Below are 57,671 nucleotides of genomic sequence, written 5' to 3'. Positions count from 1 at the left end.
AATTTTCTCAATATTTCTAAGTTGAGCAGGAGAAAGCTCGTCATCAAAAATAGCAGTACCAATATGATGTGCTTGAATATAATCTCTAACTTCATCTAATTTTCCAGTTCCTAAAAAAGTTTTAGGATTAGGTCTTTCCATCTTCTGCACAAAACGTTTTACGGTAACTCCACCAGCAGTTGTAGTTAAAAACTCAAGTTCGTCTAAATACTCTTCAGATTTTGTTTCGTCTTGTTGTTGGGTTATAATTCCGATTAAAACCGCTTTTTCAGATTTTGCTTCTTTTTGATCTATCATAGAATACAAAAGTATAACAATTTGATTCCTTTGTACAAAAAAACCTCAATTAGATTGAGGTTTTATTAATTAATTCAAATTCAATACTTCTTCTTTTTCTAGAAATATTTAGTAATGCAAAATTAATTCTAGTAATTTCAATAGAGTTCATTATAATGTTATCAAAACATATTTTTTAGGTTATGAAATTGGTCATATTATTTTATTACATTTACGTTTAAAACATATTATATGTTCTCATCAAAAAAAGAAGAAAACACAATAACAGTAGGATTTTACAACGTTGAAAATTTATTCGATACTAAAGACAACCCAAATACTTTAGATGATGATTTTACCAGAAATGGAAAAAAAAAATGGGGATACAAACGTTATAAAAAAAAGATTAAAAGATTAAGTTCTGTGATTTCTCAATTAGGAATTCATCGTTCTAAATTACCTCCTGCCATTGTTGGTTTGGTAGAAGTAGAAAATGCAAAAGTAGTTTCTGATTTGGTAAATTCTTCCAATTTAAGAAGGCATCATTACGGTTTTGTTCATTACGATTCTCCTGATGAACGCGGAATTGATGTTGCGCTTCTGTACAACAAACTAGTTTTTGAGTTAATCGATTCAGAAACCTTTCCTGTGTATTTAGAAGATGAAGAAGGAGCAAGAGATTACACTAGAGATATTTTAAAAGTGAGTGGAAATTTAAAAGGTGAATTGGTACATATTTTAGTCAATCATTGGTCGTCAAGAAGAGAAGGAGCAAAAGCAACAGAACATAAAAGAATTTCAGCTGCAAAAACTGCAAGAAGTATTATCGATGATATTCGTGAAAAAGAATTAAATCCAAAAATTATAATTATGGGTGATTTTAATGACGACCCAACTAGTAAAAGCATCAAAGAACATTTAGTTTTAGACGACTTCTATAACCCAATGCAAAGTTTATTAGCTAAAGGAAATGGAACTTTAACTTATAATGGAAACTGGAACTTATTCGATCAAATCATCTTCAGTAAAAGCTTTTTAGAAAAAAAAGAAGGTGATTTATATTTTAAACACGCTGAAGTGTTTAACAAAAAATGGATGAAAGTTTTTCGAGGTAAGTTAAAAGGAAGTCCATTTAGAACTTATATTGGTAAATGGTACCAAGGTGGGTTTTCAGATCACTTTCCTGTATATGCATTTTTAAAAAAGAAAGATTAATCCTTGCCTATATTTTTAAAAGCATTTTTCAATTTTTCATCATTAATAATATATTTTTTGTATTTACCATCTCTATATCTGTAATAAATAAAAAGAGGCATAAATAGAAATGATAAATATAAAACACCTAACCCCATGACAATTTGTGCTTTTTCGTGTTCGGTGTTCACCAGATATGCACCAATAATCATCCAAACCACAAAAATGACAAACATTATTTTTAATGCTAATTTCATCTTACAAAAATACAAAAGTTCTATCTTTATTTTTTTAATTGAAATCAAAAATGGATAAAAAAATAGTCATTGCACACAGAGGTGCTTCAGGGTATTTACCTGAACATACTATAGAAGCCAAAGCTATGGCATATGCAATGAATGTCGATTTTATTGAACAAGATTTAGTATTGAGTAAAGATGATGTTCCTATAGTAATTCATGATATTTATTTAGATGATGTTACTGATGTTGCTATAAAATTTCCTAAAAGAGCACGAAATGACGGCCGATTTTACGTCATCGATTTTACATTTAATGAACTAAAAACTCTTAATGTAAGAGAGCGATTCTATCCAAAAACTGGCAAACAAGTGTACCCTAATCGATTTCCAAAAGATAAAGGAAATTTTAAACTCCATTCTTTACAAGAAGAAATTGAACTGATTCAAGGATTAAACAAAAGTACAGGGAAAAATATTGGTATTTATCCCGAAATAAAAGCACCTGTTTTTCATCAAAAAGAAGGGAAAAATTTAACTGAAGTTGTTTTAAAAATTCTTTCGGATTATGGTTACAAAACCCAAAAGGATAATTGCATTTTACAATGTTTTGATGCTAAAGAATTAGAGAGGATACGTGTTGAATTGAGATCTAAATTATTTTTAGTCCAGTTGATAGAATTTAGTGAAGAAACCAATCAACTCAAGCATTATGCTACTTATGCAAATGGAATTGGACCATGGTACAAGCAAATTTTAGATAAAAAAGTAAATGATAAATGGCAATTTACTTCCTTAATTTCTAATGCACATAACTTAAATTTAAAAGTGCATCCATACACTTTTAGAGCGGATAATTTAGATGAATTTTCTACTTTTAAAGAAATGATGCAGACAATTTTAGTTGAAGCCAATGCTGATGGTGCTTTTACAGATTTTCCAGATAAAGTATTGTCTTTTTTGCAGAGACAGACAACTACAATAAAGTAAGTTTAAATTCCTGACTTCGCAAGAATGACAGCGAATTGTTTGAACTCTTTTGAGGAACCAAAAAGCGAGTAGCAAAAGGTAAAACTTCTATGCAGTTACTTCTACTAGTTTATTTCTATAAGCTGTAAGTAGTTTCGATTTAGAGATAAAGCCAATGTATTTTCCATCATTTACAACAGGTAAATTCCAAGCCCCACTAGTTTTAAACTTCTTCATCACAGTTTCAACAGACTCTGATTCTTGAATAATTTCTGGAGCAGATTTCATAATTGCTTCTACAGTAACGCTATTGTACATTTCTGTATCAAACATTACTGGACGAATATCATCTAACAAGACAATTCCTAAAAATTCTTTTTCCTCATTAATCACAGGAAAGATATTTCTTGCAGAAGTAGCAACTGCTTTTTTTAACATTTCGCCTAACATCATTTCGGGCTGAACTGACTTAAAATTGGTTTCAATTAAATCATCAACATCCAACATCATCATCACATTTTTATCTTTGTTATGTGTAATAAGTTCTCCTCTTTGTGCCAATTTATAGGTGTAAATGGAATTTGAAACAAAATATTTTGTGATGGAAAAAGAAATGGCAGCTACCAACATTAATGGCACAAATAGGTCATAACCTCCTGTAATTTCAGCAATTAAGAAAATTGCGGTTAAAGGTGCGTGTAAAACTCCTGCCATTAATCCTGTCATTCCAATTAAGGTAAAATTCGCTTCAGAAACATTGAAGCCTAAACCCAAATTATTAATAATTTTTGCAAAAGCATTTCCAAGTGCAGAACCCATAACTAGTGTCGGAATAAAGATACCCCCAACTCCACCAGCTGCAAAAGTAGTACTCATGGCAATGGCTTTAAATAATGTAATTAATAATAAAAATATAATAATTAACCAGATATTTTCATGATCAAAAGAAAACGGTGTATTTCCAATTGCGGCAATATGATTTCCTTTTAAAAGGTTGTTTATTAAACTGTAACCCTCACCATATAATGACGGCATTAAATACAGTATAAAACCAATAATAACACTCCCAATAATCAGTCTTACAAACCGGTTTTTAAATTGGTAAAAGAACTTTCTAATCGCAAAATAAATTACAGAAAAATATACAGAAGCGATTCCTGTTATGATTCCGAAAATGGCATAAAAACCAATATCATTTATTTCGAATTTATCATTCAATTCAAAACCTAATAAGACATCAGAACCCAAAAATAAATATGAAGTTACAATTGCTGAAACCGAAGCCAACAATAACGGAACTAATGATACAAATGCGATATCTAAACTGAAAACTTCTAAAGCAAAAACGATACCCGCAATGGGCGCCTTAAACATTGACGACATTGCACCTGCAGTGGCACAACCAATTAACAACATTCGTGTTTTGGTATTCATGTGAAACAACTTTGACGTATATGATGCCAAAGCAGTTCCTGCGCTTACTGCAGGCCCTTGTAAACCAACAGAACCACCAAAACCAACTGTAATTGGTGCCGTTATTAATGATGCGTAAATATTATAATTAGGAATGATTCCTTTACGTTTAGAAATGGCGTAAAGCGTTGTAGAAATTCCATGGCCAATATGTTTTTTTAACCACGTTTTTTTAATAATTGCCACAATTAACAATCCAATAATTGGAAATATAAAATAAAGCGAATTTTGATAACTTTTAAAAAAATCAACATCTAACAATAGCTGAATATAATGCGTCAAGTTTTTTAAGATAACGGTTCCAAATCCTGCTAAAAAACCAACTAAAACACTCAAAATATAGACAAATTGTCGCTCAGAAATATGCTTATATCTCCATAATAGTACTTTTCTAAATATTTTTGTTGTTGATGGCATTTTTGTTATCCTATGTCATTTATACCTTGTGGAGAAATCATTTGATATTTTGAGGTTTCCCAATCATTAATTCTTCACTCATTTCGAAATGACATTTATTGATTTTATTTTTGATAAAATATCCGTTCCTAGGTATTTATTGTCTTTATTATAATACCAAGCTCTTACTTTTGGCATTTTTACCCCGTTGATAGTTTCTAAATCGGATAGCAAAATATATTCTCCGCTATCTTTTGTATCTTTAAAAAACTGATAGACTTCCATTGCATAGGTTTTGGGATTAAAATAAAAATACCAAGTATCTTTACCTACTTCTTTTTTATAAGTTGCTTTTAACACCAAATACTCTTTTCCTTTAAATAGTCTTTTCTCTACTTTTTGATGAATAATAGTTCCCTCATCTTTCAATTTCATTGGCAATCCGTACAAATAAGTGTAATAATTTTTATACAAATTTGCTCTTTTTTCATTTAAGCTAAATTTCTTTTTGAGTTCTTTTGATGGGTTTTTATCTCCATTTAATGAAAAATAAATTTCATCTTTATCAACTATAAATTCTGTAGAAATAGTATCTCTTTTTGCAACTACAGCAAAATATTGTTTTGGTAAATCAATATTAATTTTACTTTTCCTAGGACTTCCTTTTGGGGTTTCCATTGTTACAAAAAGTTCTCCTTTAAACGTTTCCCAATTTCCATTCGGATCGTGATATTGGATCGCTTTTTCTAACAATTGATTTCCTGTTAATTCTTGTGAGAAAGTGATTATTGATACAAAAAGTAATAAAAGTGTGATTCGTTTTTTCATACTTTAAATGTATAAAAAAATCCCGCAAAAGCGGGATTTTTATTTATTCTTGAATATCTAATTTTAAATTCAATTCTTTTAATTGCTCATCGTCTATAAAAGCTGGTGCATCAATCATTACATCTCTACCTGAATTATTTTTAGGGAATGCAATAAAATCACGTATGGTTTCTTGACCACCTAAAATAGCAACCAATCTATCTAAACCAAAAGCCAAACCTCCATGAGGTGGTGCACCATATTCAAACGCATCCATTAAGAAACCAAATTGAGCTTTGGCTTCTTCATCAGAAAAACCTAAATGTTTTAACATGGTTGCTTGAATTTGCTTATCGTGAATTCTAATAGAACCTCCACCAATTTCATTTCCATTCAATACCAAATCGTAAGCATTTGCTTTTACTTCTCCAGGTTTTGAATCTAACAACTCTAATTGACCAGGTTTTGGCGATGTAAATGGGTGATGCATTGCGTGATAATGCCCTGTTTCTTCATCCAATTCTAATAATGGAAAATCAATTACCCAAAGTGGTGCAAATTCATTTGGTTTACGTAAACCTAACTCTTCTGCTAAGTGCATACGTAAAGCAGACAATTGCGTTCTTACTTTATTGGTTTCTCCTGATAAAATACAGATTAAATCACCAGCTTTTGCACCTGTAACTTCCGCCCATTTTGCTAAATCTTCTTGGTCGTAAAATTTATCTACAGAACTCTTAAATGTTCCATCTTCATTAACTCTACAATACACCATTCCTAAAGCACCCACTTGCGGACGTTTTACCCACTTAATTAAGTTGTCTATTTGCTTTCTAGTATATGAATTTCCACCAGGAACTGCAATTCCAACCACCAATTCTGAGTTGTTAAAAATACCAAAATCTTTGTGTTGCGTAACTGCATTTAACTCGCCAAATTCCATTCCAAAACGGATGTCTGGTTTGTCATTTCCATACAAACGCATTGCATCATCAAACAACATTCTTGGAAACTTATCAACCTCAACTCCGTTAATTTCTTTTAGTAAATGAAGTGTTAATCCTTCAAAAATATTTAAAATATCTTCTTGTTCTACAAACGCCATTTCACAGTCTATTTGTGTAAATTCTGGCTGTCTGTCTGCACGTAAATCTTCGTCTCTAAAACATTTTACAATCTGAAAATATTTATCCATTCCACCAACCATTAATAGTTGTTTAAAGGTTTGCGGAGATTGTGGCAACGCATAAAACTGCCCTTCATTCATACGAGAAGGCACTACAAAATCTCTTGCACCTTCTGGAGTAGATTTGATTAAATAAGGGGTTTCAACTTCAATAAATTCTTGGTCAGAAAGATACTTTCTAACTTCCATTGTTACCTTATGACGAAAAATTAAACTGTCTTTTACTGGATTTCTACGAATATCTAAATACCTGTACTTCATTCTTATATCTTCACCTCCATCAGTTTCATCCTCTATAGTAAATGGTGGTAACTTCGCATCATTTAATATCTTTAAATCCGATACTAAAACTTCAACATCACCCGTTGGCATTTTAGCGTTTTTAGACTCACGCTCAATAACAGTTCCTGTAACTTGAATCACAAATTCTCTACCTAGAGACTTTGCTTTTTCCATCATTGTTGCTGGTGTGCGATCTTCGTCAAAAATCAATTGTGTAATTCCATATCTGTCTCTTAAATCGACCCAAATCATAAAACCTTTATCACGCGATTTTTGAACCCAACCTGCTAAGGTTACCTCTGTATTGATGTGTGATGCTCTTAACTGACCACAAGAATGACTTCTATACATTAATTATCTCTATAAATTTAGCTGCAAAATTAATCAATTTTAAAGAAATACCGATTCTTTTTAAGATTGATTTATTCCCGTAAAATCTTCGTAAGTTTGTCTTATGAGCGCAGTTAATATTCAAGAAAAATTTGATTTATTTCAAGACCATTGGTCTCCTAAAAAAATTGGCGAGTTAAATGGTCAGCAAATTCTATTGGCAAAAATAAAAGGTGAATTTGTTTTTCATAAACACGATAATGAAGACGAGTTATTTCTCGTAAAAAAAGGTGTTTTAGAAATGCACTTGCGTGATGAAATCATCACTATAAATGAGGGAGAATTTTACATTGTTCCTAAAGGTGTAGAACATAAACCTGTTGCTAAAGAAGAAGTTCATATTTTACTATTTGAACCACTTTCTACCAAACATACTGGTGATGTTGTTGCTGATATTACTGTGGAAACTTATGAGTCAATTTAGACTAATCTGCCTTACTATAAGCTTCTTTTAACCACGAAATTAATTCATTATCTATTTGATCTAAATTTGATAATCTTACTCTATGAGTACACATAGAGCCAAAAGGTCCAGAATTTTCAAGTCTTTCTGTTGTGAGTTTGTCTTTTATTTTTAAGCCTAAATCTATTCTTGTTTTTGTTGCTGGTTTTATTAGTGCAAATTGTTTTTTTCTAATAAGACTTACTGTAGTTTTTTTAGGTGCAATTTTTACATCTTCGCCAAAATCATAAACCACAGAAATCAGTTTATTATAAATAGGTTGTAATTCTTCTTTACCTTTATATTGATTGTTTACCAAATCGTCTGATGAACTGTTATCTTCTTTAGATAGTGAAACAATTGTATTTGCAAATCCGTGAGTTACATTATAATCTTTCTTTAAAAATTTGACAGCTTCACTATGTTTTTCAAAAGATTTTATTTTTAAAATATCTTTCCATTCTTTTAACGATTTGCCTGTTTTTTCAGGCATATTATTAATCATTGTTTGTAAAGCTTTGTCCATAATACTGATTTTTTTTATATCATTTACCTATACTAAAGTAGCTAAATTTAAATTAATAATTACATTTGTTGTATGAGTAAACTGTATTTAGTTCCTACACCAATAGGTAATTTAGAAGACATGACTTTTAGAGCGATTAATGTTTTAAAAGAAGTCGATTTTATTTTAGCAGAAGACACACGTACCAGTGGAAAATTGTTAAAACATTTTGAGATTGCTACGCAAATGCACAGTCATCATATGCACAATGAACATAAATCTGTTGAAGGAATTATCAATCGCTTAAAAAGTGGTGAAACCTGTGCTGTAATTTCGGATGCAGGAACTCCTGCTATTTCTGATCCAGGATTTTTGTTAACGAGAGCTTGTGTAGAAAACAATATCGATGTGGAGTGTTTGCCTGGAGCAACCGCTTTTGTGCCTGCTTTGGTAAATTCTGGTTTACCAAATGATAAGTTTGTGTTTGAAGGTTTTTTACCTGTAAAAAAAGGGCGACAAACGCGTTTAAAATTACTTGCTGAAGAAACCAGAACTATGATTTTTTACGAATCTCCGCATAAATTAGCAAAAACCTTAGGTAATTTTGTAGAGTATTTTGGAGCCGATAGAAAAGTTTCTGTGTCTAGAGAATTGACAAAACTTTTTGAAGAAACCATTAGAGGAACTGCTACTGAAGTATTAGCACATTATACTGCAAAACCACCAAAAGGAGAAATTGTTGTTGTGGTTGAGGGGAAGAAATAACATATAAATTTAAAATGACAATCCAAGAATTCAAAACAAAACTAAAAGAAAATCCAACAGCAATTACGTTTGCAGAAACGATGCAGGTAATCGAAGACATTTATAATTTTACTCCTACAGCATTTACAAACGGAGATGTAACAAATAATGCAGGAGAAAACTCAGGTTCATGTAAGTTGTTCGCTTTTGCCAAACGTCAAAAACTAACCAAAGAAGAAACCTTATTTTGTTTTGGAGAACATTATACATCTGTTTTAGAAGATGAAAAGGGTACTTCACATCAAAATATTAGAAACTTTATGAAAACGGGTTTTGAGGGTTTGTCGTTTCAAAGTGATGCTTTATCTTTAAAAGAATAAATGCAAAACCTTTTATCCCAAATAAAAAAATGTACAATTTGCGAACCTCATTTAGATTTGGGAGCAAATCCTGTGGTTACTGGTCATCAAAATTCTAAGATTGTAATTATTGGGCAAGCTCCAGGAACTAAAGTACATGCATCTGGAATTCCTTGGGATGATGCAAGTGGCAAACAATTGAGAAAATGGCTCAATGTTTCTGGTGAAGATTTTTATGATGTAGAAAAGTTTGCTATTGTACCAATGGGATTTTGTTATCCTGGAAAAGGAAAAAGCGGAGATAAACCTCCAAGAAAAGAATGCGCTCCAAAATGGCATCAACAATTATTTGAGCTGATGCCAAACTTAGAGTTGATTATTTTGATAGGAATGTATGCTCAGAATTACTATCTGAAAGACAAAGCTAAAAGAACACTTACAGAAACAGTAGATAATTATCCTGAATATTTACCTACCTATTTTACGCTTCCACATCCATCACCTAGAAATCGTTTTTGGTTGACGAAAAATCCTTGGTTTGAACAAAATGTAATACCTGAATTACAGAAAAGAGTTGCTGAAATAATTAATTATGTTTAAGATATTCCATCTAACAATTTGTGTTCTATTAATTTTAGTAAATATTTTCTTTCTTATTGTAAGTATTTCAATATTGTTTGAAAATGGTGGTGCATTTGGATTTGGTTACATCATTTTACCTTTCACCTTATTTCCCAACTTATTTTTAATTTCTTCAATAACCGTATTAAGGAAAAAAGATTTTAAAAACCCCGTTTTATTACTTATAAATACTTTAGGATTAACTTATTGTTTGTTTTTCTTTTGGTTTTTTATTATTTCTACAATTTAAAAAGTTCTTTTTTAATATTTAGAACCATCGTGTTTACCAACTTCAAAACCATGTTTTCCTAAATATTGATTTCCAGAATCAATTGCATCTTCTTCTAAAGTTGTTCCCATAGAATCATTCCATCTGTTTAAATATCCAAAAAGTGAAATTACACCTAACATTTCTACAATTTCTCCTTCATCCCAATATTTATACAACTCTTCTTTGATTTCTGCATTTACAGCATTTGGCACCATAGAAGCCGCCAAAGAAAAGTCTAATGCAGCTCTTTCTGCATCTGAAAAAGCAGCATGTGTTTTGTATTCCCAAATATTATCTAATTGTTCTTGTTCTGCTCCATAACGTTCTGCAGCTCTAATAGCATGGGCTTGACAATATCTACAACCAGTAGCATTACTAGATACCCAGGCAATCATCCTTTTTAAAGCAGAAGTTACTCTACCTTCATTTGCCATAACTGCTTTATTTAAGTTGATAAAAGCCTTTGAAATAGCAGGTCTACGCTGCATTGTTAAAACTGAATTTGGACAAAATCCCAAGGTTTCATTAAAAAATTCGGCCAATTCTTTGGTCTCTAAATCGTGTTCTGCTCCTAAAGGTGTTACTAAAGCCATATATTTATATCTTTAAGTTTAATATTGTTCTTACTTTTGTAAAAAAGCACAATTTAAGATTTCAATATCTAAAAAACATAAAAATGAGTAAAAATTTAGTGACAACAGTTTGGAAAGAAAACATGCAATTTGAATCTGATAATCCAAGTGGATTAAATCTATTTATGGATGCAGGAGAAGAAAATGGTGGAAAAGGTGAAGGATACAGACCAAAAGCATTGATGCTTTCTTCTTTAGCGGGTTGTTCTGGTTTAGATGTAGTTTCTTTGTTAAAGAAAATGCATGCAGAAGTTGCCGATTTTAAAATTGAAGTTACAGCAGAATTAACAGATGAACACCCAAAGTTTTATAATAAAGTAAAAGTAGATTATCATTTTAAGGATGCTGAATTGAAACCGAAAAAAATTCAGAAAGCTGTAAATTTATCAGTAACAAAATATTGTGGAGTGATGGAAATGTTCCGTCATTTTGCTGATGTAGAAATAGAAATTTTCTTACACGATATAGCAAAATAGTATGAAACGAAAAACCACTTTCATCTTATTTCTTTTAAGCCTCCCAATTTTATTCCCACTCTTTAATCCATCTATTGAGCTTGGTTTTATTGGAATACTTTTGGGTTTTGTTGGTTTTTATATTTCACCACTTATTATTTTCGGCACATTTTTGTACCTTATGTTCAAAAAATAATTGCTATGAGATGGACGTTAAAGTCGCAACCAGAAAAAGAAAAAGTAGTACAACTAGCAAAAGAACTTCAAGTAGATAACACTATTGCCTCTATATTATGTCAACGTAATATTGACACTTTTGACAAAGCAAAAAAGTTCTTTCGTCCAAGTTTAGAAGATATTCATAATCCTTTTTTAATGAAAGATATGGATGTTGCTGTAAACAGAATTGAAACTGCTATTTCCAATAACGAAAACATCTTGATTTATGGTGATTATGATGTTGATGGAACTACAGCTGTTTCTTTAGTTTCTTCTTATTTAAAAACCATTACACCAAATATTGCTACTTATATTCCTGATAGGTATGATGAAGGTTATGGGGTTTCTTATACAGGAATTGATTTTGCCCAAGACAATGATTTTTCCTTAATTATTGCTTTAGATTGCGGTATTAAAGCAATTGATAAAGTAGCTTATGCAAATGAGAAAAATATCGATTTCATCATTTGCGATCATCACAAACCTGGTGATGAAATTCCGGATGCAATTGCTGTTTTAAATCCGAAAAGAGTAGATTGTTCTTATCCGTTTGATGAATTGTGTGGTTGCGGAGTTGGATTTAAATTGATTCAAGCTTTAGGCTCAAAAAGGAATCAAACTATAGAAGATTTATTACCCTATTTAGATTTGGTTGCCACTGCTATTGCAGCAGATATTGTGCCTATGAATGGAGAAAATCGAGTATTAGCCTATTTTGGTTTACAAGTAATTAATCAAAATCCCAGAAACGGAATCAAAGCCATCATTCATCAAATTAAAAAAAAGGAACTCACCATTACTGATGTGGTTTTTATCATAGCGCCAAGAATCAATGCAGCTGGTAGAATGAAACACGGAAATTATGCTGTAGAACTCTTAACAGAAATGGATTTAGATTCCGCTATTGACTTTGCTGCAGCTATTGAAATTTTTAATGCAGATCGTAAAGATTTAGATAAAAAAATCACTAATGAAGCCTTAATTCAGATTATTGATAATGAAGAACAGCAACGTTTTACAACTGTAGTTTTTGATAAAAATTGGCATAAAGGTGTTATTGGTATTGTAGCTTCTAGGTTGATTGAAAAATACTATAGACCTACTTTAGTGTTTACCAAAAGTGGTCATAAATTAGCGGCTTCTGCTCGTTCTATAAAAGGTTTTGATGTTTATGAAGCTTTATTAGAGTGTAAGGAATTTATAGAACAATTTGGTGGACACAAATATGCAGCGGGTTTAACTTTGCTCTCAGAAAATTACGAGAATTTTAAAAACAAATTCGAAGAAGTAGTTTCAAAAACCATAGACAGAGAACTTTTAATTCCAGAAATTGCCATTGATGCAGAAGTAGAACTCACTGAAATTACGCCTAAGTTTTTTAGAATTATTCAACAAATGGCGCCTTTTGGACCGCAGAATATGAGACCTGTTTTTAAAAGTACTTGTATAAGAGATAATGGTTACGGTAAAAAAGTAGGGAAGGAGCAAACCCATTTAAAACTCAATGTTTTTCAAGGTGATAATAAACAAACCTTTGGAGCTATTGGCTTCAATTTAGGTGAAAAAATGGAATTTGTACAAGATGAATTTGATATTGTTTATGCTCTTGATGAAAACGAATGGAATGGGTATAAATCGATACAATTGGTGTTAAAGGATTTGAAGTGAAAGACATGAAATATTTTACAATAATTATATCGTTATTAATTGTATTTGTTATCTTAATATTTTTTGATAATACAGTTGTATTCTTTTTTAACATTTTGATTATTCCTTTTTTCTATTTAACTCTGTTTTTTTGGGAATACTCAATTTTTGATAAAAAAATAGACGAGGATTTTAAAATTAGGTCTCATAAAAAATCATTTCAATATTATGACTTTATTTTTGCTGTTTGTTGGACTATATTTATTTTTTTGGGTAACAGCACTATCAAATATAAAGCTCTTTTTTTTCCTATATTATGGGCTCCCCTTATTGTTAATTTAGTAATATCTTATCTATATAAAAAAAGAAAACCTTATACTTTATTTATAAAAAATTTTGAACTAATTGTAATAAATAGATGGACTCACAAAAGAAATATTAGTGGGTTAAATAAGATTTTATTTGATAGAATTTATAAGCAATTTGAATTAAAATTCGATAAAGGCCATAAAATAAAAATAGGCCTCAAAGAATATAAAAAAGAAGACATAAACAAATTATTAGAAATCTTAATCAAAACATCAAACTATTCCATTACTATTCCAAACAATTATAAGGAGCTAGAAAATAATAGATAAGGTTAAAAATACTTAACGCATGTCATTCCGACAGAGTGAAGAATGAACGACGAGGAATCTACGAAATTATCATCTTTTATATAGAGATTTCTCAATCGCTTAAAAAAAAGCTCAATTCGAAATGACAAGAAATCTAAACGTGCTGGTCCAATAAAATCGTATTTCCATCTGGGTCAAAAAAGACAACACTTCCTGGTCCAGAAGTGGTTTCGTCAACTTCTCTTTCTAATTTCACGTGATTTGCTTTTAAGTGTTTTTGAATATCTCTTACATCATCAAACTCATCCAACTTGTTGGCATTTTCATCCCAACCAGGATTAAAAGTTAGAATGTTATTTTCGAACATTCCTTGAAACAAACCTACTAATGCATTTCCGTTTTTTAGAATCAAATAATTCTTTTCAATTTGTCCTGCATAAACGGTAAACCCTAACGTTTCATAAAATGCTTTTGATTTATGAATATCTTTTACGGCTAAACTAATAGACATTGCACCTAATCTCATAATTGTAATTTTTTGATTGATGTTTTAAAGTTAAGAAATTATTTTGTTTTTTAAACCAATGTTTTTTTTAATAAAAAACCCACTTCTAAATTAGAAGTGGGAAAATTGCTATGAAAAAGAAATGATAAGAAGTTCTTATCATATTTCTTTAGACGTTAGTTTTTTATAAAACTTGCATTTTTAGATAAAATTAATTTTCCATAGACAGCAAAACCATTCGCAGTTCCATATAAGTAAACGATTTATCTACTTTTTCTTTGAGCTCTGTGAGATTTTTGAACTCGACTTCTTCGATTTGATTAATGAGTTTTTTATACTTTTTTAAAGGAATCAATTCTAAAACATCAACATCTCCCGTAGGAATAAACGTCATTAAATGACTCTGAATTGTATTCAGCGTTAAACTACGTTCTTTGGCAATTTCTTTAGGCGATAACCCAGATTTAAACAACTCTAGAGTAATTTGTTTGGTGTTTTTTTTGTCTTCCTTTTTTTGTTCGTTGAATTTATTAATTCCGTTTTCTTTGCAATAGGCTTCAATAACATCTAAAATTTCTTCTCCGTATTTTTGAACACGAATTTTCCCCATTCCGTTAACTTTTAGCAATTCTTTTTCAGATCTCGGTAAAGCATCACAGATGGCGTATAATGTTTCTTGTGTAAAAATTTGAAAAGCAGGAATATTTTCTGCAATTCGAATTTCATCACGTAATTCACGTAATTTTAAAGCCAATAACGGGTCTTTTCTAGTTGATAATTTTTTCTTCTTTTTGGGTTCAGATTTTTGTAAAACAGCATTGGCTCTAACTTCTAAATAACTTTTAACCTTAAAATTTTCCGTCATTTTTTTAAGCGCAAAAACCTTTTCTGATAACTTTTCTTGAAGGCTGTCAAACTGTTTGGTAAAATCTTTTTTTACGGCTTTATTGTCTGATGAAAATTCAATTTTTGATAACGGTTGTACAATTTTATTGATGGTTTCTGATAAGAAATAATCTACCGCTTTTGTAAATCGTTCTTGAATTTGAGAACTATTTTCAGGCAAAATATTGTCCTCTGATAGTTTTTGTAATTGATTTTTAAATCCGTTAGAAACTTTCATCAACGCTACAACTCCATCATCTTTTATGGTTTGTAAATGATTGATAACATCACCTTTTATAGAAGTTTGATTTTTATAAAAAATGTCAATCAATCTTGTTATTGGATACAAAAACGACTGATAATCAAATAATTCAGCAATTAAATTGAGTTGAAATTCTTTTTCAGATTCATTTAAAATACTTTCATCTGGGTGATTTTCTTCTACACTTTCATTAAAAACACTTACGGTTTTATCATTAATAATGGCATTGCTAGAAATAGGTGTTTTTAAAACCAAACCTTCTAAAGAAGTACATCTACTCAAAGCCACATAGGTTTGTCCGTGTGCAAAAGATGCTTCTGCATCAATAATGGCTTTTTCAAAGGTTAACCCCTGACTTTTATGAATGGTAATTGCCCAAGCCAAACGCAAGGGAATTTGAGAAAAAGAACCAATGACATCTTCTTTAATTTCTTTGGTTTCTTCGTTAATGGAGTAATTTACATTGTCCCAGTTTTCTCTTTCTGTAACAATTTCATCTGCTTCATTGCCACATTGCACAGTAACATTTTCTCTAGAAATGTCGGTTACAATTCCTATTTTTCCGTTAAAATACCTTTTTTCTGGTGATGAATCATTTTTGATGAACATTACTTGTGCGCCCACTTTTAACTCTAACTTTTCGTCATTAGGAAACGCATTTTCATTGAATTTTCCAGAAACTTCAGCTTCAAAAAAGTAGCTTTTGTTTTTGAGTTTATTCAACTCAGATTCGTTGATTGTATTCGCTCTTTTATTATGTGTTGTTAAGGTAATATAACCGTCTTCTTTAGTTGGAGAAAAAGTAGGATTGTAACGTTCATTTAAAATTTTAGCAGAAGCGTCAGACAAATTATCGTTACGAATTTCATTTAAAATCGTAATGAAATCTTCGTTTTTCTGGCGATAAATGTGTTTCAACTCAATTGACACTACATTGGCTTCTTGAAACGCTTTTGAGCTGAAGAAATACATTGTGTCATAATAGCTTCGTAATAAACTCCATTCGTTAGGTTTTACCACAGGTGCCAATTGTTGCAAGTCTCCAATCATTAGAACCTGTGCACCACCAAAAACTTTATTTCTGTTTTTATATCTGCGCATTACTTGGTCTATACCATCCAACAAATCTGCACGCACCATAGAAATTTCATCAATAATTACTAAATCTAATGACTTGATGATATCGATTTTTGTCTTAGAAAACTTACGTTGCTGATTCGTATTTGCAATTTGATTGGGTAGAATAGGGCCAAAAGGCATTTGAAAAAACGAATGAATCGTAACACCTTTTGCATTGATTGCTGCCACACCTGTTGGTGCAACAATGACCATTCTTTTTAAGGATTCATTTTTTATTTGATGTAAAAACGTAGTTTTACCTGTACCTGCTTTTCCTGTAATAAACAGATTTCTATCTGTTTTATTGATAAAATTAAAGGCAAGTTCTAACTCAGGATTTTTGGGCATTGCAGCTTTTTGATGCAAGGTAAATAATTAAAAATTATTTATTAAAAAAAAGTAATTATTTTGAAAATTCGCTAACGTTATACTGATATGATGTCTTTTTAATGACTTACATCAGAAGTTAACGAAGTTCGATATTTTTATTATAAAAGTCAATAAGTAAAAACACTTGTTTCTGAGAAAGTAAATAAGTTAGCAAACAAGTTTAGCCCAGATTGAAACGACATCCTTTTTGTTTTTCACAAAAAGATATAGTGAAAAGCTGGAAATAGCTACACAAAAAAATCCTAAGCAAAAGCTCAGGATTTTAATATTTATCTGTCAACATGGTTGCCTACATTTCTAATGCTTTTGTTGGGTTGTTGTCCATTAACAATATTTGTATTTTAAACTTCATGCCTAAATATTATTTTATTCTATCAATTGAAACATTGTCTAACCACCAATAACCTGTAGGATTTATACAAAAATGAATTATAAAATCAATATTATTATTAGTAAATTGATTTGGTAGTGTAAATTCTGTAATACTTTTTCTCCATTGCCCATCATCAATAAAATCAAAACCTAAATACCATCTTTTATCTAAATCAGAAAAATTTCTTATTACGATACTAACTGAATTATTATTAGATAATGTAAAATCAGATTTGTAATCGAAAACTAATCTATAAGTAGCACCTTCTATGAGAATATCACTTTTTATATCTTGTTTTATCCATTGCTCGTAACAACCATTAATATCTGCATTTCTAAATTTAAGACTATATACACCATCTTCAAATTCTAAATTGTCAATTTCTATTGTATTTTTTGGGTTATTAGTATTGTTAGGAACAAGGTTCCAGTAATCTGGTTTCCCATTAATTAAATCTTCAAAACCTCCATTCTTTATAACTTTAACCTCATCAGTCTTAAAATTAATAACATTACTTCCTCCAATTTGACCATACTCATCTAATACATAAATTCTATAGTAATATGTTTCTGAATTATTTAAGTTTGTATCTGTAAAACTTATTTCATTAATATCAGTTGTAACATGGATTAATTTTCCTGTTGTCTCATCTAACCCTGAATTAGAGTGACGATAAAGCTTGTATTCCCTAAACCCTACTGAACTTGAGCTATTCCAATTAATAGTCGCACTTGACGAAGTGATATTAATAGCATTTTGTAAAAAAACTGGATTTGGAAGAATTAAATTGTCTAAAACAGTATCTGAATTACTAGAAATATTAAAAGTTTTCCTAACAAATAAATCAGAATTTGAATTGATTTTATTTTTAAATAAAATGAGTTCATGTTCACCTTTTGACAAATTATTGATTTCAAAATACCCCTCAGAATCTGTTAAAACAGTTAAATTTTGAAAGTCAGAGATACTGACTTTAACATTTTCTTCAGGAATATTTTTTGCTGATTTTACATATCCTGATAACTTAACAACATTAGATATTAGGTTCTCATTTCTTGAACAAGAAAATAATATCAAAGTTATAATAATAAAATATTTTAAGTTCATGGCATATATTATTTTATTTATAATCTCTTTTTATATTTAAATAATCAGTTCTAAAAACTAACAATTCTTATTTTTCGGATAGAAAAAAATAAGAAGTACTCTTACTTTTGATGATCTTGTTCTTTTTAATTATATTATATGTCGAAATTATTAAATACATCAAGATTCTTTTTTTCTAATCATTACTTTTCAATTTTATTAAGTTATTAAATTGAATAGAGTAATAAATATTGTTCTTAAATCCTAACCATAAAATATTTTATTATCAAAATAATATCTGTAAATAATTACCTTTTTTTGAGTATGTCTCTTAAACCAAAAAATATTTACATTTCTAATGCTTTTGTTGGGTTATTGTCCATTAACAATTCAACAGGATTTTCTAAAGCTTCTTTAACGGCTACTAAGAAACCAACAGATTCTCTACCATCTACAATTCTGTGATCGTAAGACAATGCCACATACATAATTGGTTGAATTTTAACTTCACCATTAACAGCCATGGGCCTGTTTACAATATTATGCATTCCTAAAATTCCACTTTGTGGAGGATTTATAATTGGCGTAGACAACATAGAACCAAATACACCACCATTAGTAATTGTAAACGTACCACCTGTCATTTCATCTACCGTAATTTGACCATCTCTAGCTCTTAAAGCTAAACGTTTTACTTCAGATTCTACACCTCTAAAAGATAAGTTTTCTGCATTTCTAATTACTGGCACCATTAAACCTTTTGGTCCAGAAACTGCTATAGAAATATCTTGAAAATCGTGTTTTATTTGAAAATCTCCATCAATCATAGAATTGACATCAGGGTATAGTTTTAATGCTCTAACAACTGCTAACGTAAAGAAAGACATAAACCCTAAACCAACTCCGTGTTTAGCTTTAAAATCTTCTTTAAATTGAGAACGTAAATCAAAAATTGGCTGCATATTCACCTCGTTAAACGTAGTTAACATAGCAGTTTCATTTTTAACAGCTACCAAACGTTGCGCAACTTTTCTACGCAACATAGACATTTTCTTACGCTCAGTTCCACGAGTTCCATTTGCAGGTTGAGTTCCCATAGATGGTACTGCTTTTACAGCATCGTCTTTGGTAATTCTACCATCTTTTCCTGTTCCTTTTACAGTAGAAGCGTCAATTCCTTTTTCTGCTAACACTTTTTTAGCTGCTGGAGAAGCAGTTCCTGTTGCATAGGTATCTGTTTTTGGTGCAGTAGCTTCAACTTTCTTTTCTTCTTTTGGAGCTTCTGTTTTAGCAGGAGCAGCATCGCCTTCTGGTTTTGCAGCGCTCATATCAATTAAACAAACCACAGCACCCACTTCTACAGCATCGCCTTCTTCTGCTTTTAAAGTAATAATTCCGCTTTCTTCTGCAGGCAATTCTAAAGTTGCTTTGTCAGAATCTACTTCTGCAATAGGTTGGTCTTTTTCTACATAATCTCCGTCTTCAACTAACCAAGTTGCAATTTCTACTTCTGTAATTGATTCTCCTGGTGAAGGAACTTTCATTTCTAAAACACTCATGTTTTTTTATTTTTACTTGTGTCAGGTTTTTCTGACTTTTAATTTTACTTTTCTACTTTTTTTTGGGGCGTTTAAACAGGCTTTCCACTGTATCTTTTTTTCATATTCTTCAAAAAAGGATGCCGTTTCAATCCTTAACGCCGCTTATTTATGATCGAAAACGCTATCGATAACTGCTTTATGACGTTTTTTAAATCTTGTACTAGAACCTGCTGCTGGTACTGCATAGTATTTACGAGAACAAACACTTAAGTTTTTCAACTCAAAACGCTGTAACATATAACTCCAAGCTCCCATATTTCTTGGTTCTTCTTGTGCCCAAACATATTCTGTTACATTTGGATATCTGTCTATAATCTGTTGTATTTTCTCTTGGTGTAAAGGGAATAATTGCTCAATTCTAATTAAAGCAACATCTTCTCTTTGTAATTCTTCTCTTTCTGCTAGTAAATCGTAATAAAATTTACCCATACAGAATACCATTTTTGTAACTCCATCTACATTTACAGAATCGTCAATTACTTCTTGGAATTCTCCATTTGCTAATTCTTGAATAGAATTTACTGCTTTTGGATGACGTAATAAACTTTTTGGTGTAAATACAATTAATGGTTTTCTATAATCGCGTTTCATTTGTCTACGCAATAAATGATAGAAATTTACAGGAGTAGTACAGTTGGCAACTGTCATATTATCTTCTGCACACAATTGTAAATAACGTTCTATTCTTGCTGATGAATGCTCAGAACCTTGTCCTTCATAGCCGTGAGGTAATAAAACTACAATTCCGTTTTGAACTTTCCATTTATCTTCAGCAGCAGAAATATATTGGTCGAACATAATTTGAGCACCGTTTGAAAAATCTCCAAACTGTGCTTCCCAAATGGTTAATGTATTTGGGTTACCCATTGCATAACCATAATCGAATCCTAAAACACCATATTCAGACAATAACGAGTTGTAAATCGTCATTTGTCCTTTGTTATTCGGATTTGTATTTAATAAATTGATTCTTTCTTCTGTAACCTCATTTCGCAAAATAGCATGTCTATGAGAAAAGGTACCTCTTTCCACATCTTGACCAGAAATTCGCACATTAAAACCTTCTTCCATTAGAGAACCATAGGCTAGATTTTCTGCCATTCCCCAATCTAATTGATTGGTTTCGAATGCCATTTTTGCTCTACCTTGTAAAATACGTTGTGCTTTTCTAACAAAATTTGCCCCTTCAGGAACAGTTGAAACCACTTTTGCGATGTGTTTAAGATTCTCTATTGGGTAAGATGTATCTAAAGATTCTAACATTGCTGTTTTATCTTTTCTCTCGAAACCTTCCCAAGTAGATTTCATAAACTCTTTTACTTTAGAAGTTTTATCTTCTTTAGAATTGTCAAACTCAGTGTTTAACATTTCTTTGAATTCAGTAGTAATTTCTTTCACATAATTATTATCAATAGAACCTTCTTCTAATAATTGAGCTGCATAAATATCTTTTGGATTTTTATGTTTAGAAATTGCTTTATATAATTTTGGTTGCGTAAAACGAGGTTCATCCCCTTCGTTATGACCATATTTACGATACCCTAATAAATCAATAAAAACATCCGTTTTAAAACGCATTCTAAATTGCAAAGCCATTTCCATAGCATGACAAACCGCTTCTGTATCATCTGCATTTACATGTAATACTGGAGACAAGGTTACTTTAGCAACATCTGTACAATATGTACTTGAACGTGCATCTAAGTAATTGGTTGTAAAACCAATCTGATTATTCACTACGATATGAACAGTTCCACCTGTTTTATAACCATTCAATTTTGCCATTTGAACTACTTCATAAGCAATTCCTTGACCTGCAATGGCTGCATCACCATGAATTACTATTGGAAGAATTTTACTAGAATCTCCAGCATATTTTCTATCAATCTTTGCTCTGGTAATTCCCTCTGCAACAGCGGCAACTGTTTCTAGGTGTGATGGATTTGGCACCAAATTCATCTTAATTTCGTTTCCATCTCTATAGGTTTTACTTAAAGTCAAGCCTAAGTGGTATTTTACGTCTCCATCTATATCTTGATCTTCGAAATCCTTCCCTTCGAACTCACTAAAAAGTTCTCTTACTGGTTTTTTAAAGATATTTACTAGTGTGTTTAAACGACCTCTATGAGCCATTCCTAAAACACATTCTTTAACTCCATATTTTTCTGCTGCATCTCTTAACATTACAGCAATACCAGGAATTAGAGTTTCTCCTCCTTCTAAAGAAAAACGTTTTTGTCCAACGTATTTAGTTTGTAGAAAACTTTCAAACGTAACAGCTTGGTTTAATTTACCTAAAATGTATTTTTTAGACTCAACAGAATAATTAGGATGATTATCATTTTCATTTAAGCGATCTTGCCACCATTTTAATTTTTCTGGATTACGTAAATATGTATATTCAACACCTATAGAATCACAATAAATTCGTTGTAGATGCTCGATTATTTTTGAGAGTTTTACTTTACCAATTCCTAAAACTTCTCCTGCAGAAAACTCTTTATCTAAGTCTTCTTTAAATAATCCAAAGTTTTCAATAGCTAAAGTAGGATGATATTTTCTTCTATCTCTAACAGGATTTGTTTTTGTAAATAAGTGCCCTCGAGTTCTATAGCCATTAATTAAATCTACTACTAAGAATTCTTTACGAACTTCTTGAGGGATTTCTATCGAATCTTCATCATCCTTTAAAGAATAGTTTTCATTTGCTAAATCGTAACCTTGAAAAAAACTTCTCCAACTTGGTTCAATAGCATCTGGATTTTGTAAATACTTATCGTATAAATCGGCAATATAGCCTGTATGTGCTGCGTTTAAAAACGAAAATTTGTCCATAGTTTAGTCTTTGCTTTCTTGTAAGCAATTGGAACCAACAAAAATACAATTTTTAGTTGTTAATCAACTTTTAAAATTTAATTATAACAATAAATTTTTTATTGAAAAAAAATTAAAAAGTATTTGGGGATATTGTAAAAAGATATATATTTGCACTCGCTAATCCCAAATACAGGGAAGCAAACTCCTCCTTAGCTCAGTTGGTTAGAGCATCTGACTGTTAATCAGAGGGTCCTTGGTTCGAGCCCAAGAGGGGGAGCAAAAAAGCCTTATCAAATTTATGATAAGGCTTTTTTATTTACAGTATAGAAATACAACTAAGCTTAATAAAAACTGAAAATTTTAAAGAAAAAAGCTGTTTTGTGAAACAAACAAAACAGCTTTAATAATCAAATATAAAAATTAACTTCACTATATTCCTAAACCTTGTCCTCCACCAACTTGAATAGTTTCTGCTGTAATGAAGGCTGCATCTTTACTTGCTAAGAAAGCCACAACAGAAGCTACCTCTTCTGGCTGTCCTAATCTTCCTAACAATATATTGTTTTTCCAAGAAGCAAACACTTCTGGTTTTGTAGATTTAATTTGGGCATGAAAAGGAGTATCAATTGTACCTGGAGACACTGCATTAACTCTGATACTATATTCTGCTAAATCTTTAGCTAAAGCTCTTGTTATTGCATGCACTCCTGCTTTTGATGTACCGTATATTCCAGCTCCTGGTCCTCCTGCATTCCATCCAGCAATTGAGGTGTAGTTTATAATAGATGCATTATCACTCTTTTTTAAAAAAGGTATCGCAGCTCTTGAAGCAAAAAAAGTTGAATCTAAGTTTAAAGCCATTACAAACCTATAAAATTCAGTAGTCATCTCTTCAAACCGAGATCTACCCCCTAAACCACCTGCATTATTTACCAACACATCGATTTTACCATATTTTTCTCCTATCTTATTGATATTTGAAGTAACTTCTTCTTCCTTTGTTACATCAAAGCCATAATATTCCGCTTTAATTCCTTCGGCGATAAGTTCTTCGACTCTTTTGGCACCAGCTTCATCATCTATACCGTTTAAAATTACAGTATATCCATCTTTGCCTAATCTTCTAGAAACTTGAAATCCTATACCTCCTGTTGCTCCAGTTATAATTGCTATTTTATTTTCAGTATTACTCATATTTATTTTCTTTATTATTTTATTCTTGTATTGTTTTTCTTACCGGCCCTATTTCTTTTATCAATAACAAAATTGATAAAACTCCAAATATTACTGATACACATATTGCAATGAATGCTGGTGTATAAGAATTTGCAGTTATTTGTCCAACAAACCAGTTCATAATCATTGGAGAAACTGCAGCAACGGTACCTGCTAAACCAGCTAAGGTTCCTACTGATGGACCTCTAAATAAATCACTTGAAATTGTTTGAATATTTCCAATAGCAAACTGAAAACCAAATAATGCCAAACCAGCGAAGTATATAAACATCATAAAGTCATCAGCTTTTACTAAAGTAATAATACATACAAAAGCTATTAAAATTAAGGCACTTCCTAGTGATATTGTTATTTTTCTAGATTTATCTACAGACATTTTAGACATTAATTTTTCAGTAAACATACCTCCAATTATACTTCCTGCTGCTGCCATTAAGTAAGATATCCACATTGTAGCAGCTATTTGCTCTATACTTAATCCAAATTTACTATTTAAGTAAATAGGCATCCAACCTGCAAAGAACCACCAAATCGGCTCAATGAAAAAGCGACAAAGTAAGACTCCCCATGATTGTTTATAACTAAGAATCTTACCAACAGATAAGCTTTTTGCTTTTTCTGAAGTATTTTCTTCTTTATCAATTCTATCAGACACTATTAAATCTCTTTCTTCTTGTGTAACCCAAGGATGTTTTTCTGGAGTTGATTTATTCAAAAACAACCAAGGTATCACCCAAAGTAATCCAACTGCTCCTAGGATAATGTAAGTGGTTTTCCAACCAAATCTAGTATATAAAAATACAATTACAAAAGGTGCAATTACATTCCCTATAGAAGCTCCAGCATTAAAAATACCTTGAGCGACAGCTCTTTCTTTTATTGGGAACCATTCACCATTACTTTTTACGGCTCCTGGCCAATTACCAGCTTCTCCAATTCCAAGAAGCCCTCTAAAAATTGATAAAGTAATAATTCCTCTTGCAAAAGCATGAAAAGCAGATGCGACAGACCAAATGATAATAGAAACAGTAAAACCAAGTCTTGTTCCAATTTTATCATATAATTTACCTGATGCAAATTTACCTACAGCATAACAAGCCATAAATACGTTTAACATAATAGCATAATCTGCCTTATCCATCCCCAAATCTTCTCCCATTTGCGGCCATAATAGCGCAAAAGCGGTTCTATCTATGTAGTTTATAACCGTGGCAATAAAGATTAGGGTTATAATCCACCAGCGTAAGCCTTTAATTTTCATAATAAATTCTGTGTTTATTCTAAATTATAGCAATAATTGTAGAGCTCTTTAAAATGCTCTTTCATTTTTTGCTTTGCTAATTGTGGATTTTTACTCTTAATAGCGTCATAAATAGCTTGATGATCTTTTATACCTCGTTGAGCTAAATCAGAGTCACAAACATGATGCTTTTGAAAATTAGTGATAATTTCTGGCGTAATAATTAGCATAAAAGTATTCATTGTGCTATTACCACTTGCCTTAGCTATTGCTAAATGAAACAGTAAATCTTCTTGAACTGCATCTTCTCCATTTATTACTTTATCTTTATAAGCTTGAAGAGATTCGTTCATTTTAGCTAAATCATCATCTGTTCTTCTTGAAGCTGCTAAACTTGCTGTTTTAAGTTCTAACAAAATTCTAGTTTCTACCAACGATTTAAAATCTGGGTCATCTAATCTTAAAATATCTTCAATCATACCATTCATAGCTATAACACCTATGTTTGCCACGAAAGTTCCACTTTGAGGAATAGATTTTAATAAACCATAAAATTCTAATTTCTGAATAGCTTCTCTTACATTACTTCTAGATACTTCAAATTTTTCAGACAACATTCTTTCTGAAGGTAGTTTGTCTCCAGGTTCTAAATTCTTAAAGTTTATTAATTCTTTAATTTTTGAAATAATATCTTTTTGAATACTAAAGTTTTCTGATTTTGTAAGTATCTCTAATTTCATAATTTAAGCTGATTAAAATAGTTGCTAAGATAAAATTTATTATTATTCTATTATAGTAATACCGCACAATATTAAGTACCACATTTTTTTTTATAATGTGCGGTATATTTTTTTATAACGCTTCAATTAATACAGAGTCTAACCTTATTTCTTCATCTCCATTATTATATGGGTGACCTCTCTTATCTGGATCTGTTCCATCGCCACCAATACCTCTTATAAAAAGAGCAACACTAGTATTTGCACCTGAATTAAATGTGTATTGAGTTGTTAAATATCCATCATCATTTGGATTACTTAATACTTTAACAAAAAGAGTATTAGAAGCATCTTCTACTTGTGGAATTGATGTATAACCAAAACCATCTTGCGGATATTCTTTACCCGTAGCATAATAAGTTGGAGTATACCCACTTACATAACCAGAACCTGCTAAGACTCTTAATTCTAACATACTTGGAAAAGAACCTCCTGAAGTTAGACTTTTAAACTGTGTAACTATTGTTATTGTATAATCTGCGTTTGCTTGCACTTCAAATTCTTGATATGCAGCATCAGATTCGTCATTATCAAATTTAAAAACGTCACTTCCATTTCCAGAACTAGACTCTCCTTGATCTCCTATACTTTTATTTATCCAACCAGAACAAACACAATCTGAACCAGAAGATTTAGCTTGTTTAACAAAATCTGCATTAACCAAAACTGGATCCGTAACAGCTGGTGCTGGTGGTTCTTTAACAGTTATTTCTTCAGTATAGGTATTTGAAACACCTAAACCATCTGTAGCTGTTAGTGAAACTGTCCAAGTTCCTTCTCCTGAGTAGGTATGAGTTGGTTCAGACTCTGTGGAAGTAGTACTTCCATCTCCAAAGTTCCAAGAATATGTAATAGCACTTACTGATTGGTTAGAAAAACTGTAGGTTTTCCATATATCACCAAGACCTTCTCCTTGTTTATAAGTAAATTTTGCTGCAGGTGGTGTATCATCTGCTAATGACCCTGCTTCAGGTAACTCATACTTTCCAAATTCATCACAAGAATGCAATGAAAAAAGAGCTAACAGAGCTACAAAATAAATTAATTTGTTTTTTAATGTCATAATTATATTTTTAAATTATTCTATTCTCTTTAAATTTTAATACCCAGGATTTTGAGTAAGTTTACCTCGACTTAAACCAATCTCATTTTGAGGTATTGGTAGTAATAAATCTGTAGAACTAAAACTACCGCCAATAGCTATAGAAAAAGCAGATAGTATTTCTTGAGCTTTACCAAATCTAATCAGATCAAACATTCTTTGGTTTTCAAAAGCCAATTCTACTCTTCTTTCATCCAACAACTCTTCTAAGGTTACTTTAGTTACTGCTGTAGTTAAACCAGCTCTGTTTCTAACTGCTTGAAAAGATGCTAATGCTGCACCAACACTTGTTTCATTTCCTCCAGCAAGAATAGCTTCTACATGCATTAATAAAATATCTGCATACCTTAAAACAATCCAATCATTACCTGCTAATCTTGGATCTAAGCCTGTAAACGTTTTTCCATCAGCACCTCCATCTTCACCATTAGGTAAATATTTTGCTACTTGATTTTGAGTAAGTTGAAGCTTATCTTGTCTATAAGAAACTGCTGTTCTAGTTCCTCCTAAATTATCGAGTGCTGTTTTAGCATCATTTGTAACATAGTTTACACCAACTGTTCTACCAACTCCATTTAAAAACTCAGCAGAAAAATTTTGACTATCTTGAGTTAAACCTTGAATAAAACCAATAGAAAAAATAACTTCTTTATTATTTTCATTGTAGAAAACATCACTAAAATTAGGTTCTAAAATATAACTTCCTTTCATTACTTCTTCTAATAAAAGTTGCGCTTTAGTATATTCTTTTGTTGTAAGATACACTTTAGCTAAAAGACCTTGAGCAGCTGCTTTTGAGCCTCTATTTTTTGAACCTGAATTATCTAAATGTTGAATTGCAAACTGAAAATCGTTGATAATAAAATCGTAAATTTGAGCAGTTGGCACTCTTGTAAACTGAATATCAGTATCATCAGGAGTGATTACTTTATCTACTAATGGAATATCACCATATAAGCGAACCATATTAAAGTAAACGTAAGCTCTTATAAATCGGGCTTCTGCTTCGAATTTATCTTTGTTTGCTGAAGAGACAACATCTAAACTTTCTAAAACTTTATTAGCCCTAAATATTACATTGTAAAAACTTCTGTAATGATCTGCAACCAAACCGTTTTCTGGTTGAACTCTAAAGAAATCAAAGTCAGAAGCCTCTCCTTCTCCACTTTTAGTTCTTGTGTTATCACTTCTCATTTCTGTTACATAAAACTCCATTTGAATTCCATGATTACTATCCGAACGTGTATCGTTAACTCCTTGTATACCATCATACATGTTAATTATTCCCGCAAAAACCTGATCTTCTGTAGTGTAGAAATTAGCTCCACTAACAGCTGCTGTTGGTGCAGGACTTAAGAACTCATCACTACAAGAAAATGTACTTAACAATACTCCTAGTAATGCTACTATTTTTATATGTGTTTTAATATTTTTCATTTGTATTGACATTTTAAAATTCTATATTTAATCCTAAAGTTATAGTTCTATTTATTGGAGAACCAGCTCTTTGATACCCATAAGTAGTTGCAGTAGTTGTATTAATTGATTCTGGGTTAAAACCTGTATAATCACTAGCTGTTAAATACATTAGATTTTGTCCTGAAACGAAGAATCTTAGTTTAGATATATTTAGTTTAGCTGCTGCATCTGAATCAAGCGTATAACCTAGGTTAACAGTTCTTAATGCAATATAAGAAGCATCTTGAATAATATCGTTCGTAAAGATTTTTTGTTTTATAAATTGTTGGTTCGGAGTAGTTGATGTATTAAAATCTTGTCTTGAATTAAAGTGATTAAACAAGTATTGATCTCCCATGTTTCTAACTTCTGCCCCATGACTTCCTTGAAACATAAAACTACCATCAAAATTACCTAGTTTAAACTCATTAGTAATACTCCAAACTAAATCCGGATATGGATTACCTAAGATTGTTTTATCATCATCGTCTATAAGTCCATCTCCATTTAAATCTCTTACATACACATCTTGTGCTTCTGCTCCAACTGGATGATAAGGGTTATTAAGAAACTCTAAAGGAATATCTTTATCTACTACCCAACCATAAAAAGAAGATATTGGGTTACCTACTGAATTAATCCATTCTGCAGCTCTTTTAGTATCTACATTTTGAATTTGTCCATCAGAATCTGCAAAATCTAATAACTCATTTTTATTTCTAGATGCAATAAATGTAGAATTCCATTTAAAATCTTGTTTCGCAATATTTCTAGTTCTTAATTCAAATTCGAAACCACTGTTTCTTACTTTACCTAAGTTAGATATTGCCTCTGTAAAACCTGTTGTTGCCGATACAGGGTTAAATAACAATAATTTATCACTTGTTCTTTGGTAATAATCTATAGAACCAGAGATTCTATTATTAAAGAAACCAAAATCTATAGCTGGATTCATTTCCACGGATCTTTCCCATTGTAAGTTTGGGTTTTCTATATTTATAGGATTAAACCCTCCTACAACATTATTATCTATTACTGCAGTTGAACCTTGAATTAACGATAAATATGGGTAACTATCTACAACTGGATCTCCTGTTCTTAAACTTGGGTTACCTGTTGTACCATAACTAAACCTTAATTTCAAGAAATTAAAGAAATCTAGTTCTTTAAAGAAATTTTCTTTACTTACTGTCCAACCAACAGATGCTGATGGAAAATTACCATATTTTTGCTGTGGTCCAAAAGATGAAAAACCATCTCGTCTAAAGCTTAATGAAATTAAGTATTTATCGTCAAAAGCATAGTTAACTCTTCCTAAATAAGATTGCAAACTTCTTTCATATTTATATGATTGAGCATCTGCAATTAAAGTTGCTCCAGAGATTGTTTTAATTAAATCCGACTCATACCCTGTACCTCTTGAGCTCTCGAAATCCCAATTCCATTTTTCTCTAGATATACCTGCTACAGCATTTATTTCGTGTTTTCCAAATTCTTTGCTGTAGGTTAATAAGTTATCTAATACATAATGAATTCTATTTTCAGAAGACAAATCTAATTGAGCAGCTGCTGCCCCATTTCTACTTGCCATAACTCCTTGCCATCTATCTCTTCTTGTATTTCCAAAATCTCCTGATAAGCTTGTTTTAAAAGTTAAACCTTTCATGATTTTATATTTACCATAAAAGCTACCAAAAAGCTTAAACTTATAGTCATTTCTATCTCTTTCTAATACTTTTGCAGCTGGGTTAGTATTAGAAGTATTACTAATATCTGTACCACCAGACGGAACCGGCATCATCGTAGTTAAATCAAAATCATCAAAATGTCTTTGAGTTGCATAATCTCCAATTTTTACATTTGGATATTTAAATGTATTCACAAATTTAATAGTATTTTCATCATGATACAGAGGTAACCAAGGCGTTTGTCTTAAAATATCATGAGTAGAACCATCAAAACGTCTTCTATCTGAATATGATGGAGAAATATTAGCTCCAAAACTTAATTTTTTATTAAGCTTAGTATCCACTTTAATTCTCATAGAGTACTTTTTAAATTCATCTGTTAAAAGCACACCTTCATCTTTTTGATAACCTAGTGAAATACTAAACTTTGTATTCTCATTACCACCACGAGCAGCAAAAGAATGACTCTCTATCATACCTCCATCGAAAATAACATCTTGCCAATCTCTATCTACACCTATTAACTGTTTATACCTGGTTTGATCTGAAATACTACCAGTAGCTGCCATTTCTTTTCTTGCTGTTTCTGCAACTGTAAAATAATATTTACTACTCTGTCTCGCCTCTTTGAAACCTGTAAACGTATTGTAGCTAAATTTTGTTTTCCCTTCTTTACCGCTTTTAGTTGTTATAATAACGACTCCATTTGCCCCTCTAGAACCATAAATAGATCCTGATGCAGCATCTTTTAAAATCTCAAAAGATTCGATATCATTCATATCTAAATTAGTAAGAAAATCAGCATCTACTACAACTCCATCAACCACTACTGCTGGATCAGAACTTCCAGATATTGAACCTGTACCTCTAATTCTAATGGTTGGCGCTGAACCCGCTTCTCCTTCTGTAGCTTGAATGTTAACACCAGAAACCTGCCCTACCAAAGCATCATCAACCCTAGCAACAGCAATCTGATCTAATTTTTCAGTTTTTACTTTAGAGATCGCTCCTGTTAAATGACTCTTCTTTTGAGTACCATAACCAACGATTACAATTTCTTCTAACTGAGCAGCATCCTCCGTAAGCTGTACATTAATTCTTTTTTGGCCTGCATAAGGAATGGTCCTAGTTTTGAAACCCAAATAAGAGACTTGAATTACTTCTCCTCGCTTAACTTTAATTTGATAATTACCATCAAAATCTGTAGAAGTACCTTTTTTAGTTCCAACAATAATGATGTTAGCTCCTAAAATGGGCTCTCCATCAGTTTGAGAAGTAACCGTACCTTTTACTGTGACTTCCTGAGCAAATGTTGCTACACAAAAGAGAAGTGCTACAATAAAAATAGACTTAAATTTTAAATTCATAATTTATTTGATTTAATTTTTTAGTTAATTGTGTTAAGTGATAAAACTTAACTATTCTTGGTAAACCAATTTGGTTTACCAAATTGGTTTACCAAATTGGTTTACCAAATATATTCTTTTATTTACTAATAAAAAAGAGTTTTGTTAATTATTTCATAAAATCTTCTTCAATAACACTAAATACATTAGTAGAACTCTGTTTTTACTACAGAAAAAGGTATTTTATGCTTTTTTATCACCAAAATAAGACACCCCATCTCCACTTAAAAAATCTTCTCTAACAGGACTAAATGTATCTATTAACTCACCTTCTTCTAGACAAACTGCACTATGTAATAAATTAGGCTCTATATAAACTCCATCCCCTGCTTCAATTATTTTCTTTTCTCCATCAATTTCAAACTCAAACTTACCAGAAACACAAAATGTAGCTTGTGTATGAAAATGTTGATGAGGAGATCCTAATGCTCCCGTATCAAATTTAACTCTCACCATCATGATTTGATTATCATAACCTAAAAATTTTCTTGATACTCCACCTCCAAGTTCTTCCCACTCCATGTCTTTTGCTATAATATACTTTTCACTAAATCGTTTCATCATTTATTTGTTTATTTAAAATAATAAGAACCTGACCACTCATAATTCTCATTGTTAATTGTTAATTTATGTGTTGCTTCTTTTGACGCCTCAGTATTTGCAGTGATAAATAATTTTGTATCTCCATTTAAAGTAGTTATTGAAATGGCCGTGTAATCTAAAGTATCAATAACCACTTTCAATTCTTTAATGTTACTTTTAGAATTAACAGCAGATTCTGAAACTGGACTATAACTTCCATGTGCTTCTATTGAAGAAACAAAAAGTGTGTTTTTAGTGTTTTTTCTCCTAAGCATAATAGCCGCTTCTCTACGCAAATTAAAATCTGGATCATTTGCCCCTATTCTAGTAAAAAGTATTTCATCATTAGTATTAGAAATAGTTGTTAAGCTATAAAATTTCCCATTATTTAACCAAGAAAATTTAGTATTGTCTTTGTTTGATTTTCCAAAACCTTCTAAATATAAATGTTGATATCCATTTTTATTACCAAGAGGCTTTAAAATTTCTGGTATTGAATACTTAAAATTAGTACTCAAAACCTGACCTAAAAAATAATACGGAAAATCATATTGATTTGATTTATTAGCTACAACTTTCATAATATCTAAAACATAAGGTTTTTCAAAACCTTCATCCTTAATAACTGCTATTGTTCTTTGCATATCTGTACCTGGATATGTTTTCGCAACTTTTGCGCTTGAAACTTGTATATTTTTATTAGTAAATGAAAAGTAATGTAAGTCTGGATGATTTTGACTTCCTATTTCATATTTACCATTATAATGTGATGTTTCATTTTGAGTTACTGTATTATGAGCAATGGTTTGTTTAGCCCAAGTTTTATTTTCTTTCAAATAGTTTCCTCCACCTTTTTGTTCAATATTTACAAAACGTGCTAGTCCATAATCCTGAATAACTTCTTCGCCTTTTTCATACAATGAAAACGATAATTTGTCGTAATGACCATGACTTGAACCTTGAGAGGCATATTTAAATACCAATTCTATATTTTCATTTCTTAAAATACCAACTCCACCCTGTTTTCCTTTTGAACCATCAGATAAATTAATCGACTTTTTATCAAAAGGTTTAGTTTTACCATTTTTAACACCAAGAGCAACCGCTAAACCAGAATCGTCTAATAACACTTTATTTTGCTTTGCAGCGATTGATAATAAACCTGGGTCTTGTTTTCCAAAATGATAGGAAATATCTACCGCAGTAACTAATGCATCATTATAGTAAGACATCCCTTTTTGGCCATCGTTTAACGGGAAAAAATCTCCATCAGCATCAGATAAATTTAGAAGCGCTTTAATCGATTTTAAAAGCACACCGTTCTTGTACTCAAAAATTTTTAATTCAGGCTTTACATTATGTAATCCTTCAGCAAAAACTAAAAAAGGATACATAGCATAACGCTGATAATATGGCCCTTCATTATAATAACCATCTGGTGAAAAAGGTTCTTCGATATTTGCTAAAAATCCAGCTTTACCATCCTTATTTAAATACCCTCCATCATCATCTTTTGCTTTCTTATCTAAATTTACTCCTTTAATACCATATAAAGCTCGATCAATTAATTCTTGGTCATTCATTACTAAACCGATCATACCAACTGCTGCATTTCCCCAAGTACTATGATTGTGGACTCTTTGATAAAATTGAGGGCTATCTACTGAAATATGATCTGCAAATGGTCTAAATAAATTTGTTTCTAATTTGTTTCGCTCTTCTTCAGATAAATAATTATAAATACAATCATAAGCTTGACTAACGTAAACTAACCAATTCGAATCGTTTAAGCATTGCCAAAACAATTTACCTCTTGCATAAGACCTTGTTTTTGGGTGAAGTGGCAATGTTTTATACATTTCTTCATATTTCATCAACATGTCTTTTACATACTTTGCATATTTTTCATCATCAAGAATCTGATATAAAACTCCTGCTTTTTGTAATACAACCCAATTACGTTTATGCCTTGCATGTGTGTACCCTCCAGAGTAATCTTTTGGTATTGGCACATCAATTCCTAGAGCAATTTCTGCATCAATTTCTTCTTTTACCCTTTTTAGAGAATTGTCGAAAATTGGAATATTACCTAATTGTGCTCTTATATCTCTAACTCCTTGAGCTGTTAGTATTAATTTTGGATGTGATGATTCATTAGAAACAACATCAATTTTTTCATTTTTAGTACAAGAAAAAATTATTAAAAAAACAAAAAAGAGCTTCGAAATTTTTAGCATTGAAAGATATTTGAAGATGGATTTATAAAACAAGAACTTCAAAATAGTTAATTTTGAAGCCCTTGTTCAATTTTAAGAAGATTAATTCTTAACTATTCTTTTTATTGCAAAAGATGTCCCGTTTGTAAACTTCATCATATATACACCTCTAGATAAATTAGAAATGTCAATTTTCTTATTTTGGAGGTTAGAATTAGAGAACACTTTTTTACCAATGATGTTAAATATTTCTACTGATAAAATACTTTCTGAAGTTGAAATATTTATTAAATCTCTAGTTGGATTTGGATAAATACTAATTTTTGAGTTAAAAACATCATCAACAGAAGCTGTTCCGCTACTAGAAATTTCGATTTCATCAGAATAATTAAATGCCTTATCCACTGTATAAACTTTATAAAAAGTTCCAGCTACATGAGTTTCTGTAAATGAAGTATCTGTTCCAATGTAGGCAACTGTTCCAGTTAAATTTCCTGTTCCATTTGTTGTTGTACTCCCTACATTATAAATTCCATTTTGGTTAGGGTCATTATCTTCGTTCGGATCTGAAGAATATTTAAAAACTACATAACCCCCATTATCTACACCACTTGCAGGTGCTGTCCAACTTATTGTTGCTGTCCCTGCGTTATTACTATAACTACCCGCTATAGGAGCATCTGGAGCTGTATTATCATACTCACCGGCATAAACTACAAAATCATCAAAAGATATTAATGGCTTATCTACACCTTTATCTCCTCCTAACCTAACTACAGCCCAGTTAGAAACATTATATGTAGTATTTGTAGTAACTGTTCCCCAAGACTTTATCCAAGTATTTGGTGCAAAAGTTCCAACATCAGTTCTATTTGTAGTTTTTCCTCCTGAAGTGTTATTTAAATAAACACCTGGTTTCAAATTTCCTTCTGCTATTGCTTCTGGAGATTTGTAAAAAAATTGGACTGTATATTTCGTGCTAACTGCCAAAGCATTTGGAGCTAAAGTAGAAGGCACTTGAAGACGTGCATTATCTTTATCGTTGTTCAATTGAGCTTGAGCAGAAAAACTTCCAGTTCTTGCATCATTGGGTGTATCTAAAATTTTTTCATCAGTAGTACCTCCAGTTGTAGAAATAGACCAAGTAGTTGATGGTGTATCTTTTGCAGATGAACCTTGACTTTTTAAATTACCTGCAGTTTGATTTTCTAGGCCACCATCCATAATTGGAAATTCTCCAATTATTTGTTGACTGTAGCCAAAATTGAAAAGTAAAGAAAAAACTAAAATCGAAAAAGATAGTTTAGTCATTCTTGTAAAATGTAATGTTTTTTTCATAAGTAAAAATTTTAAAGTTAATTGGTTTACCAAATTGGTTTACCAAAAATACAAATTTAATTGAGTTATCAAAACTTATTTGTAAAAAACTATCATTTAAATACTTAAATAGACAAAATAAGATAGATGTCTTTATTTAAAATGACATCAATCTTAATAAAAATTGTGAAAAAATCTAATTTGAAATTGTTATCAATTTTGAGAATGATTTTTGTTCATTGTCAATTTTAACAATATATAAGCCACTTTGTAAAAATGAAATGTCTAAACTAAAATTTTGAACAGTATTTCTTATTTTTTTTTCTAATACTTTTTTACCGTCAATACTGTAAAGTTTGATTTCTTTTATAGGTTGATTTATGTTTCTTATGTGAAGAACATCTTTTGTAGGAATAGGTAATATTTGAAAACTGAAAGTTTCGAAATTATTTGTCGAAAGGGCGGTTGGTTCTCCATAAAATTCTATTTCAGTAAAGTTATTCCATTGGCTTTTTCTAGTATCACCCTCTGTATTAAATCTTCCAAAACCTACTAATTTAATATAACGCGCTTTGGATGTAATTTTATATTGGTCATACTCATCACGTGTTCCAAGTGTTGTTGTTATAGCTAAATTTTCTGTTAAGGGTATAATTTTTGTAAAATCTGATGCGCTTGTACCAGATGTAGAAACCCAAATTTGAAATCCGTATGGATCTGATTTGTTATCTGTTGCAATTCGAATTATTTCAAGATTATACTCTTCACTTAAATCGAAAATAACATATTCGCCATCACCTTTGTAATCTCCATTTAAAATATCTCCATCATCTGCAGTCCATTGTGTTCCTGTATCTTTATCAAGAATGTTTTTTGCATAGTTAAATTTTGTTGAGCCATCAACTTGTTCTTTTGAAAAAGAATGTATAGAAACTGGATCGTTACTATCACCTGTATTAATTAGAGTAGAGGTCGATGTTAAATCTGCTCCTTCTTGATTTATAGTTAATGTTCTCACTATATCATCACCCCCAGCAACTTGAGTAAAAGTTAAAGAGCCTGTTCTTGCATTTGTATCTTCGTTTTTTGTAACTGATACAGAGACAGTAGCATTTCCAGTTCCAGAATTTGTATCTATCGTTATCCAAGAATCATTTGAAACTGCAGTCCAACCAACATTTGCCGTAACATCGACGTTATAACTACCGGCTTCAGAAGGTAATGTTGTTAAACTACTTATAGTTAACGACTCACTTACTTGAATAGTACAATTTCCATTTGTTATGTTTGCTCCTGAGTTATTTAAAAAGCATGCACCAATTCCATAACCAACCATATTGTCTGTGGTTGGCATATAAGAACCCATATTTGCCCCTTTACTTGTAGAACCTGTTCCGGAAAGTGTGAAAATTTCTCCATTTGCTGTTGCTGTAATTCCTGTTTCTTCAGAGAATCCTGAATTGGTAACTCCTAAAGAGGTTCCTTTGTAAACATTATCAGCATATGTTAAAGAGGTACCCATATTATTATAAGCAGAAGCTGTATCGCCAGAAATAACATCAGATACATTTGCATCACCTGATGCAAAAAATATTAAGTTGTTTGAAAGTGTACCAGTCACATCATTTGTACCTTTACTTGTATTGTAAAATAAAGGTGCATTTGTATTGATAATCGTGTTGTTAGAAATTGTGATGTTATTAGATTTCTGATACCCATTTGTGGTATTAGATGCTGCACATGCAACTGCTGCATTGTCTCCTCCTCCAATAAAAGTAATTCCATTATTCCATTTTGCTTGACTAGCTACAGTTATACAGTCTTGAATATAATTATTGGTAATTGTATGGTCGCTATCTGTAATTCTTATTCCTCCTGTTCCATCAACATCTTCTCCTAGAAAATAATTTCCATCCACAGTTGCATTAGAACCATGACGTAAAACTAAAGAACCTCTGCATCTTCTAAAAGTATTGTTGATGAACTTATTGTTTTTACTTTTATTGGTAATAATTTCATTTTCTCCATCAGCTTCAACAAAATAATTATTACTTACAGTTGTATTGCTATTTACATTTTGATTATTACTACTACCAATTCTTATCGTTTCACTATCTCCTGAATTACTTAAAGAAGGGTCTATTTTCGCATATTTATAAAAGTAATTTTTAGTAATTGTATGTCCAACATTATTACAACTTGTATTAGTTGAACCATCTTGAGAGGCATTGTAATAAAGTTCAACTAAAATTAGAGCTCCAGCACTTTCTTTATTCATAAAAGAACAATTAATTACAGTATTATTAGTTCCATATAAAACAATCCATCTATGCTTTGTTATAGATGTAGTTCCATCATCAGCTTTATCATCTGGACTAATTTCTAAACCGTCTATTGCACAATTTTGAATGGTACTATTATTTGCATAATCTGAACCATCTCTAAATTCAATAAAGTTGCTATCACCATAACCACCTTTCCAGTGAAAACCATCTACTATTACATGATCTCCACCAATACTCATCCTTAAACCTCCAGTAAATACTACTCCTCCAGGAGTTGCAGCTTTAAAAGTAATTGGTAAAGCAGCTGTAGCTGTTGATGGAGAAAATTTTATCCTCTCATCAGATGTATAAGTACCATCAGCCAAAATAACAATATCACCTGCATTTAAACTTAAACTTTCTATTTGTTCAGGGGCATTAATATTGTGCGTAGTTTGTCCAATTATAGAAATTGTAAAAAATAGTAATAATAGGAGAGTAGTTTTTTGCATAATTATTTAAATTTAATATAAATAAAATTGGTTTACCAGATTGGTAAACCAAAAATACAAATAATTATGACTCAACAAAATAATTTTACAAAAAACTGAATGTTAAAGTTTTAGGTATTTAAAAATCTACATATTATACACACCACCATTTATATCTAAAGTAGCACCTGTAATAAAACCATCATATTCTGATGCTAAATACAAAACAGCTCTTGCTACATCATCTGTATTACCCGCTCTTTGAATAGGAATACCTGCAATTGTTTCTGCTGCTGATTCTTTTGTTGTATGTGTATTGTGAAAAGAAGTACCTAAAATCAAACCTGGAGCAACAGCATTCACTTTAACTCCTTTTGGACCCAATTCGGAAGCTAAGGCTCTTGTAAAAGTTAATATAGCTCCTTTACTTGTAGCGTAAACTAATGAACCTGGGTGACCTCCTTTTCTTCCTGCCAATGAGGCTAAATTTACGATACTACTATTTTCATTTTTTGTTAAATAAGGAGCTGCTGCTTTGGTTACAAACATCATAGAAGTAAGGTTTATATCCATTACTTTATGCCAAAAATCAGCTTCCATTTCTCCTAATAATCTACGAGCAACCAAAGAACCAGCATTATTAATCAGTATATCTAAACCACCTAATGCATCTATGGTATTATCAACTAATAAATTTGCATCTTCTTCTTTGGTTAAGTCACCACTTATTGCAACTGCTTTTTGGCCTTTATGAATTGCATAATCAACTAATTCATTCGCTGTTTCAGCGCTAGAAAAATAATGAATTGCAACATTAGCGCCACTATCTATAAAGTGTTTTGTAATAGCTTCACCAATTCCTTGTGCTCCAGCAGTAATCAATATGTTTTTTGACAAAAGTTTACTATTTTTCATCTAATTATAATTTATTTTACTTTATCATTTTTACTAAAATACCCTTCATTTGAAACAGCATTTTCACTTACTAAAATACTTCCTGTTTTAAACCAAACTTCTGCATAATTTCCATCCGCATATTGTTTTTTTAGGTCTCCATTATGTGTTTCAGCACCAGAACACCAATTTCTATTTACCTCTGGTGATTTTCCGTTAGTTTGATTGTAAGCTCCTAATTTAAAAAAGCATCCTTCACCTGTATAAGCTTCTTTTCTTTCTACACCATCTTGACCAATTGGAAAAAATAATTTTTGAGTTTGTTCTGGAATTGCTTCTTTAGTTGCGTATTCAGATTCTATTAAATTTTTAGTAAATGTTTTTGTTTGATGATTTTTACTGCTAAACTCCAATTTCATAATTCCGTTTTTGACTTCAATTTTATAACTGAACTCTTCACCTAAAGCAATTCCATCCTTTGGTTCTTCTGGATACTTTTTTTCAGTTTCTCCAATCACAGAAAAATCGTGACCCCAAACTCCTGAAGAAAAATCCCATCTACCAGAATTATCATCACCTGCTGTATTAATTTCATAATGCCAAAACACTGAACCTTTTGTATAGCCTGGAAACTTCTTGTAAAATATTTTTAATGGCTCATTTTCGTGACCATCTGCACTATGAATTTGGCCAACTACAACAGAATAAGAAGCTGCTACTCGTGCATCACCAGTAGAAGAAACATTCATTACTTTTAAGGTTGCCGTTAATTTGTCGTTTGCAGTTTTTGGATACCACTTTTTGGTTTGCGCTAATTCTGTTCTGGTATTATTAGAAGTTCCGTGTGTATTTCCTCCATTTGGAGTTTTAAAAACTACCCAGTTATTTTCACCATCATTTTTAGTAAAAAAGTAATCTTTATGTTCAAAATTAATAGGAATACCCGCATTAGAACCATCACCTAAAATTAACTTCCATTGGTCAAAAAACGGAATAACATCACTTGCGTAGATGGTTTTTTCAGTCTTTTTCTCTAATGTTTTTTTGTGTTTATCCTTACAGCTATTTAATGTTAAAAGTGAAATCAAAACACAACTTACTAAAGTGACAATTTTATTATTCATAATTATGATGTTTTATTAATATTAAAAATATTCTGTGAGTGCAATAATTCCGTTATAAGAAATAACTAACGAAAAGAATAAAGCAGCAAAAAGTCCTACGTTCACTGCCAAACCAGTTTTATATGTTTTCATTACTTTTTTACTATTTACCATTAAAATAATACCTAGGATTACTGCTGGTAATACAAACACATTAAATACTTGTGATAAAATTTGGATTTCAATAGGATTTGCTCCAAAAACAGGACCAATTAAAGCAACCAAACAAGCTATAAAAGTTATAATTCTAAATTGTTTAGAGCTGGTATCTAATTGACCTGATTGATAATCTGCCACCAACAAAGGAGCAATTAATAAACAAGGAAAAATAGAAGATAAACCTGCACTTAAAGCCCCAAAAAAGAAAATTGTCACTGCCCATTTACCTGCTACTGGCTCTAAGGTATTTGCCATATCTAAAACGTGCGTAACTTCTTTACCTTCGTAAAATAACGCGCCAGCTGCAACCGCCATTATTACTCCACTAATGATAAAAATTAAAATGGCTGCTGTGATAGCATCCTTTTTCTGTTGATCTAAATTTTTAATAGTCCAGCCTTTTCCCTTTACAAATAATGGTCTTGATAAAAATGTAGCAGAAGCCATTGTTGTACCCACAAAAGCAGCAACTAACATTTTACCTCCAGAAACATCAGGAATAGTAGGTATTAATCCTTTAACAACATCTAAAGGAAGAGGTTGCACAAAGAACAAAGAAAATATAAAAGAGAATCCCATTAAGGTTACGAAAATGACTAATATTTTTTCGAAAAAAGTATACTTACCAACCAACATCAATAAATAAAAAGTAACTATAATAACGATTGCAGTTGTTAAAACGGTTTCATATTTATAAGCTGTTAATCCTTCAAAATTTAATGATAAGATTTCATAAATAATATTAGACGAGATTCCTAAAATCCCCATTAAGGAATTCCATTGACCAAACGTGATACCAATAATGATTAATATGGCTAACCCTTTACCAAATTTTAAATGCTTTTTAAATCCATAAAGTGCCGTTTCTCCCGTAATTAATCCATAATTACCATATGCAAACATTAATACACCAGAAAACAAACAACTTAATAATAATACCCATAATAATTGCATATTAAATTTACTACCAGCAACAATCATAGATGTTACACTACCTGTACCAATGGTATAACCAATGGCAAATATTCCAGGACCAAAACCCAAAATGATAGCAATGATTTTTTTGAGAAAAGATTTTTTTGATGTTGTTGTGTCCATAATATTGGCTAGTTTAAATTTAGTTCGTTTTTATTTCCATTGCGTATGATAAAATTTACCAGAAGGATCGTCTTTTCTTTGATAAGTATGCGCTCCAAAATAATCGCGTTGTGCTTGAATAATATTTGCTGATGAGTTTTCTTTAGCAAAATTATGTAGGAAATTTATAGATTCACTTAAAGAAGGAATTGCAATTTCATTTAAAACACATTCTGAAACTACATTTTTTACTGAAGCCTTTAATTTTAAAATTTGATTTTTAATTGTCTCATCATTTAAAATATTCTGTTGTGATTTAAAGACTTGAACTAAATCTGTCATTAAATCAGATTTTATAATACAACCACCTGTCCATATTCTAGCCAATTCGCTTAAATTGATATTCCAATTATAATTTTCTGAAGCTTGTTGTATCAAGCGAAATCCTTGATAATGATTAATAATTCTCGCAAATTGATAAGCTTCTGAAATAGCTTCTGTAGAAATATTAGGTTTTGATTTAGAACTTGCTTCAAAATTTTTACTTGCTTCAGTTCTTTCTTCTTTAAAAAACGAAGTATATCTAGCAAATAATGCAGATGCAATCATTGTATTTGGTACTCCTAATTGAGCAGCAGCAATTGTTGTCCAGTTTCCTGTGCCTTTATTACCTGCTTTGTCTACAATTTTGTGAATCAACCAATCATTTTCTTCTTTTTTTCTTAAAATATCAACTGTAATTTCTAGTAAATAACTATTGGTAGTTGCTTTCCAAGATTCTAAAATGTTAGCAATTTCATCAGGATTATACTCTAAAGATTGAAAGATGGTAATCACTTCTGCCAACAATTGCATTTCTACATATTCAATGCCATTATGCACCATTTTTACAAAATGCCCACTTCCTTCAGTTCCTATATATGTGCAACAAGGCAAATCGTTTTTATCTTTGGCAGCAATCGTTTCTAGAAATGGTTTAATTTCTTTATAGGCGTTCTCATTTCCACTCGGCATAATAGAAGGTCCTTTTAAAGCGCCTTCTTCTCCACCAGAAACACCTGCTCCAATAAAATGGATGTTCTTCGTTTTTAGGTAATCAAAGCGTTCTTTCGTTTTTAAATAATTAGAATTTCCGCCATCAATTAAAATATCATTTTCAGATAAATGCGGTAATAAATCTTCAATAACGTAATCTATGGTTTTGCCAGCATTTACCATCAACATTATGCGTCTAGGTTCTTGCAAAGAGTTAACAAAAGCAGCAATATCATCAAAAGCTAAAGAGTTTGATAATTCAGGATAATTTTCTTTAAATTTTTTAGCAACATCAACTTCAATGGCATCTATATGTCTGTTAAACATCGAAATTTTAAAGCCATTATTGGCTAAATTTCTACACAAACTTTTCCCCATTACTCCTAAACCAAATAATCCAAATTCTGATTTATTCATAAGTTCTTCTTTGATTTTTTTTACAATGTTTTCTGGTGATAGATTGATATCTACTTTCAGGCAATCTTTAGGTTCTTCTAAAATATCAAACTGCGATTGCAACAAATCTGAAGACATAAAATGACCTTCTCTATCGTTAATACGTTCTTTAATTTGATTGAATGTACCTGATAAATAAATCCAATTTGTTTTGTTGGAAATATCCCTATTTAAGATTTCTCTATACTTTTCTTTTAACGCAGAACAAACAATAATACAACTGTTATGAATGAGTTGTTTTTGGGCTAACTTGTTTAAAGTTTCTAGCCAACTTTGTCTGTCATCATCATTTAAAGCTTGACCTGAAGTCATTTTTTTGATGTTCTTTTCAGGATGATAATCATCGCCATCAAAAAAAGGAATATTGAGTTCTTTTGATAATAGGTTGGCGATTGTACTTTTGCCACAACCAGAAACGCCCATTATAAAAAACACTTTATAGAGAGACATTTTTATTTCTTTGGAGGTTGAGCATCTCCAACTGTAGCTTCTTTAAACCAAACTTCTGCATAACTTCCATTTGCATATTGCTTTGCTATATCACCTTCATAAATCTCAGACCCTGTTTTAACATTAGCCTGATTGTATGCACCTTGTTTGAAATAATTGATTTCGCCAGCATATGCAATTTCACGTTCAACTCCACCACCTTTTTCTCTGTTGGCATATGTTCTTTTTACTTGTTCTGGCACATCTGCTCTTGTTCCAAATTCTGTTTTTATCAAACTTTTTGTAAAAGTTACTGTTTTATGATTTTTACTGGCAAATGTTAAATACATAATTCCTTTATACACATTTACTTCATAACTAAACTCTTCACCTAAAGCAATACCATCTTCGGGTTCTTTTGGATATACTTTTGCACTTTCTCCAACTATCGAAAAATCGTGACCCCAAACTGCATTTGAATGGTCAAATCTTCCAATATTATCTCCTTTTGTATTGATTTCATAATTCCAAAAAACAGAGCCTTTTGTATGTCCTGGGAATTTTTTATAATAAATTTTTAGAGGTTCATTTTCGTGACCTGCTCCACTATGAATTTGCCCAACAACCACAGAATATGCAGAAGCTTTAGTAGCATCACCAGTTGTGGAAACGTGCATTACTTTTAAAGTACCTGTTAATTTTCCTCCTTCTTCAGGAATCCAATGTCTTTTTTCTCCTAACTCAGTTCTGGTGTTGCTTGATGTTCTAGAGGTTATTCCAGAATTAGGTGTTTTATACACAACCCAATCCGTTTTTCCATCATTTTGAACATAAAAAAAACCTTCTTTTTGAAAACCAACTAAATCATTAGACTTTGTTCCATCACCTAAAAGGATTTTCCATTTGTCCATAAACGGAATTACATCACTTGGAGATTTAACTTTTTTTGCAGCTTTACTCGTCGTTTTTTCACTTTTTTTACTTGAACAACTATTTAAAAATAGTGCAAAACAAGCTATAAAAAAAAGTTTGCTAGTTAATTTAATATTCATTTTTCTTAGATTTTAAGTGATAAAAGGAACTATCTTTTTATAGCACCAGATGTATCTCCTTGCATTAAACTTTCTACATTTTCTAAAGAAACCATATTTACATCACCAGGAATCGTGTGTTTTAATGCGCACGCGGCAGATGCAAATTCAATTGCTTCTTCATCTTTATAATGTAGTAAACCGTAAATTAAACCTGCTGCAAAGGCATCACCAGTACCAACTCTATCAATAATATGGGTAATGTTTAACATATCACTTTTAATATATTCTTTACCATTATATATTTTACCTTGAATTTGGTGATGAGAAGCACTTAAAGTTCTTCTTGTCTTTTTGACAACTTTTTTAATCTTAGGATAAACTTCAATTAATTGTTTGGCTAAAGATTTAAAACTATCTTCAATTTTTCCAATATCAAACATTTCTCGAATTCCACGACTACTAGTAATTACAACATCAGAATGTTCTACCAAATCAGGAATAACTTCTTGCATAGTTTTGCCATATTTCCACATATTATCTCTCGAATTGATATCCCCAGAAACAGTAATCCCTAATTTATTTGCAGTCTTAATAGCATCTAAACAACATTGTGCAGCTCCATCAGAAATTGCAGGAGTAATCCCTGTCCAATGAAACCAATCTGCATCTTTAAGAACATCTTCCCAGTTGATCATTGAAGGTTCTATCATAGAAAAAGCAGATCCTTCGCGCTCATAAATAACTTCGCTAGGTCTATGTACAGCACCTTTTTCTAAAAAATATTTTCCCATCATGCTATCTCCATAAACAACATGCTCAGTACTTAACCAATGTCTTCTTAGAAATTGTGTAGCAGCTTTACCAAGCGTATTGTCTGGAAAACGAGTTACGTGTGCAGCTTTCATACCCAAATAGGCACAAGAAATAGCAACATTTGCTTCACCACCACCATACACCAATTCTAGTGAAGATGCTTGGGAAAATTTCTCATATCCTGGAGGCGATAAACGCATCATCACTTCTCCAAATGTTATTAATTTTTTAGGCATCACTTTTCTTATTAATACATTAATTTTTGTTTCAAATTCTCCTCAGTTTTTATCTTTCCTGAGTTCATCAGAGTATTGCTTGATTCAACATTATTTTTTGCGCCCCATAAAATAGATACAAACTGAACTTTATTATTTTTAAAAGTATTGTTATTAATATTCACATTCACAATACCTCTGTGATTTAACAACATTTTATTCTTTTCTTTGGCACCACAATTTGTAAATGTAGAATTAGTTACTAATAGGTTTCCACCAATTGTAGACTCATCATAACCTCCTCTGTAATAATCTACTACGTTTTGTTTTACAGAATTAAAAGTGCAACTATCTATGGTTAAATATTCTGTGTTATAATCTCCTCTATCATTGGTTTCTTCTGATAATTCTAATCCGTTTTCACAATTTAAAATAGAAGAGTTTTTAAATATTATTTCTTCAGAAAATGCTTGTTTATAGACTCTTAAAGCATAATTAAAATGGCTGATTTCAGAATCTATAACTTCTAATCCGAAGTGATTAGACATATTCTTTTTTAGAGTTGAAAAAGCATAATTGTTGTTATTTCCTTTTAACTTGATATTTCTCAATGTTAATTTTCCATAAGGTTGTAATGAAAATAATGGAGTGTCTTTTTCACCATTAAAAATTATTTCAGCTTTTCCTTTGGATTGAATTGTGATGGATTTGTTAATCGCTAAAGATTTTGGAACTAGATAAGTTCCATCATTTAAACTAATAAAATCTCCACTTTTGGCTTGTTGAAGTTTTGTTACAAATTCATCAGCTTTATTTACAAAATGAATTTCCCCTTCCTTTTCTTCAACTTCATTAGAATACCAATCTGCACCATATTTAGTTTTATCTAACAAATTCAATTTGATGTTTTCTGAATTTAGCAATGCCCCAATTTGATTGGATTTACTTCTGGATTTCCCAATTAAATCTTCAGTAATGGTTTCAAAATCGAAACCATTATATGGTTCTACATCGTCAAAACCAGCAATTGGCACAGCAATATTTGAACCTATATCTGTAAGTGTTAATTCTTTTGAAATGAGTCCAACTCTTTTTGAAAACGCTACACCATTATTATCTATTACGTTGCTTTTAAAGGTAACTCCGTCTGCTTTATCGTGTTCTATAATTGGGTTTGCATCACCTTTAGAATTATAAATTACATTATTTACAACTTCAGTTCTTAAAGGCCTTGCAGATCTAATTTCAGATTTTGGCAACACATCTTTTTGTGCTAAATTTTGTCCAACTCCAAATTGAAAAGGCGAGTCTGAATCTACAAACGTATTATAAGCCACAACTACATCTGTTACTTGATTGTATCTATTTAATGGAGATTTCGGAATTCCGTTCATAATTGCGATTGGACTTCTAAAGTTCTTTCCTTTTATTTTATAAAATAGATTATTAGTAACCCAATGACCTGTATTTATAATTCTGATTCCTCCATATTGATCATTAACCCCATCACCAATAAAATAGTTTCCATCAACCTTTACATAATTTCCGTGTCTTGTAACTACAGAACCTTCACTTCTGTAAAACACATTATTTTTAATGATGTTAAAATTGGTTTTACTTGAGATGATTTCTACTTCACCATTACATTCTTCAAACAAATTATTTGCAATTAAAGTATTGCTTGGAGACATTGATGTAAAGCTACTTCCTAACTGAATCGTTTCTCCTCTTGCACCACCTTTTCTTGGTCTTGGACCAAAGTGATTATTAATGATTTTATGATAATTTCTAATGCTTTGATTTCCTTTTAAATCTACTCTAACTGTTGGACCTCCATTTGTTTTTCCAGCGATATAACAATTCTCTAAAGTATTGTGTTTTCCATAAAACTGCACCCATAGATTATCTTGATCTCTTTCTAAATTATTATAATCTAAAATAACACAATTGGTAACTTTACTATGATTAGCAACTTTACTTTTACTAGTTCTGAAAGCAATTACATTTGTTTTGGGCGAATGTCCATTTCTAAAAAACAAACCACTTACTTCTAGATAATTTCCACTTATTTCTAAACTAGATACCCCTTCAATAAAAACTTTACTAGCAGTTTCTGCACTTAGTTTTATTGGATTTTGTTTGGTTCCTTCACCTATAAACTTAATTTCTACATCTTTCCAAACACCGTTTTTAAGCACAATTTCATTTCCTGGTTTTGCTTTTTCTATAGCTTCTTGTAATTCTGTATTATTACTTACTAAAATGTTATTTGAAGTTTTATTATCACAGGAAAGAAGTAGTAAAAATAAACTTATAATTAAGAATGTTTGTTTCATGAAATGATCTCTATTTAATGTGTTACTTTTAAATTATAATATTTTAATCTAGAAAAAGCTCCAGATTGTGTAGTACTTAAATAATTACCCGCTTTAAAGTAGTTTTCGAAGGGCCATTTTGCCAAACTAATATCTTCAAATATATACGGTGTATTATTATTTAACTGTAATTCTATTTTTCCTTTAGATGCAGTTATTCTAAATTCGAATTCGTCAAAACCAACTGTTCCCATATTATATTTTTCGTCTTTCCAGGTAGCATTACTCACATCTAACAAATCGTCTCCGGTTGTGTTTTCATTTACCAAAGATTTTTTATACACCCATAAATCCCCATCTATCCAGGTCATCTTTATTAATGGAGGACCATTATTGGAACTTACTCCTAATCTATTTTTATCAGTAATAGATAAAATGCCATGAATTTGCATCACTATTGTTCTATGGTATTCTCTACTCGAGGAATTATCTTTAGAAATCTCCATCATCTTTAACTTACCTTTCATGGTACCACCTGTCTCTAGAGTCCAGTTTATCTTAGAATTAGAAGGCACTATCAATTCTCTTAACTCTGTTCTAGAATAGGAACTATTTGCCGTAGATTGGCTTGGAAAGGTATAAAACACAATTGATGAATCAGAAATTTCATCGTACATAAAAGGCTGAACAGCTTTTAATGCTCTATAACCTCCATTAATTAAATCTGAAGGTCTGTATTCATCCGGACTACCATTATTGTTTTCATCTACTGGCAAAGTAACTTTCCAATTAGAAAAATCAATATCGGCATATATTATTGTGTTTTCAGGATTGTCTATCTCATCTAAAGAATCTTCTTCGACAATTTCTTCTTCTATTTCATTTTTAGAAGAACAAGAACTAAACAGAAAAAAATGTAAAACAAATACTAAAAAAACCGTTTTTCTAAAAATCATTTTATATAACACTTTAAAATCTTAGTAGTTACGGTATCTTTTTTAAATACCATAAAATATAATCCTTTAGAAAAACCAGAAATATCTAGTTTATTTTTTTGAATTCTTTTTTTAATATTTACTTTTCTACCAGAAAAATCATACAATTCTATAGAATTGTAATTTCCTGAATTGGCATTTTTAAACTCAACTTCTTTTGATGCTGGGTTAGGAAAAAGTAAAATATTTGCTGCTTTTGCTTTTAAATAATCAACAGATAAAGAACCTGTAATCTCTTCGATGCTAAAATCAGAATATTTAACAATTTCATCTTTTAAATCTTGCTGATTGTTTAAACTTCTATAAATTCCCCATTTTGGTCTTGCAAATTCAGCTCCATCTTGCCAAGTATCAATTGAATTGCTTTTATAGCTAAATAAAACTTCTTTGGTTGCATTCTTTTTAATTTCAATTTGATAACTACCATTATTTCCATATTCAATCACCTCTTTAACTTCTACCCATGTTCCTCTAAATAGGTTTAAATTCGCAGTTTTTAAAGTACTCTGATTTGTTGTAGATGTATATCTTAACTCTAATCTATCGGGGCTTGATTTTCTTAAGGTTAAAGATATCATAGGTATTGAAGCATAAGGACCTCCAACCGATTTTATCTGATGAATATGAGTAAAACTTGATGAGGTCTTAAAATCATCACTAATTCTAAATTTCCATTTGTATTCTACAGTCTCATTATATCTTGCGATTACATTTTCTGGAGAACCACTGTATGTTTTTATTTCATTTCTCTGCCTATCAAATTTTTGACAACGATCGTTATCTGGAGTTACATGAATATGAAACTGAAATACATATTTATTTAGTTCAGCATCGAAAATTTGAGTAATATGTTTCCCAAAACTACTATGATTACAATCGGGTACTTCTATAACATTTCTATTTGCTGATGCCAAAACAGAGTTAATTAAATCGTACGTATTTGTTTTACCATCGGCATTTAAAACTACCTGATTTAATGCCGTTTGAGAAATTAAAAATAAACAAAATAAAATATAGTTTCTCATTTTTAAAATTGGTTTACCAGTTTGGTTTACCAAATATACGTTAAAAATTTTAAATCAAGTTAAAAAAACTATGAACAAAAATTATAAACCAAAATAGACTTAAAAATATACATCGGCTAAAATTATAAACATACTCAATTCTTAATTTTATACAATTGTACTAAAATATACTTCTTATGAATTTTTTTTATCCCTAAAAAGTATATATTTACTCAAAATGTTCATCATATATTATTGTATAATTTTGCATAAAACATTTTTTTATTTATTTGAATATGTTTAAAAAAATATTTTTTTTTTCAATCTTATTTCTTTCTTATTTTGGATTCTCGCAATTAAAAGAATACCCTCTTAAACGTATATCTACTTCAGAAGGACTTTCTCAAAGCTCTGTAATTGCAATTCAACAAGATAGTTTTGGTCAGGTTTGGTTTGGAACTAGAGATGGTTTAAATAAATATGATGGAAATACTTTTACCATTTATAGAAACACTGATGATAAAAACTCTATTAGCAATAATGATATTTTATCAATAACCGAAGATAAAAAAGGTTTTCTATGGCTAGGCACATACAACGGCTTAAATAAGTTTGACCCCAAAACCAATACTTTCGTAAATTATTTTCATAAAAAAGAAAACACCTCATTAAGCAACAATACCATATGGTGTATTAAAGAAATGAAAAACGGTGAAATTTGGATAGGAACCTCAGATGGACTTTCTATTTTTAATCGGAATACGAATCAATTTACAAACATTTACCATAATGCTTCAAACGAAAAAAGCTTAAGCGGAAACCACATATTGTCTATTATAGAAACTGATACGTCAGAAATATTTATAGGTACTAATAATGGTCTCAGTAAACTGGTATCTAGAAACAAATTACATTTTGAATTTTTAAATTACAAAGCCATTAAATTTCCTGTACAAGATATCCTTCAAAAAGATAATAATTTATTAATAGCTACAAATGGTGATGGTGTTTTAAATTTAAATATTAAGAACGGAAGTACTAGCTACTTCATAGAAAAAGAAAATATCCATAAAAATGTAAGAAAACTATGCTTTGACAACCAAAACAATCTTTGGATTGGAACTTATGATGGTCTTTTTATTTATGACACTACCAATACTATTATAAATTTAAAAAATAAAATAAATGACTTTAAAAGTTTAAGCAAAAACTCTGTAAAATCATTATTTAAAGATAAAAAAGGTTCTATTTGGATTGGCACCTATTACGGAGGCATAAATCTATGGGACAACTCAAATATTAATTTTAAAAATCTTACTACTAACCGTTCTAAAAATAGTCTTAGTTATAATGTTGTTAGTTCTATAGAGAACTACAAAAACAAATTACTTTTCATTGGAACAGAAGGCAAAGGATTAAATATTTTAGACAGAATAAACAATTCAATTTCATATATTAACAATGATAATTACAAAGCACTTTCAGATGAGAATATAAAATCTTTATTAGTTGATAACAATCGACTTTGGATTGGTACTTTAAATTCTGGAATTAATGTTTTTGATATAAAAAAGAACTTATTTCGTAATAGCTCTATACCTTTTGAATTAAAAAAATATTTAAAGAATACTGGTGTGTATTCTATTAAAAAAAACCAAAACAATATTTGGATTGGTACCTTTGGCAAGGGTTTGATATGTTTTAATGATATAAATAAGAGTTTTAAAATCTATACTAAAAGCACTAAAGATTTAAACACAATAACAGATGACTTGATTAGAACTATTGCAATAGATAGTCAAGAAAATATTTGGGTGGGATCACAAAAAGGGTTAAGTAAAATAGCCCCATCTGGTAATATTTCTAGGTATTTTTACAATTCTGAAATAGAATCTGGTGAAGATATAACATCAATTTTTGAAGATGCTAACCAAACTATTTGGGTTGGCTCAAAAGCAAAAGGCCTTTTTAAATTTAATGGAAAATCATTTATTAAAACACCATTAAAAACACAAAAAGAAACAGTAACATCTATTCATAGTATACTTGAAGACAATGACAATAATTTATGGATTAGTACTAACCAAGGAATTGTAAAGCATAACCTAAAATCTAAGAAAACAATTATTTACAATGTAAAAGACGGATTGGTAAGTAATGAATTTAATGATAATGCTAGTATAAAAATAAACTCATCATTGTTCTACTTTGGAGGGCCAAATGGTTTGACCTCTTTTAATACAAAGTTTTTTACCGTAAATAATTACTCTCCTCAAGTCTTAATTACAGATTTTAAAATAAAAAACAAACCCTTAGAGATTAACTCAACTTTAGGAATATTAAACCAAACAATTGAATACACAAATTCATTAAACCTATCTCATAAACAAGGTAATTTCACCTTACATTTTGCTATACCAAATTATATAAACCAAAAAAATAATGCATACCAATATAGATTAAAAGGATTAGAAAAAGATTGGATTTATACTACCAAAAACACCGCTTCTTATACAATTCAAAACCCAGGCGAATTTATTTTTGAAGTTAAAGGAGCTAATAACAACGGTTTATGGAACAATACCCCTACAAGTTTAAAAATTATTGTTGAACCTGCCCCTTGGAGAAGTTGGTGGGCTTTTACAATTTATGGACTCGCAATAATAATAGCTCTATACCTTTTATTTAAAATTCAAAAAGCAAAATCATCGCTTAAACACAAGCTCGATTTAGAATATATAGAAAACGAAAAGATAGAAGAAGCAAACAAAGCTAAACTTGAGTTCTTTACAAATATTTCCCATGAATTCAGGACACCCCTTACCCTAATATTGGGTCCTTTACAACAAATTTTAAAGGAATATAAGGGTAGCAGTAAAGTTTACAAAAAACTTTTAGTTGTAGACAATAATGCCAACCATCTGCTACAACTTATAAATCGTTTAATGGATTTTAGAAAACTAGAAAAAAACCTTTTTAAGCTTGAAACAGCTGAAGGAAATATTGTTAAGTTTTTAAAAGAAATTTATTTATCCTTTTCTGAGTATGCCAAAGATGGAGAATATGAATATAACTTTCATACAACTAATGATAAAATACTGGTTTATTACGATCGCTACAAATTAGAACGTGTTTTTTATAATTTGATATCCAATGCTTTTAGATATACACCTAAAAATGGTGTAATAAATATTAGAATTAGACAAGAAGAATATAAAATATTAATTGCCGTTGAAGATTCTGGTGTAGGAATAACTAATGAAAATAAAGATAAGATTTTTGATCGTTTTTTTGAACTTTCAACCAACAACAATCCTGAAAAAACTTACAATAAAGGAACTGGAATTGGTTTATCCATAGCTAAAAATATCGTAAAACTGCACAAAGGAAAAATTATAGTTGAGGATAACAATATTTCTTCTGGATCTATCTTTACAGTAGAATTACCTTTAGGCAAAGAACATTTAACTAAAGATGAAATTATTAATGACTTTAAATTTAGCGATGACATATCACAGTATGTAAATCAATTATCTGAACCCGTGGTTTTAATTGAAGATGATTTCAAAGATAATATTATCGATAATTCAAAATCAACAATTTTATTAGTAGAAGACAATAAACCACTTAGAAAATTCATGAAAAGTCTTTTAAAAGAAAAATATAATATTTTAGAAGCAGAAAACGGAAAAGCAGCATTAAAATCTGCAATCAGAAACCAACCAGATTTAATCGTAAGTGATGTAGTAATGCCTGTTATGGTTGGCACAGAACTATGTGCAGAAATAAAAAACAATATAAAAACAAGTCATATACCCATTATTTTGTTAACTTCAAGAACTTCTTTAATATACAAATTAGACGGACTTAATAATGGAGCTGATGATTATATTAGCAAGCCCTTTAATGTAAAAGAATTTAAGGTAAGAGTTAAAAACATAATAAGTTCTAATAATAGAACTAAAGAAAAGTTTTCTGGAGTAAACTCTATTTTATCTAATGAGGTAATTATATCATCTCTAGATGAAAAACTACACAAGAAAGCACTTAAAATTGTTGAAAATAATATTTCTAATCTAGATTTTGACATTCCCTATTTCTGCTCAGAATTAGGAGTTAGTAGAACTATGTTATTTACTAAAATTAAAGCTTGGACAAATTTCACCCCAAATGAATTTATACATAATATTAGAATGAATTATGCTACACAACTTCTTGAGCAAGGTAAAATTAATATTTCTGAAGTGAGTTATAAAGTTGGTTTTAAAAGCCCAAAATACTTTAGTAAATGTTTTTTAAAAAAGTACGGAAAAACACCTTCTCAGTATCAAAAAAAGTTTTCAGAACTATAAAAAACATAAATCTTAATAACACTAACATCAATAAACATAAGGGTTTGTATAATTTTACCCCTTTTTTTGAACTTTTATTTCTTCCTATTCTATTAGTTTTATAACATGAAAGGATCTTCAAAAGAAACAATAGCAGAAATATTACTTATTACAGTAATCATTATTTCTTTTTTAGCCATTATCTATTTTTATTAATTAACTAAAAACAAAATAAATGCATTAACAAAATTACTACTAGCACTTTCAGAGTTGCTTAAAAAAAAATTGCAAGATTCTAAAAAAACACTTACTTTTGGTAAACCAATTTGGTTTACCACTTTGGTGAACCAAAAATTAACAGTAATAATTCAAATTAGTACAAATTATGAAATTAAAATCAAATTTAACTTTAATTACTTTGTTGTTATTCAGTTTTGCACTGTTTTCGCAAACAAAAATAACAGGTAAAGTTACAGATGGAGCAACAGGCGACCCTTTGCCACAAGTAACCATACAGGTAAAAGGCACCTCTCTAGGTACTACTACCGATTTTGATGGTAACTATGCTATTACATTAAAAAGCAAGTCAGGAACTTTAGTTTTTAATTACTTGGGGTACAAAAACCAAGAAATAAAAACTGACGGAAAAAGCATTATTAATGTAACAATGATAGAAGACGCAAGTACCTTAGATGAAATTGTTGTTGTTGGATACGGAACTCGTAAAAAAAGCGATGTAACCGGTGCTGTATCATCAGTAAAATCTGAAGAGCTAAATGCATTTCCAGTACTTAATGCAGGTCAGGCATTACAAGGTAGAGCTGCAGGTGTGGTTGTTCAATCTAACAATGGAGGCGAACCCGGGGCTCCCATAAAAATTCAAATTAGAGGTAATACTTCAATAAATGCAAGTAGTGCTCCTTTAATTGTCGTTGACGGTTTTGTAGGTGCTGTTATGCCTCAACCTAACGATATAGAATCTATAGAAGTTTTAAAAGATGCTTCTGCAACAGCTATTTATGGTTCTAGAGGATCTAATGGTGTAGTTTTAGTGACCACTAAAAAAGGAAAAAAAGGTAGATTATCTATCGAGTTCAACACTAACTACTCAGTACAAAACACATCAAATAAGTTAGATTTACTTGATGCAAATGAGTTTGCTACATATCAAAAATTAATAAACTCAAATTACATTCAACAATCAGAAAATACAGATTGGCAAGATTTATTATACACAACAGGTCTTACTGAAAATCATCAATTTTCATTCTCAGGAGGTACAGACAAAATAAATTTTTATGCATCTGCAACATACTTTAATCAAGATGGTGTTATTATGAATTCTAATTTTAATAGATTATCATTTTTAACCAACATTGATGCCCAAGTTACTGACAAGTTAAAATTAGGCTTAAATCTTTTTGGAAGCAGAGGTGCTAAAAATGGTGTCCCGACACAATCTACTGGTGAAACTGCAAACGGTGGTGGTGATGATGTAGTATCTCTAACATTTAGATTTTCTCCAGATTTAGGTATCAAAGACGCTAATGGTTTAAATACCGTTAACAATATTGGTGATGATGTAGATAACCCTTACGCCATTGCTAATGAAAGTGTTAATGAAGCTAAAACAGATAACTTTAGAGCAAACTTTTATGCTAACTATGATATCCTAGAAAATCTTACATTTAAAACTACAGCTGGTTTTAGTTCTACTAATGAAACAGAAGGTCTTTTCAGACCATCTACTTTAATCACAACAGCAGGAGGTAATACTGGAGGTAGAGCCATAGTTGGTAGTTTTAAAAGAACTAATATTTTAAGTGAAAACTACTTAACTTATAATAAAGAAATAGGAAAAGGAAACTTGACATTACTAGCAGGATATTCTTACCAAAAAAATTCAACTCAAAGATTTGCAGCAGGTGCTCAAGGGTTTACTTCTGATTCGTTTTCATACCATAACTTAGAAGGAGGAGCTGTTCAACTAATACCTACATCTTCTTTAACAGAATCAGAAATTCAATCTCAATTTGGTAGATTAAATTTTGATTATGATGATAGATTTTTACTTACAGCAACAGTAAGAAGAGATGGAGCTTCTAACTTTGCCGCTAATGAAAAATATGCAATCTTTCCTTCTGCTGCATTAGGATGGAAAATGTCTAATGAAAAGTTTATTCAAGACATCGAAGCTATTACAAATTTAAAACTTAGAGCAAGTTATGGTGTAACTGGTAATCAAGCTATATCTCCATACCAATCTCTAGCTCGTTTTAATAATATTTATTCAGTACTTAACGGACAAACGGTTAGTGCAGTTACTCCAGATCAAGCAGCAAACCCTAATCTAAAATGGGAATCTTCATATCAAACAAACATTGGTGTAGATTTAAGTTTATTAGATAATAAAATTTCGCTTTCGTTAGACTATTATAATATAGACACTAAAGATCTTATTATAAATGACTCTAGTCAACCTGAATACTTTGGTTTCTTAACACCTGCTAGTCTAAGAAATGTAGGAGAAGTAAATAACAAAGGTTTTGAAATTTCAATTAATACTAGAAATATTTCTACAGAAAACTTTAGATGGACAACTGATTTCAACTGGTCTACCAACAAAAACAAATTTGTTACCTTATTAGATGGTCAAGATATTTTTCTTGACGCCTCACCAGGATATTTTAACATAGATAGAACTCACGTTTTAAGAGAAGGTGAAGCAGTTGGAGTATTTTGGGGTTATGAATACAAAGGAGTATATCAAGGAGGTAGCTTACCAGCAGGAACAGCACTTTTACCAGGAGCAGCAGCAGGTGATCAATTATTTGCTGATGTAGATGGAAGTGGAGACATTTCTCCTTCTGATCAAAAAATAATTGGAGACCCAAATGCAGATTGGTCAATTGGTATCACAAATAACTTTACCTACAAGAACTTTGATTTAAACATCTTTTTTCAAGGTGTAAATGGAGGCGACATTATGAATCTTACCAATGTACAGTTATTTAATGGAGATTCTAATGCTACTAAAGATATTTTGAATTCTTGGACACCATCTAATACAAATACTAATATTCCTCGTGCAAAGTTAAGAGGTAAAGAAATTTCTTCACGTTTTGTTGAAGATGGAAGTTATATAAGACTTAAAAATATTGCATTAGGATATACATTTCCTCAAGAAGTTACCGAAAAATTAGGTATGGAT

The 57,671-nt window shown here is 30.7% G+C and carries 42 protein-coding genes and 1 tRNA gene (2 of these 43 cut by a window edge); 12 read left to right on the top strand and 31 right to left on the bottom strand.

The window, feature by feature from the left end; translation table 11 throughout:
- Positions 1-297 carry the 5' end (the start) of a GTPase HflX gene (gene hflX, locus DIS07_RS11645; protein WP_109405431.1) on the bottom strand. It extends 912 nt beyond the left edge of the window, so 297 of the gene's 1,209 nt are visible here — the first part of the coding sequence; it begins with the start codon at positions 295-297; the stop codon falls past the left edge of the window.
- A gap of 231 nt (positions 298-528) precedes the next feature.
- Between hflX and DIS07_RS11640 the strand changes: the two genes are divergently transcribed.
- Complete coding sequence (locus DIS07_RS11640) at positions 529-1,491, top strand: endonuclease/exonuclease/phosphatase family protein (RefSeq protein ID WP_109405430.1); 963 nt, start codon at positions 529-531, stop codon at positions 1,489-1,491.
- Here the strand turns inward: DIS07_RS11640 and DIS07_RS11635 are convergent.
- Complete coding sequence (locus DIS07_RS11635) at positions 1,488-1,727, bottom strand: hypothetical protein (RefSeq protein WP_109405429.1); 240 nt, start codon at positions 1,725-1,727, stop codon at positions 1,488-1,490. The two genes, DIS07_RS11640 and DIS07_RS11635, sit on opposite strands and share 4 nt — an antisense overlap.
- A 50-nt stretch (positions 1,728-1,777) precedes the next feature.
- On the opposite strand from DIS07_RS11635, the gene glpQ reads away from it, so the two are divergent.
- Positions 1,778-2,698 (top strand): glycerophosphodiester phosphodiesterase, encoded by a 921-nt coding sequence (glpQ, locus tag DIS07_RS11630; protein ID WP_109405428.1) that lies wholly within the window; start codon positions 1,778-1,780, stop codon positions 2,696-2,698.
- Between the two features lie 87 nt (positions 2,699-2,785).
- Here glpQ and DIS07_RS11625 read toward each other — a convergent pair whose 3' ends face one another.
- From DIS07_RS11625 to aspS, 3 genes are all read right to left on the bottom strand, one after another.
- Positions 2,786-4,567 carry a chloride channel protein gene (locus tag DIS07_RS11625; RefSeq protein ID WP_109405427.1) on the bottom strand — a complete coding sequence of 594 codons (1,782 nt, stop codon included), beginning with the start codon at positions 4,565-4,567 and terminating at the stop codon, positions 2,786-2,788.
- Positions 4,568-4,645: 78 nt separating this feature from the next.
- Positions 4,646-5,374 carry a DUF6503 family protein gene (locus tag DIS07_RS11620; protein WP_109405426.1) on the bottom strand — a complete coding sequence of 243 codons (729 nt, stop codon included), beginning with the start codon at positions 5,372-5,374 and terminating at the stop codon, positions 4,646-4,648.
- Positions 5,375-5,417: 43 nt separating this feature from the next.
- Positions 5,418-7,172 (bottom strand): aspartate--tRNA ligase, encoded by a 1,755-nt coding sequence (gene aspS / locus DIS07_RS11615; protein ID WP_109405425.1) that lies wholly within the window; start codon positions 7,170-7,172, stop codon positions 5,418-5,420.
- Positions 7,173-7,275: 103 nt separating this feature from the next.
- On the opposite strand from aspS, the gene DIS07_RS11610 reads away from it, so the two are divergent.
- Positions 7,276-7,635, top strand: a complete 360-nt coding sequence (locus DIS07_RS11610) for a cupin domain-containing protein (RefSeq protein ID WP_109405424.1) — start codon at positions 7,276-7,278, stop codon at positions 7,633-7,635.
- A 1-nt stretch (position 7,636) separates the two neighbouring features.
- Here the strand turns inward: DIS07_RS11610 and DIS07_RS11605 are convergent, their stop codons facing one another.
- Positions 7,637-8,179, bottom strand: coding sequence for a DUF5655 domain-containing protein (locus tag DIS07_RS11605; RefSeq protein ID WP_109405423.1), 543 nt, complete (start codon positions 8,177-8,179; stop codon positions 7,637-7,639).
- 72 nt (positions 8,180-8,251) lie between these two features.
- On the opposite strand from DIS07_RS11605, the gene rsmI reads away from it, so the two are divergent.
- Genes rsmI through DIS07_RS11590 form a run of 3 tightly spaced genes read left to right on the top strand, consistent with a single transcriptional unit; the run spans position 8,252 to position 9,861 of the window.
- Positions 8,252-8,923, top strand: a complete 672-nt coding sequence (gene rsmI, locus DIS07_RS11600; RefSeq protein WP_109405422.1) for a 16S rRNA (cytidine(1402)-2'-O)-methyltransferase — start codon at positions 8,252-8,254, stop codon at positions 8,921-8,923.
- 14 nt (positions 8,924-8,937) lie between these two features.
- A complete protein-coding gene (locus DIS07_RS11595; protein ID WP_109405421.1) occupies positions 8,938-9,282 on the top strand; it encodes a HopJ type III effector protein in 345 nt (114 codons plus the stop codon).
- Entirely contained in the window at positions 9,283-9,861 is a 579-nt protein-coding gene (locus tag DIS07_RS11590; protein WP_109405420.1) for a uracil-DNA glycosylase family protein, read from the top strand.
- Positions 9,862-10,143: 282 nt separating this feature from the next.
- On the opposite strand, the gene DIS07_RS11580 is transcribed toward DIS07_RS11590, so the two are convergent.
- Entirely contained in the window at positions 10,144-10,746 is a 603-nt protein-coding gene (locus DIS07_RS11580) for a carboxymuconolactone decarboxylase family protein (protein WP_109405418.1), read from the bottom strand.
- An 83-nt stretch (positions 10,747-10,829) separates the two neighbouring features.
- Here DIS07_RS11580 and DIS07_RS11575 point away from each other — a divergent pair, with 83 nt between their 5' ends.
- From DIS07_RS11575 to DIS07_RS11565, 3 genes are all read left to right on the top strand, one after another.
- Positions 10,830-11,261 carry an OsmC family protein gene (locus DIS07_RS11575; RefSeq protein WP_109405417.1) on the top strand — a complete coding sequence of 144 codons (432 nt, stop codon included), beginning with the start codon at positions 10,830-10,832 and terminating at the stop codon, positions 11,259-11,261.
- Between the two features lie 180 nt (positions 11,262-11,441).
- Positions 11,442-13,127, top strand: coding sequence for a single-stranded-DNA-specific exonuclease RecJ (recJ, locus tag DIS07_RS11570; protein WP_109405416.1), 1,686 nt, complete (start codon positions 11,442-11,444; stop codon positions 13,125-13,127).
- 95 nt (positions 13,128-13,222) lie between these two features.
- On the top strand, positions 13,223-13,744 hold the full coding sequence (locus DIS07_RS11565) for a hypothetical protein (protein WP_146190731.1): 522 nt from the start codon (positions 13,223-13,225) through the stop codon (positions 13,742-13,744).
- A gap of 133 nt (positions 13,745-13,877) precedes the next feature.
- Here DIS07_RS11565 and DIS07_RS11560 read toward each other — a convergent pair whose 3' ends face one another.
- The 5 genes from DIS07_RS11560 to DIS07_RS11540 form a co-directional block, all read right to left on the bottom strand.
- Positions 13,878-14,249, bottom strand: coding sequence for a VOC family protein (locus tag DIS07_RS11560; protein WP_109405414.1), 372 nt, complete (start codon positions 14,247-14,249; stop codon positions 13,878-13,880).
- A gap of 190 nt (positions 14,250-14,439) precedes the next feature.
- Positions 14,440-16,842 carry a helix-turn-helix domain-containing protein gene (locus DIS07_RS11555; protein ID WP_109405580.1) on the bottom strand — a complete coding sequence of 801 codons (2,403 nt, stop codon included), beginning with the start codon at positions 16,840-16,842 and terminating at the stop codon, positions 14,440-14,442.
- Positions 16,843-17,245: 403 nt separating this feature from the next.
- Positions 17,246-18,364: a carboxypeptidase-like regulatory domain-containing protein gene (locus DIS07_RS11550; RefSeq protein WP_109405413.1), complete on the bottom strand. Its 1,119-nt coding sequence runs from the start codon at positions 18,362-18,364 to the stop codon at positions 17,246-17,248.
- Between the two features lie 326 nt (positions 18,365-18,690).
- Entirely contained in the window at positions 18,691-19,902 is a 1,212-nt protein-coding gene (gene odhB / locus DIS07_RS11545; protein ID WP_109405412.1) for a 2-oxoglutarate dehydrogenase complex dihydrolipoyllysine-residue succinyltransferase, read from the bottom strand.
- A gap of 144 nt (positions 19,903-20,046) precedes the next feature.
- Positions 20,047-22,779 (bottom strand): 2-oxoglutarate dehydrogenase E1 component, encoded by a 2,733-nt coding sequence (locus DIS07_RS11540; RefSeq protein WP_109405411.1) that lies wholly within the window; start codon positions 22,777-22,779, stop codon positions 20,047-20,049.
- A gap of 185 nt (positions 22,780-22,964) precedes the next feature.
- On the opposite strand from DIS07_RS11540, the gene DIS07_RS11535 reads away from it, so the two are divergent.
- Positions 22,965-23,038 (top strand) — tRNA-Asn (locus tag DIS07_RS11535).
- Positions 23,039-23,190: 152 nt separating this feature from the next.
- Here the strand turns inward: DIS07_RS11535 and DIS07_RS11530 are convergent.
- The 19 genes from DIS07_RS11530 to DIS07_RS11440 all read right to left on the bottom strand — a co-directional run bounded on the left by DIS07_RS11530 (position 23,191) and on the right by DIS07_RS11440 (position 50,150).
- Positions 23,191-23,955, bottom strand: a complete 765-nt coding sequence (locus DIS07_RS11530) for an SDR family NAD(P)-dependent oxidoreductase (RefSeq protein WP_109405410.1) — start codon at positions 23,953-23,955, stop codon at positions 23,191-23,193.
- Positions 23,956-23,974: 19 nt separating this feature from the next.
- The gene (locus DIS07_RS11525) at positions 23,975-25,258 is read right to left on the bottom strand and encodes an MFS transporter (protein WP_109405409.1); all 1,284 of its coding nucleotides are present in this window, start codon (positions 25,256-25,258) and stop codon (positions 23,975-23,977) included.
- Positions 25,259-25,272: 14 nt separating this feature from the next.
- Entirely contained in the window at positions 25,273-25,977 is a 705-nt protein-coding gene (locus DIS07_RS11520; protein WP_109405408.1) for a FadR/GntR family transcriptional regulator, read from the bottom strand.
- A 112-nt stretch (positions 25,978-26,089) separates the two neighbouring features.
- Positions 26,090-27,079, bottom strand: coding sequence for a PKD domain-containing protein (locus DIS07_RS11515; RefSeq protein ID WP_109405407.1), 990 nt, complete (start codon positions 27,077-27,079; stop codon positions 26,090-26,092).
- A gap of 36 nt (positions 27,080-27,115) precedes the next feature.
- Positions 27,116-28,555 carry a RagB/SusD family nutrient uptake outer membrane protein gene (locus DIS07_RS11510; protein WP_109405579.1) on the bottom strand — a complete coding sequence of 480 codons (1,440 nt, stop codon included), beginning with the start codon at positions 28,553-28,555 and terminating at the stop codon, positions 27,116-27,118.
- Between the two features lie 13 nt (positions 28,556-28,568).
- On the bottom strand, positions 28,569-31,631 hold the full coding sequence (locus DIS07_RS11505) for a SusC/RagA family TonB-linked outer membrane protein (RefSeq protein WP_109405406.1): 3,063 nt from the start codon (positions 31,629-31,631) through the stop codon (positions 28,569-28,571).
- A 222-nt stretch (positions 31,632-31,853) separates the two neighbouring features.
- On the bottom strand, positions 31,854-32,231 hold the full coding sequence (locus DIS07_RS11500; protein WP_109405405.1) for a cupin domain-containing protein: 378 nt from the start codon (positions 32,229-32,231) through the stop codon (positions 31,854-31,856).
- Positions 32,232-32,242: 11 nt separating this feature from the next.
- Entirely contained in the window at positions 32,243-34,489 is a 2,247-nt protein-coding gene (locus DIS07_RS11495) for an alginate lyase family protein (RefSeq protein WP_109405404.1), read from the bottom strand.
- A gap of 81 nt (positions 34,490-34,570) precedes the next feature.
- On the bottom strand, positions 34,571-35,806 hold the full coding sequence (locus DIS07_RS11490; protein WP_146190730.1) for a T9SS type A sorting domain-containing protein: 1,236 nt from the start codon (positions 35,804-35,806) through the stop codon (positions 34,571-34,573).
- 175 nt (positions 35,807-35,981) lie between these two features.
- Positions 35,982-38,561 (bottom strand): chondroitinase-B domain-containing protein, encoded by a 2,580-nt coding sequence (locus DIS07_RS11485; RefSeq protein WP_109405402.1) that lies wholly within the window; start codon positions 38,559-38,561, stop codon positions 35,982-35,984.
- Between the two features lie 126 nt (positions 38,562-38,687).
- Entirely contained in the window at positions 38,688-39,455 is a 768-nt protein-coding gene (locus DIS07_RS11480; RefSeq protein ID WP_109405401.1) for an SDR family NAD(P)-dependent oxidoreductase, read from the bottom strand.
- A gap of 11 nt (positions 39,456-39,466) precedes the next feature.
- On the bottom strand, positions 39,467-40,558 hold the full coding sequence (locus DIS07_RS11475; RefSeq protein ID WP_109405400.1) for a polysaccharide lyase family 7 protein: 1,092 nt from the start codon (positions 40,556-40,558) through the stop codon (positions 39,467-39,469).
- Between the two features lie 21 nt (positions 40,559-40,579).
- Positions 40,580-41,854 carry an Nramp family divalent metal transporter gene (locus DIS07_RS11470; RefSeq protein ID WP_109405399.1) on the bottom strand — a complete coding sequence of 425 codons (1,275 nt, stop codon included), beginning with the start codon at positions 41,852-41,854 and terminating at the stop codon, positions 40,580-40,582.
- A gap of 30 nt (positions 41,855-41,884) precedes the next feature.
- A complete protein-coding gene (gndA, locus tag DIS07_RS11465) occupies positions 41,885-43,774 on the bottom strand; it encodes an NADP-dependent phosphogluconate dehydrogenase (protein WP_109405398.1) in 1,890 nt (629 codons plus the stop codon).
- A gap of 2 nt (positions 43,775-43,776) precedes the next feature.
- Positions 43,777-44,805 (bottom strand): polysaccharide lyase family 7 protein, encoded by a 1,029-nt coding sequence (locus tag DIS07_RS11460; protein ID WP_109405397.1) that lies wholly within the window; start codon positions 44,803-44,805, stop codon positions 43,777-43,779.
- 29 nt (positions 44,806-44,834) lie between these two features.
- The gene (locus DIS07_RS11455) at positions 44,835-45,836 is read right to left on the bottom strand and encodes a sugar kinase (protein WP_109405396.1); all 1,002 of its coding nucleotides are present in this window, start codon (positions 45,834-45,836) and stop codon (positions 44,835-44,837) included.
- 11 nt (positions 45,837-45,847) lie between these two features.
- Entirely contained in the window at positions 45,848-48,151 is a 2,304-nt protein-coding gene (locus DIS07_RS11450; protein ID WP_109405395.1) for a chondroitinase-B domain-containing protein, read from the bottom strand.
- 14 nt (positions 48,152-48,165) lie between these two features.
- Positions 48,166-49,086, bottom strand: coding sequence for a polysaccharide lyase family 7 protein (locus DIS07_RS11445; protein ID WP_109405394.1), 921 nt, complete (start codon positions 49,084-49,086; stop codon positions 48,166-48,168).
- The gene (locus DIS07_RS11440; RefSeq protein ID WP_109405578.1) at positions 49,083-50,150 is read right to left on the bottom strand and encodes a T9SS type A sorting domain-containing protein; all 1,068 of its coding nucleotides are present in this window, start codon (positions 50,148-50,150) and stop codon (positions 49,083-49,085) included. The genes DIS07_RS11445 and DIS07_RS11440 overlap by 4 nt, the downstream gene beginning before the upstream one ends.
- Positions 50,151-50,425: 275 nt before the next feature.
- On the opposite strand from DIS07_RS11440, the gene DIS07_RS11435 reads away from it, so the two are divergent.
- Positions 50,426-54,481, top strand: coding sequence for a hybrid sensor histidine kinase/response regulator transcription factor (locus DIS07_RS11435; RefSeq protein ID WP_109405393.1), 4,056 nt, complete (start codon positions 50,426-50,428; stop codon positions 54,479-54,481).
- A gap of 364 nt (positions 54,482-54,845) precedes the next feature.
- On the top strand, positions 54,846-57,671 hold the 5' portion of the coding sequence (locus DIS07_RS11430; RefSeq protein ID WP_109405392.1) for a SusC/RagA family TonB-linked outer membrane protein. It continues 189 nt past the right edge of the window; the window shows 2,826 of its 3,015 coding nt (coding positions 1-2,826); the start codon lies at positions 54,846-54,848; its stop codon lies beyond the right edge, outside the window.

This window comes from Polaribacter aquimarinus (assembly GCF_003129485.1).
In the GTDB taxonomy this organism is placed as follows: Bacteria; Bacteroidota; Bacteroidia; order Flavobacteriales; family Flavobacteriaceae; genus Polaribacter; species Polaribacter aquimarinus.
This window is presented reverse-complemented; position numbering and strand designations above follow the sequence as displayed.

Excerpts from the sequence above, each read along its gene's own strand:
- DIS07_RS11640 (WP_109405430.1), top strand. The coding sequence starts at position 529 with ATGTTCTCATCAAAAAAAGAAGAAAACACAATAACAGTAGGATTTTAC.
- DIS07_RS11635 (WP_109405429.1), bottom strand. The coding sequence starts at position 1,727 with ATGAAATTAGCATTAAAAATAATGTTTGTCATTTTTGTGGTTTGGATG.
- glpQ (WP_109405428.1), top strand. The coding sequence starts at position 1,778 with ATGGATAAAAAAATAGTCATTGCACACAGAGGTGCTTCAGGGTATTTA.
- DIS07_RS11625 (WP_109405427.1), bottom strand. The coding sequence starts at position 4,567 with ATGCCATCAACAACAAAAATATTTAGAAAAGTACTATTATGGAGATAT.
- DIS07_RS11620 (WP_109405426.1), bottom strand. The coding sequence starts at position 5,374 with ATGAAAAAACGAATCACACTTTTATTACTTTTTGTATCAATAATCACT.
- aspS (WP_109405425.1), bottom strand. The coding sequence starts at position 7,172 with ATGTATAGAAGTCATTCTTGTGGTCAGTTAAGAGCATCACACATCAAT.
- DIS07_RS11610 (WP_109405424.1), top strand. The coding sequence starts at position 7,276 with ATGAGCGCAGTTAATATTCAAGAAAAATTTGATTTATTTCAAGACCAT.
- DIS07_RS11605 (WP_109405423.1), bottom strand. The coding sequence starts at position 8,179 with ATGGACAAAGCTTTACAAACAATGATTAATAATATGCCTGAAAAAACA.
- rsmI (WP_109405422.1), top strand. The coding sequence starts at position 8,252 with ATGAGTAAACTGTATTTAGTTCCTACACCAATAGGTAATTTAGAAGAC.
- DIS07_RS11595 (WP_109405421.1), top strand. The coding sequence starts at position 8,938 with ATGACAATCCAAGAATTCAAAACAAAACTAAAAGAAAATCCAACAGCA.
- DIS07_RS11590 (WP_109405420.1), top strand. The coding sequence starts at position 9,283 with ATGCAAAACCTTTTATCCCAAATAAAAAAATGTACAATTTGCGAACCT.
- DIS07_RS11580 (WP_109405418.1), bottom strand. The coding sequence starts at position 10,746 with ATGGCTTTAGTAACACCTTTAGGAGCAGAACACGATTTAGAGACCAAA.
- DIS07_RS11575 (WP_109405417.1), top strand. The coding sequence starts at position 10,830 with ATGAGTAAAAATTTAGTGACAACAGTTTGGAAAGAAAACATGCAATTT.
- recJ (WP_109405416.1), top strand. The coding sequence starts at position 11,442 with ATGAGATGGACGTTAAAGTCGCAACCAGAAAAAGAAAAAGTAGTACAA.
- DIS07_RS11560 (WP_109405414.1), bottom strand. The coding sequence starts at position 14,249 with ATGAGATTAGGTGCAATGTCTATTAGTTTAGCCGTAAAAGATATTCAT.
- DIS07_RS11555 (WP_109405580.1), bottom strand. The coding sequence starts at position 16,842 with ATGCCCAAAAATCCTGAGTTAGAACTTGCCTTTAATTTTATCAATAAA.
- DIS07_RS11550 (WP_109405413.1), bottom strand. The coding sequence starts at position 18,364 with ATGAACTTAAAATATTTTATTATTATAACTTTGATATTATTTTCTTGT.
- odhB (WP_109405412.1), bottom strand. The coding sequence starts at position 19,902 with ATGAGTGTTTTAGAAATGAAAGTTCCTTCACCAGGAGAATCAATTACA.
- DIS07_RS11540 (WP_109405411.1), bottom strand. The coding sequence starts at position 22,779 with ATGGACAAATTTTCGTTTTTAAACGCAGCACATACAGGCTATATTGCC.
- DIS07_RS11530 (WP_109405410.1), bottom strand. The coding sequence starts at position 23,955 with ATGAGTAATACTGAAAATAAAATAGCAATTATAACTGGAGCAACAGGA.
- DIS07_RS11525 (WP_109405409.1), bottom strand. The coding sequence starts at position 25,258 with ATGAAAATTAAAGGCTTACGCTGGTGGATTATAACCCTAATCTTTATT.
- DIS07_RS11520 (WP_109405408.1), bottom strand. The coding sequence starts at position 25,977 with ATGAAATTAGAGATACTTACAAAATCAGAAAACTTTAGTATTCAAAAA.
- DIS07_RS11515 (WP_109405407.1), bottom strand. The coding sequence starts at position 27,079 with ATGACATTAAAAAACAAATTAATTTATTTTGTAGCTCTGTTAGCTCTT.
- DIS07_RS11510 (WP_109405579.1), bottom strand. The coding sequence starts at position 28,555 with ATGAAAAATATTAAAACACATATAAAAATAGTAGCATTACTAGGAGTA.
- DIS07_RS11505 (WP_109405406.1), bottom strand. The coding sequence starts at position 31,631 with ATGAATTTAAAATTTAAGTCTATTTTTATTGTAGCACTTCTCTTTTGT.
- DIS07_RS11500 (WP_109405405.1), bottom strand. The coding sequence starts at position 32,231 with ATGAAACGATTTAGTGAAAAGTATATTATAGCAAAAGACATGGAGTGG.
- DIS07_RS11495 (WP_109405404.1), bottom strand. The coding sequence starts at position 34,489 with ATGCTAAAAATTTCGAAGCTCTTTTTTGTTTTTTTAATAATTTTTTCT.
- DIS07_RS11490 (WP_146190730.1), bottom strand. The coding sequence starts at position 35,806 with ATGAAAAAAACATTACATTTTACAAGAATGACTAAACTATCTTTTTCG.
- DIS07_RS11485 (WP_109405402.1), bottom strand. The coding sequence starts at position 38,561 with ATGCAAAAAACTACTCTCCTATTATTACTATTTTTTACAATTTCTATA.
- DIS07_RS11480 (WP_109405401.1), bottom strand. The coding sequence starts at position 39,455 with ATGAAAAATAGTAAACTTTTGTCAAAAAACATATTGATTACTGCTGGA.
- DIS07_RS11475 (WP_109405400.1), bottom strand. The coding sequence starts at position 40,558 with ATGAATAATAAAATTGTCACTTTAGTAAGTTGTGTTTTGATTTCACTT.
- DIS07_RS11470 (WP_109405399.1), bottom strand. The coding sequence starts at position 41,854 with ATGGACACAACAACATCAAAAAAATCTTTTCTCAAAAAAATCATTGCT.
- gndA (WP_109405398.1), bottom strand. The coding sequence starts at position 43,774 with ATGTCTCTCTATAAAGTGTTTTTTATAATGGGCGTTTCTGGTTGTGGC.
- DIS07_RS11460 (WP_109405397.1), bottom strand. The coding sequence starts at position 44,805 with ATGAATATTAAATTAACTAGCAAACTTTTTTTTATAGCTTGTTTTGCA.
- DIS07_RS11455 (WP_109405396.1), bottom strand. The coding sequence starts at position 45,836 with ATGCCTAAAAAATTAATAACATTTGGAGAAGTGATGATGCGTTTATCG.
- DIS07_RS11450 (WP_109405395.1), bottom strand. The coding sequence starts at position 48,151 with ATGAAACAAACATTCTTAATTATAAGTTTATTTTTACTACTTCTTTCC.
- DIS07_RS11445 (WP_109405394.1), bottom strand. The coding sequence starts at position 49,086 with ATGATTTTTAGAAAAACGGTTTTTTTAGTATTTGTTTTACATTTTTTT.
- DIS07_RS11440 (WP_109405578.1), bottom strand. The coding sequence starts at position 50,150 with ATGAGAAACTATATTTTATTTTGTTTATTTTTAATTTCTCAAACGGCA.
- DIS07_RS11435 (WP_109405393.1), top strand. The coding sequence starts at position 50,426 with ATGTTTAAAAAAATATTTTTTTTTTCAATCTTATTTCTTTCTTATTTT.